Origin of the sequence: Ensifer sp. LBL (assembly GCF_050435225.1) — a bacterium.
Taxonomy (GTDB): Bacteria; Pseudomonadota; Alphaproteobacteria; order Rhizobiales; family Rhizobiaceae; genus Ensifer.
The window spans coordinates 170650-226928 of sequence record NZ_JBNDJY010000005.1 but is presented as its reverse complement, the minus strand read 5'-3'; the positions used below and the strand labels follow the sequence as shown (position 1 = coordinate 226928).

The following is a 56279-nucleotide window of genomic DNA, read 5'->3' as shown; positions in this document are numbered from 1 at the left end:
CCGGAAGACGCCGGCGCGATCGTCGAGGCGCTGATCGCCCATCCGGCCGTGCGGCGCGTCAACTTCACCGGATCGACGCGCGTCGGGCGCATCATCGCCGAAACGGCGGGGCGCCACCTGAAGCCGGCGCTGCTCGAGCTCGGTGGCAAGGCGCCCTTCGTCGTGCTCGATGATGCCGACCTCGACCAGGCGGTCGCTGCGGCCGCCTTCGGCGCCTACATGAACCAGGGCCAGATCTGCATGTCGACCGAACGCATCGTCGTCGACGATGCGATTGCCGACCGCTTCGTCGACGCGCTGGCCGCCAAGGTCAAGACGCTGAAGGCAGGCGACCCGCGCAAGGGTGAAACGCCGCTCGGCTCCGTCGTCGACGCCCACGCCGCGCAGCGCATCGATGCGCTTGTTCGCGACGCCGTCTCCAAGGGCGCCGTCCTTGCCGCAGGCGGCAGCATCAACGGCACGATCGTCGATGCCATCCTGCTCGACCGTGTCGTTCCGTCCATGCGCATCTATGGCGAGGAAAGCTTCGGGCCGGTGGTTTCTGTGGTGCGTGTCGGGTCGGTCGACGAAGCCGTCCGGGTCGCCAACGACACCGAATACGGCCTGTCCTCGGCCGTCTTCGGTCGCAACGTCAACCGGGCGATGGCCGTCGCCCGCCGCATCGAATCCGGCATCTGCCACATCAACGGACCGACGGTCCATGACGAGGCGCAGATGCCGTTCGGCGGCGTCAAGGAAAGCGGTTACGGCCGCTTCGGCGGCAAGGCCGGCATCGCCGAGTTCACCGAGCTGCGATGGGTCACGATCCAGGACGGTCCGATCCACTACCCGATCTGAGTGCACGTCGACCGCCGCCTCCGCGTCCCTTGAGGGTGGACGCGGCTTCCCGGGAAGGACGGCAACAGATGCGTTCGAAAGGAGATCCGCCACGTGCCAGCGCTTGAACGCAAGACCTGCATCCTGACCGGCGGGGCCGGCAGCCTTGGCCTTGCCTGTGCCAGGCTGTTTCTGGCCGAAGGCGCCAAGGTCACCCTTGTCGATCTCTCCATGGCATCACTGGAGACTGCGGCGGAAGGCTTGCCGGGCGATCGTATCCTGCTCATCGCTGCTGACGTTTCCGACAGGGCCGAGACGCAGCGTTATGTCGGCGAAACCGTCGCGCGCTTCGGGCCGATCGACGTACTGGTCTCCAATGCCGGAAATTTCGGCACTGTGGCGCCGATCGCCGATTATCCCGACGATGTGTTCGACGCGGTCCAGGCCGTACATGTGAAGGGCGCGTTCCTCGCCGCAAAACATGCTGTTCCGGCAATGCGCGACGGTGGCAGCATCGTCATCACCTCGTCGGTGGCAGCCACCCGGGGCGATGCCGGTGTCTACGCCTACATCACCGCCAAACATGCGCAGGTCGGCCTGATGCGCTGCCTGGCGAAGGAACTGGCGCCGCGGCGCATCCGGGTCAACACCATTCACCCCGGCCCGATCGACAACGGTTTCCAGCTTGCGGTCGAACAGGGCCTGGGAGCTGCGATCGGCGAAGACGGAACCGAATTCTTCAACCGGATGATCCCGCTCGGGCGGCATGGAACGCCAGACGAGATTGCCCGTTCGGTGCTTTACCTCGCCTCGGATCAGTCGAGCTTCGTCACCGGAACGACGCTGATGGTCGATGGCGGCATGAGCTGCTGACAACGCAAGGGAGCGCACTTTGGCCAGTGAGAACGGCGAACAGGATACAAGGACGATGACGGCAGGCGGCGCCTTGCTCGCACGTCTGAAAGCGGTTGGCGTCGACTACATCTTCGCCAATTCCGGAACGGACTTCCCGCCGATCATCGAGGGGTTGGCTGAGGCTGAAGCCAAGGGTGTGGCCTTGCCCGAGGCGATCGTCATGCCGCACGAAAGCGCGGCAATGGGTATGGCCCATGGCTACTATCTGGCGACCGGACGGGCGCAGGCGGTCATGGCCCACACCAATGTCGGGCTTGCCAATTGCGCGATCGGCGCGATCAATGCGGCCACCGAGCACATCCCGGTCCTGTTGTTTTCGGGCAAGACGCCGGTCACCGAGCGCGGTCAGCTTGGTTCGCGCACGGTGCCGATCGGCTGGGGCCAGGAGATGCGCGACCAGGCGGCGCTGGTGCGCGAGGCGGTCAAGTGGGACGACGAGCTGCGCTTTGCCGAACACGTGCCTCAAATGGTCGACCGGGCCTATGCCATTGCCACGTCGACGCCGCGCGGCCCCGTCTATATGAGCCTGCCGCGCGAGGTGCTCTGCCGCCCCTGTCCGAGCGACGGGCTTGCCGAGCCGCTGTCGATGAAGCCGGCGGTGCATGCGCCGTCGGCAGAGGCGATCGCCGCGGCGGCCCAACTGCTCGCCGGGGCTCAAAACCCGCTCATTGTGGCCCAACGCGGGGCGGGCTCCGAAGCCGGCTTTCAGGCCCTGTCGTCTCTTGCGTTCGATCGCGGCATTCCTGTCTGCCAGTACTGGGCCGTGCAGCTTGCGATTGCCACCGATCATCCGATGGCGGCCGCCGCCGATCCGAAAGCGCTGGTGGAAGATGCCGACGTCATCCTCGTCATCGATGCGCTGGCGCCGTGGTCGCCGGATATCCATCGGCTCAAACCCGGCTGCAAGGTGATCCAGCTCGGGCAGGATCCGCTGTTCCAGCGGTTCCCCGTTCGCTACTTCCGTTCCGACGTGACGGTCGCCTGCGACATCGATGCGGGGCTCTTGGCACTGCAGGATGCCTTGCGGCAATTTCCAGTGCCAGCCGAGGTCGAGGCGCGCCGCGGGCGCGTGGCCGCAACCAATCGCGCCGTCCGCGACGCGACGGAGGCGAGGGCGGTCGCCGGCATGGCCGATCCCATGACCAAGGAATGGGTGAGCCTGAAACTGTCGGAGGCGATTGCCGGCCGCGAGGCGACCGTGCTTTCCGAGCTTGGCTGCCCCCTTGCGCCGATCAGGCTCGATCACCCGCGCGCCTGGTATCAGGAGCCGCATTCCGGCGGTCTCGGCTGGGCGTTTCCGGCCGCGCTCGGCATGCAGCTGGCCGACCGCGACAGGCTGATCGTCGCGACGATGGGTGACGGCTCTTACATCTTTTCCAATCCGGCCGCCTGCCACCAGATCGCCGAGGCGCTGGCTCTGCCGATCCTCATCGTCATCCTCAACAATGCGGAGTGGGGTGCCGTGCGCCAGTCGGTGCTCGGCGTCTATCCAGAAGGCTATGCCGCCAAAGCAAACCGGATGCCGCTCACGTCGCTGTCGCCAGTTCCCGACTTCGCCAAGGTCGCCGAAGCCAGCAATGCCCATGCCGAAACCGTCAGCCGCGGGGAGGAACTGGCAGCAGCGCTGAAGCGCGCCATCAACCACATCGATACCAACCGGGGCGCTGCGTTGCTGAACGTGCACGTGAGCGCCTGAGCATCAGATAAAACCGGAGGACATCATGCCTGAGCTTGCGACAACGGAATTCTGGAAGGACCTGAAGCCGATCACCAAGGTCTTCCAGCCGGATGCCTTGCCTGAGGTCTACCTGGAAAATGCGGCGACGGAGGACGAGCGCTTCTATGTGCCCTTTACCGAAACCGTATCGTCACGGCCGCTCTGGATCTCGCCGACGCAGAACAAGTGGTGCGATATCCTGATGGCGAAGAAGGCGGGGCTGGTAAACCGCCACTACCATCCCCACGAAGTCTTCGCCTACACGATCTCGGGCAAGTGGGGTTACCTGGAACACGACTGGACGGCAACGGCCGGCGATTTCGTCTATGAGACGCCGGGAGAGGGCCATACCCTGGTTGCCTATGAACATGAACAGCCGATGAAGGTGTTCTTCCAGGTCAAGGGGCCGCTGATCTGGCTCGACGAGAAGGGCGAGCCGGACGGCTTCTTCGACGTGCATAATTACATCGCGCTTTGTCGCGACCACTACGAGAAAGTCGGCCTTGGTCGCGACTACGTCGACCGCCTGTTCCGATAGACGATCGCTTCACCCGCGGCGGCAGGCGCGCATCGTATTTGCGATCCGAAACCTGGCTGTGATCCGGCCTGCTTCCTGTGAGGCTTCTGCTGAATGCGATGTCCGATCGGTGCAACCGCCCATTGGGCGCGTTGCCGCCGATCGGAACAGGGTCGCTACATGGCGTGTCCGACCGCGAAGCCGAACGAGGCAGCGGCCATCCAGACGGCCATGGCAATCATCATCAGGTTTTCCGTGAGCGAGATGAAGCCGAGAGGAACGTTGCTGGATCCGCCGACGCAGGCGCACTTCAGTTCCCGCTTGTCGATGTAGACCGCCTTGAAGACCGATGCGGCTCCCACCGTGCCGATGAATAGCGCGACCGGAACCGACAGCCAGTTCAACGCTCCCGCTATCATCAGCACCCCGGCGAGGCCTTCGGCATAGGGGTAGATGTAGCTGTAGGGAACCCAGCGCTTCGCCAGCAAGTCGTAGTTCAGAAACATCGTCGCAAAACCTTCGACGTTCTGGAGCTTCAGGAGTGCAAGCACGACCATCGAGAAGGCGATGAACCATTCGCCCGCGCGCAGCGTGAACGGGCTGCCGTCGACCGCGTAGCTGGCGGCCATCGCCATCAAGGCCGTCAAGGCGAACAGAACGACGACAGGGCGGTAGCTCGTGGCCTTGGGGTCAGCGACCGGTTTTCCGAGAAACCTTCTCAGGTCGTCGTACCCTCCGACCCTCTTTTCATCGATGAACACCTGAGGTGTCGTCGCCACGCCGTGCTGTGCCTTGAAGGCGTCGGTCTCTTCGCGGCTTGTCAAATGGCGGTCGTCGACATCGTAGCCCGACCGCTTGAGCAGGTCTTTCGCCTTCAAGCCATAGGGGCAGGTATGCTCACCCATGACCATTCGATAGAGAACGGCCTTCTTGCGCGCCTGTCCTTGGTTCGTCCTGTCCAACATCTCACGTCTCCTTTTACTCTTGTGAAACTGTTGGCACGACCATACGTTCCGTACCATGGTACGGAGTCAAGAGCCCATGGAACTGACGATCGGAAAATTTGCAGCAGCCGGCGGCGTCGGCGTGGAGACGATCCGCTACTATCAGCGGCGAGGGTTGCTGGACACGCCACGAAGGCTTGAGGGCATCCGCCATTACGGTGACGGAGACGTCCGCCGCCTGCAGTTCATCCGGCAGGCCCAAACGGCCGGCTTCACGCTCGAGGAGATCAAGGAGCTTCTCGATCTCGATTCTGGAGAAGACAGGGAGAGAGCGCGAAACCTTGCGAAAAACCGCATTGGTGCGCTGGATGCCAAGATCGCCGAGCTTCAACAGGCGCGGAAAGCCTTGCAGCGACTGGTCGGGGAATGTGCCACCGACAAGTCGGGTCCTTGTCCGATCCTTGCATCTTTCGATCTGTAGCGTCAGCCGGGCGACGGTGCCGCCCTGCTTGCCGCCGTTGCGCTCATGCTGGCAGTCGGGACGGGTTCCACCTCAAGGTCCTGGCCCTCGCGGGCGCAGGCTGTTGTGGTCACCAGCCCGCAAACTGCGCGACGACGTCATCGGGAACGGCACCTGCTTCGGCAAAGGCCTGTTCCAGAACGCCCAGTGCCTGGCGGATATCGGTGTCCGGGATGGTTAGTGGCGGGGTCATCTCCAGAACGTTTGCGTTCATCCCGACACAGTAGACGACGAGGCCGAGTTCATAGGCCCGATAGATGAGTTTCGCCGCTTCCGTTCGCGCTGGCGCCCGTGTCTGCCGATCGAGGACGAGATCGACGCCGCAGGCAAGACCTCGACCGCGGATATCGCCGATCACATGATGTCGTTGGGCAAGCCTTGCCAGGCTGTCGCGCAGCAATTTGCCCTTGCGCTCGGCTTCCTGCGCAAGTTCTTCGCGCTCAATGGTTTCGAGAACGGCGAGTCCGGCGGCGCAGGAGATCGGGTTGCCGTGGAGTGTCTGCATGGCAAAGGCGCTGGCGCAATCAAGGATGCGCGCCGGACCGATCGCGGCGGAAAGCGGCAGCCCGCCGCCGAGGCCCTTGCCGATGGTCAGGATGTCGGGGACGAACTCCTCGTGCTCGAAGCAGTGCAGGCGACCGCTGCGGCCAAGCCCGACCTTCACTTCGTCGCAGACGACAAGAATGCCGTATTCACGGCAGATCGCGGCAAAGGCTTTGAAAAAGCCGGGCGGCGGGACGATCAGGCCGCCATCTGATTGGATCGGCTCGATGAAGGCGGCGGCGAAATGTTCGGGCGCCGCCTCAAGCCGCTGCCGCAATTCCGCGAGGATCGCGCCACCCGTGGGATCGTCGCGATAGGGGCGGTAGCGATCGGGGTAGGGCAGCAACAGCAGTCCCTCTGCCTTGGCCGCGCCCGACTGCACGCTATGCCCGGAAAAGGCCATCGAACCCACGGTACAACCATGATAGGCGCCGACGAAGGCGATGACGCCCGATCGTCCCGTCGCCTTGGTGACGGCACGGAAGACCGCCTCGTTGGCGTCGGATCCGGAATGGCCGAACCAGACCTTGTTGTCGCCCGCCCCGGGAAAGGCCGCGAGCAGTTTTTCGGCAAGCGCCGTCGCCGGTCCGTTGGCCGCAGACAGAACGCTGGCGCCGGCGGGATTTGCCGCAGCACCGCAGACTGCCTCGACCAGCGCCGGGTGGCCATAGCCAAGGCTTGCTGCGCCCCAGGCACCGGAGAGGTCGATCAGTTCACGGCCGCTTTCCTCGACCACCCGCGCGCCGCGGCCACCGGTCACGGCAAGCGGGAAGAAGCGCAGCTTCTGCAGGTTGGCGATTGCCGCTCGGTCTCTCTCGTAGAGTGCGGTCACCGGACTTCCCCGATGCTGGCTTTCAGACAGCGGGTCAGGCGTTCGCCCCAGGCGGTGACGCCCGCATGCGTGTCGATCAGATCGTGGCGCACCTCGACCAGAACGCCCGGAAGCCCGCGCGCATCGGCATGGACCGGCACGGTGTAATCCTCGTCCGGGTGGATGTTGTAGGGCTCGTTGTCTCCGATCGTCAGTTCGGGTTCGCTCGCCAATCCACGGATCAGCGCGCCGGCGAAATCGACCGCGTCGCGATAGAGAATGCCCGCCTGCCAGGGGCGTGGCTTGCCGAAATAGACGGGCGTGAAGCTGTGGATGCCGACGACGAAGGGCCGCTTGCCTTCCCCTTCAAGCCGGTCAAGACGGCGGCTGACGGCGTTGGCAAAAGGCGTGAACAGGGTGTCGATCCGCTGCTGCCGCTCTTCGTCGCTTAAGCTTTGGTTGGCGGGAATTTCCGTCGTCTCGCTGATCTCGGGGATCATCGAGGGGGCGGAAAGCGGCCGGTTGCAGTCGATCACCAGCCGCGAATAGTTGGTGAAGAACAAAGGCGCATCGAGGCTGAGGCTCAAATGCTGGGCCAGCGCCATGGCGCCGATATCCCAGGCGATGTGGCGCTGGCGCTCGTGCAACGGCAGCCCCATATCGCCGAGCGCGCGCGGCATCCGGTTGGAGGCGTGTTCGCACAAAAGCAGGATCGGCGAGGTGCCGTCCGGATTGAAGACCGCATAGGGCGGCAGTTCGTCGATCGAAAGCAGCGGCGCGCTCGGGTCGTGTCGCGCGCCCTGTTCGGGGCTCTTGATGGCCGTTGTCGAGGTCATGGGCTGCCCATCCGTCAATCAGTAGACCGCCGCATAGCGGGCGCAGAGTTCGTCCGGCGAGAGCCCGTCGACGATGTCGATCTCCTTGCGCTTCATCGCCATGTAGCAGGCAAGGAAGTCTTGCGAGAACCAGCCGGTGACGACCGGATCGGCAGCGATCGTGTCCAACGCTTCCGGGAGGCTTGCGGGCAGGCGACGGATGCCGAGCCTCTCCTGCTCTGCCGCCGAGAAATCGGACGGGTCCGAATTGATCAGGGGCGGCTGCTCGAGCCCGGCTCTTATGCCTTCGAGCCCGGCCTTCAAGAGGACAGCCAGCGACAGATGGGGGCTGGCGCAGGCGTCGGCCGCCCGATACTCCATGTTGAACTGCCTGGCCGGATTGCTGCCGGGCAGGTCCAGCGTCGGGCAGATCCGCAGCGTCGCTTCGCGGTTCTTTTCACCGAGGCAGGTATAGGCCGCACTCCAATGGTGCGGCACGAGCCGCATGTAGGAAAGCACCGATGGAGCGGTAAAGGCGGTCAGCGCCGGCAGATGCTTGATGACGCCGGCGGCAAAGGCACCGGCGATCTTGGAGAGCCTGCCAGGACGCGCCGCGTCGAAGGTCACCGGATTGCCGTCGAGATCGGTGAAGCTCACATGCAGGTGCACGCCGTTGCCGACGCCATTCGAGGCGGTCTTCGGCGCGAAGCTCGCATTCCAGCCGAAGAGGGCGGCGACTTCCTTGGTGATCGCGCGGATGGTGGCGCCGCGATCGGCGGCGGTCAGCGCGTCGGCGGGACGGCAGGTGATTTCGAACTGGTCCTTGCCGTATTCCGGCAGGAACATTTCCGGCTCGGCGCCGGCTTCTTCAAGTGCGGTCATCAAGAGCGAGCCGAAAGGCTCGGCGCGGCGTTGGGCGCGCAGGCCGAAGGAGGGGGCGTCCGGCCAGTCGACGCCGAGAAGCTGGAACTCCTGCTCGACGGCCGAGATGACCTTGAGGCCGATCTCTTCATATTCCTTCAGCGTCTGCTTCAAGAAGCTGCGCACGCAGCAGTCCCAGGCATTGCCTTGAAGGTCGGTGATGTCGGCGTGGTAGAAATGCAGCGGCGTTTCGTCGGGCAGGCAGGTGACGCGCGCCTTGCTGTTTGGATCCGCCATCAGCCGCAGGTCGCCGGCCGAACCCCATGGATTGTTTTCGGCGATCAGGTCGAAGGGTGTCAGTGCCAGGTTGGCCGGCACCCAGCCGACGCCCTTGCGCAGATAGCTGTCGATTTCGGTCGCAGCGAAGCTACGGCCGCGGGTGATGCCGGCGATGTCGGTGGTGACGAAGGTGGCGAGCTCCATCAGTTCGGCGGCCACCTTGCCATTGTTGGTTTCGGTCATGGGTTCCCCTCCAGTCTTGTTTTTCTGCGCGCGCTCAGGCTTGGCGCAGCCCGTTCAGGCGGCTGACGACGGTGTCGGTGTCGGTCGTCCAGCAGTAGCCCGAATAGGCGCGAAGGGCCGCGTCATGGCGCTGCTCGCTGTAGGTGGCGCAGGCGTCATTGACCACGGTGACGAGGTAGCCGCGGTCGGCGGCGTCACGCACCGCCATGTCGACGCACTGGTCGGTGATGACGCCAGCGATGATCAGGTAGCGGGTGTTGAGATTGCGCAGGATGTAGTCGATGTTGGTCGAGTTGAAGACGCCCGACGACGTCTTCGGCAGCACGATCTCGTTGTCGACCGGCGCCAGTTCCGGAATGACCTGTCCCTCGGGTGAGCCCTTCGGCACGTGCATGTCGGAGAGCTTGTGGTCGAGCGAGCGGTCGCGGCCGTCGAGCGTCAGGCTTTCGATGATCGTGTGCAGCACCTCGCAGCCGGCCTTTCGTGCTGCCTCCAGAATGCGTACCTGGTTGGGGATGACGGTCTGGCGCAGGCGCCTGTGGTAATAGCTGTTGGCATCCTGCGGGTGGGTCGGGTCGAGGTTCGGCTCGCACCAGATGCGCTGCATGTCGACGAACAGCAGCGAGGTGCGGCCAGCCTCATAGGCGCTGTCGCGCCGCAAGAGATCGTCGCCAACCTGGACAGTGACTGCACTCATTCGAATTCTCCTCGGTTTGTTCTGATTCGCCAAGACGGCGGAAGGGGTCAGCGGTCGTCTTCAACGGCTGGATTGAAGGCGTCCTCGGTGATGGCGTAGCCGCGGCGCAGTTCCTCCATGCGCTCGATGCGACCACGTGACTGCGTGGCAAGGCGTGCGGTCAGTGCCGCAATCACCGCCTCCGTCTGGGCAATCGCCGGCACCATCGTGTCATAGGGCGAGACCGTGTCGACGGGCGCTGTCAGCGTCACGGTCGCGAAATCGGCGATCGGCGAGAGCCAGCGGTCGGTGAACAGCACGATGCGCGATCCTTGCGTCGCCGCCTGGCGGGCAAAGCGGATCGTGTCGTTCTGGTAGCGGCGATAGTCATAGACGAAGAGCACGTCGCGCTTGCCGAGATCGACAAGCTGGTCGACCTGGTCGGCCTGGCTGCCGTTGATCCAGCGGGTGTCACCCCTCAGTTGCTTCATGTGCGACCAGAGCAGGCCGGCGAGAAAACCGCTGAACCGGCCGCCGAGGCAGTGGATACGGGCGCTCATGTCGGCCGCCGCATCCACGGCTGCCTCGAAGTCTTCCGAAGGCAGCATCTGCATCGAGGATTCCAGCGCATGGATGCTGGCGCGAAGGAAGTACTGGTAGAAGTTCTCCTGCTCCAGTGACGGGCGACGCGCGTCGAGCATGGAGAGCGGCGAGCTCATCCGCTCCTGGACTTCGCTGAGCAGCGCCTTCTGGAACTCGGGATAACCCTCGAAGCCCAGTGTGTTGGCAAAGCGCACGACGGTCGGATTGCTGACGCCGGCCGCCGCCGCAAGATGCGCAACCGTGTTCAGCCCCGCTGCCGGATAATTCGACAGAAGCTGCCTGACGATCTTCAGTTCAGAGCGCGTGAAGGTAATGGCGCCGTCTGTCAGTCGGTCCCGGATTGCCACGATTTCTGCCTCCCAAAAACGATGGCGTGAATCCCGTTTTCTACTTTTTGTTACATAATTGCTAGCAGAGAATGTTTTTTGAAACAAGATTGACATTTGGTCGATCTGCGATAACGTTCATGTCGGGAACGGGCCCGAGCCAAAAAATATGAGGCGGGCCGAAATCTGGGGGAATGCGGATGGTGCGCGTCAGGCGAGAAACCGTCGTTGGTATCCTTGTAACGTCGCTGCCGCTTCTGGCTGCTGCCGCCATCGCCTCGTTGTTCTTTCCAGGCAGCGGCGAGCGCCTGGTGACGCTCTACATGATCAACGTGATCGCCGTGCTTGGCATCGGCATCTATGCCGGCAATTCCGGTATCGTTTCCTTCGGCCATGTCGGCTTCATGGCGATCGGTGCCTATGCGTCGGGCCTGTTGACGCTCAATCCGATCATTCAGAAAACGGCGCTGCCACATCTGCCGGAATGGCTGGCCGGGATCGGCATGCCCTTCCTTCCGGCACTTGCGATTGCCCTTGTCGTGGTTGCGCTGGTCGCGGTGCTGATCGGCATTCCCGTTGCGCGCCTTGGCGGCTCATCGGCTTCGATCGCGACCCTTGGTTTCCTCGTCATCGTGCATGTCGTGCTCGTCGCCTCGACCGATTTCACCCGCGGCAGCCAGACCTTTTTTGGTATTCCACGCGCGGTCAACCTCTGGGTGGCGGTGCCCTTCGCTATCGCCGCCGTTGTGGTCGCGCGTCTCTATCGGGATTCGAGTGCGGGCCTGAAGCTTCGGGCGTCCCGCGAGGACGAGATCGCCTCGACCGCCGTCGGCGTCAATGTCAAGCTGCACCGCTTCTTCGCCTGGGTTCTCGGTGCGGTGCTTGCCGGTGCTGCCGGTGCCTTGCTGGCCCATTTCCTCGGCGCCTTTTCGCCCAAGGACTTCTACTTCAACCTGACCTTCATGCTTTTGGCCATGCTGATCCTCGGCGGCATCACCACGGTTTCCGGTGCCGTTGGCGGCGCTGCCGTGATCATGCTGATCGTCGAGCTCCTGCGAAAGCTCGAGGGTGGCGTCGATCTCGGTTTCCTCAAGCTGCCGACCGTCTTCGGCCTCACCGATATCGGCATCGGCGTGGCTATCCTCGTCGTGATGTACCGCCTGCAGGATGGGCTGTTCGGTGTGCGCGAGCTCGACGAGCGCTTCGGCTGGTTCAAGCGCTCCACGACGAAGGAGGCTCCACCGCTGAAGGGCACCGCCGCTAGCTCTTCGGCCGGCCAAGGCACGCTTCGGGTCGAAAATCTCGGGAAGAAATTTGCAGGGCTCGTTGCGCTCGAAAACGCCAACTTCGAGATCAAGCCCGGTCTCGTCACCGGCCTCATCGGCCCCAACGGCGCCGGCAAGTCGACGCTGATCAACAGCGTGTCCGGCGTCGTGCCGCCGTCGACGGGCCGCGTGCTCATCGACGGTCAGGACGTGGCGTCGCTTGCCGTTCACGCTGTTCCGACCGCAGGCCTTGCCCGCACCTTCCAGAACATCCGTCTCTTCAAGAACCTGACGGTCATCGAAAACGTCACGGTCGCGGCGAGCGCCCTGAAGGCGGGCGGCGAGGATCCGGCGGCCCGTGCCTTGACGGTGCTTTCGGAAGTGGGGCTTGCGGAATTTGCCGACCGGCTGGCCGGCACGCTTTCCTACGGCGCGCAGCGGCGGCTTGAAATCGCCCGCGCGCTGGCGCTCAAACCGCGTTACCTGCTGCTCGATGAGCCGGCCGCCGGCATGAACCCGGCCGAGACCGAGGAATTGATGCATGTGCTCGACCGCATCCGCACGAAATACCGCCTCGGCCTGCTCGTCGTCGAGCACGACCTGAAGCTGATCATGCGGCTCTGCGACGTCGTCGTCGTCCTCAACAAGGGCCAGCAGATCGCCATCGGCACGCCGGCGGAAATCCAGGCGAACCCCGATGTCATCGAGGCTTACATCGGCCGCCGCCGCTCAGCGGCGCAGGCGCGCAGCGAGCCCGTCGGTACCCCCGCTCTGCCGTCCGGCGCGCCGGGCCTGCATAAACCCGCATAAATCAAAAGAGGGAGCTTTTCGGATGAAGAAGAACGTCACGGCCCTGTGCCTCACCACCATGCTCGGCGGCTTTGCCCTGTCGGCATTGCCGGCATTTGCAGAAGATCTGGTCATCGGCCTTGCGACCGCCCAGACAGGCGGTCTTGCGCCCTATGACCAGCCGTCGCTGAAGGGCCTGGAAATGGCCGTCGAGGAAATCAACGCAGCCGGTGGTGCCGCCGGCAAATTCCCGATCAAGCTCGTCGCCAAGGATACGCGCTCGGATGCGGCGCAAACCGCGCTGGTGGCGCAGGAGCTGGTTGACGAAGGCGTCAAGATCGTGATCACGCCGTGCGACGCCGATCCGTCGATCGCCGCGGGCCAGGTGACGCAGGCAGCCCAGATCCCGGCCTTCTCCTTCTGCGCCACGACGCCGACGATGCCGCTTGCGGTTGGCGACTACATGTTCGGCAACTATCCCGCCGACAACGTCCAGGCCTCGGTGCTCGCGACCTATGCGGCCGAGAAGGGCTACAAGAAGGCCTATATCCTGAAGTCGCCCGACAGCGCCTATACGCTGAAGCTGCCGGAATATTTCGGGGTCGCCTTCAAGGCCAAGGGCGGCGAGCTCCTGGGCGAGGGCACCTACAGCATGGGCCAGCAGGACTTCGGCGCCGAGGTCACCAAGATCAAGGCGATGAACCCGGCGCCCGACGTGATCATGACGGCGGCCTACGAGCCGGATTTCCCGGCCTTTATCCGTCAGCTGCGCGGCGCCGGCGTGACCACACCGATCCTCGGCAGTGACGGCATCGATTCGCCGACCACCTTCGGCCTCGGCGCGACCGTCGACGGCGTCGTCTTCACCACCGCAGGCTTTGCCAGCGAAGGCAGCCCGCTCGCTGACTTCAACGTGAAGTACAAGGAAAAATATGGCCAGGTGCCGGACACGGTCTACATTGCCAACGGCTACGACCTCGGCAAGGTGATCGACGCGGCGGTGACGGAAGCAAACAGCATCGATCCGGTCGCCATCCGCAACGCGATTGCCTCGCTCGAAAACGTCCAGGGCGTCACCGGACCGATCAGCTATGCCGGCACGCAAGGCATGCCGATGCGCTCGGTCTCGCTGGTACAGATCGAAGGCGGCAATCGCCATCTGATCAGCCAGGGTGTTCCGGCGGCCGCCGACGTTCCGGCCCCCTGATCGATCACCTGTGGCGGTCCCCGGGTTTCCCGGGGATCACTCCTGGCTGCGCCGTCGGCGCTTTGCAATCCACGGCAAGGACTTTGCCCGATGATGATGAGTGAAATTCCCGTTCCGAAGCCGCTTTTGGAAGTGAGCGGCCTTAAGGTCGCCTATGGTGCAGTCGAGGCGCTGAAGGGCGTCGACCTCACCGTCGGTAAGGGGCAGATCGTGACGTTGCTCGGCGCCAACGGCGCCGGCAAGAGTTCGACGCTGAACGCGCTCGTCGGGCTCGCGCCGAAGAAGGCGGGACGCGTCGCGTTCAACGGTCAGGATATATCGGGGCTTCCGCCGGAACAGATCGTCCGGCTCGGCATGACGCTGACGCCGGAGGGGCGGCGGATCTTCCCAAGTCTGACGGTCGACGAACACCTGCTTCTCGGCGGCGCCATGCACAAGGCGCGCGGCGCGATATCGGAGGTGCGCGAAGACATGCTCTCGCGCTTCCCGATCCTGAAGGAGCGCCTCACCCAGAAGGCCGGTTCGCTCTCCGGCGGAGAACAGCAGATGCTGGCGATCGCTCGCTCGATGATGTCGTCGCCGGACTTGCTTTTGCTCGACGAACCGTCGCTCGGCCTTGCGCCGCAGGTCGTCGACCTTATCTTCGACCTGATCGCCGGGCTGAGACAAAAAGGGCTGACGATCCTCCTGGTCGAGCAGAACGTCTCGCTGTCGCTCGAGATCGCCGACGCGGGCTACGTCATGGCCAATGGCCGGATCGTGCTTTCGGGCACGGCCGCGGAACTGCGCAATTCAACCGAAATCCAGGGCGCCTATCTCGGCGCCTGAGCCGAGTGCGTGGAGGGTCAAATCATGGACATGTTCCTGCAGCAGCTCGTCAATGCGCTCAGCCTCGGCGGCACCTATGCGCTTCTGGCGCTTGGTCTTGCGGTCGTCTTCTCGATCATGGGGCTCATCAATTTCGCCCATGGCGAACTGATGACGGCGGCCGGCTACGGCCTCTGCTTTGCGCTGTTGCTGGGCCTGCCGTTCCCGCTCGCCGTCTGCGCGGCCCTTTTGATCGCGATCGTGCTCGCCATGCTGATGGAGCGGATCGCGTTTAGGCCCGTGCGCGGCGCCAGCGGCACGACGCTTCTGCTGACGAGTTTCGCCGTCAGCGCCATCCTGCGGGTGATCTTCCAGAACTTCATTTCCGCCCGGCCGAAGCCGGTACCGATGCCCGAGAGCTTTTCCGGCACGATCGAGATCGGCGGCCTGCATCTCGGCCTCATCCAGGGGACCTCGATCCTCGTCACGATCATCATGCTGGTCGGTCTCAACCTCTTCCTTCGCACGACCGTGCTCGGCCGTGCCATGCGCGCCGCTTCCGAAGATTTCGCCATCGTTCGGCTGATGGGCATTCGCGCCAATGCGGTGGTCGCCACCGCCTTTGCGATCTCCGGCCTCCTTGCCGGTGTCGCCGGCATCCTCTGGGTGGCCCAGCGCGGCAGTGTCGATCCTCTGATGGGTTTCCTGCCGGTGCTCAAGGCGTTCATCGCTGCGATTATCGGCGGGCTCGGCAGCCTTTCCGGCGCTGTCGCCGGCGGCTTTCTGCTCGGCTTCATCGAAGTCTTCCTGCAAGCCTATCTGCCGGAAAGCCTGCTCAGCTACCGTGATGCCTTCACTATCCTGCTCGTCATCGGGGTGCTGCTCTTTGCCCCGCAGGGACTGCTTGCGAAAAAGACCATCGTCAAGCTTTGAGAGTGGCGGCGGCACAGGAGACTGCGCACGATCCGGCCCAGTCCATGGTGCGGCCGGCGACGCCGGTGGCCTTGGCTTAGAACCGGAAGCCTCGATAACAGCGACCCGGCCGACGACGGGTCGCGCCCGCGGCTGGCATGGCTGCCAAATCGACGGTCGCTCAAGCCAGCGCGCCGCTATCCCGGCGTTTGCGCGACGACGGAATGGCGTGCGCCATGGGGCGACGCCACCGCTCCTGTTTCGTCGCGGTGGTCGAAGGGCTGCATTTCAATCCCTGGCGGTGCGGATTGGTCGACTGCGCTATCAGGCAGGCGTCGGCACAGCGGATCCTGCTGCAGCTTGGCGTGCGTTTGCTTCTCGAAATGACACCAGCCGGTGCGAGGCCTCGTCCCAAAGGACGAGCTTCACCAGGCCCAGGCTCTGCCGGATGGTGATGCGGCCCATATCTCCCAGCTCGGGATGATCGCGGATGACCTCAGGAAGTCTATAGAAGGGAACGCGGCTCGACAGGTGGTGGAGATGGTGCATGCCGATATTGCCGGTAATCCAGCGCAAGGGCTGCGGCAGATCATAGTGCGAGGCGCCGTGCATGGCCGCGTATTGGAACGTCCATTCGGGGGGCCTCGACCAGTGCGTGTCTTCGAACTGGTGCTGGACGTAAAACAGCCAAACGCCTGCTGCCCCAGCAAGAAGCACAATCGGCAGATGGATCAGCAGAAACGGTGCGGCACCCACTGCCCAGATAAGAATGCCTGAGAGTGCGGCGATGGCCACGTTCGTTGCCATGGTGGAAATCCACGGCCGGGGACCTGCACGCATCATTCCGAACGGTAAGCGCTGCTTGATCAGAAAGAGCCATGCGGGACCGATGCCGAACATAACGAGCGGATGTCGGTAGAGGCGGTAAACAAGCCGCCCTCTGCGCGGGAGCGCCTCGTATTCGGCAACGGTGAGTGTGGCAATGTCACCGACACCCCGTTCGTCGAGGTTGCCTGCCGAAGCGTGGTGGACGGCGTGGGCGCGGCGCCAGTAGTCATAGGGGGTGAGTGTCAGCACGCTGATCACTCGGCCCGTCCAGTCATCCAGGCGGCGGCGCCCGAAAAACGAACCATGGCCGCAGTCATGTTGCAGCATGAACAGGCGCAGGAGGAAACCCGCCGCAACAGGGACGATTAGCACGACGCCGAGCCAGTACCCGAAGTGCATGCAGGCCCAAGCCGCTACCCACAGCAAAACGAATGGCACAAAGGTCACCGCCAGCTCGAACGTGCTGCGGCCGATATGCGGCTGTCGATAGGTGGACAGGATCTTCAGCCAGGCTTTTTCACGATCGACGGTTGCTGCGGCGCCGTGGTCGGAAAGCGGGCTGACTCTGGTATTCTTCAAGGCGTCTTCCTAGTTGGTTGTATGACATGATCGCCTTGAGTCATTGCTGTGGACGCATCAGGCAAACCGGGACTGGGAGGCTCCGCGCGAAGCTTGGGGCCTGATAGCGATTTTGAAAGGAAGGTTCGTTCAGAGCGCGAAGCCAACTGCGCAATAACCAAAGCTCGCGAGCAAATTCGATAGGGCGTTCTATCGATATCTTCAGTTCGGCGTCAATCGGTTGTTCGCTCGTTGGGAAAAGACGGCCTTTCGCGCCGTTCGCGGCGCCTCAAGTCGCCGGACGCCGGCGCATGACCAGTTTGTACTCGTGCCAGATGAGCCAAATGACGATGACATCAAACACTGTCAGCGCGATCAGGCCCCAGCTGTGCGTGTAGCTAAAGCGGTAAAGCTGGTAGACAATGAACAGTGCCATTACCACCAGCGACGCTGGGTAGGCCCATAGTTTGTTTCGCAGGAGGGCTGCGACAAGGAACAGCTTCACGACGCCATGACTGACCAGGTAGAAGGCGTAGAAATGTCGCGTTTCGACCGAGAAGTTCTGCGCAAAGGTCAGGAGATGCGTGGCGAGAAAATCCCTAGGGTCCTCGATCAGTTCCAGATGCGTGATGGACCTTGCAAGCCTGGTGATGGCGTCGTTCGGGACCAGCCACAGCGCGCCGCCGCCGACACATTCCGCAAGCGCGTGGAGGCCCTTGGCGAGGATGCTGAGCTGAAAGATCTGGTGCACTCGCTGCTCGTTCACAACCACCTCCCGGCCGGAAATACCGCTGCGCGCTTGCGACGGCGGGCATGATCATTGTTGCGGGCAACTACCTCTTGATGGTGCCGGAAATGAGCTTCTCGGCCGGCGCGAGATTGTCTGTCAGAGGGTCTGGCAGGCCGTGCTTGCCCTTGAATGTCTCCGCTTCGTTGAACGTCACAAAGGCCGTGCCATCCTGCTCTCTGACCAGCACGCGCAGGGGAAGCTCAAGTGCGAAGTCGGGAGCAGCGATCATCAACGGGGTCCCGGCCTTCGGGCTGCCATAGACGATCACAGTCGTTGGCGGCATGTCGAGCCCCACCGAGGCGGCCGCCGCCCGGTGATCTATCTCTGCGAAAACGGTCATACCCTTGCCGGTGATCGCCGTCTTCAACCGGTCAACGGTTTCGGCAAAGGAGTAGTCGCTTTGAAGTTTCATGGTCTCTTCCGTTAGAGCGTGAGAGGCGCGATCGTCATCCCGCCGACCTGGAATGTATGCCCCTGCAGGTGCATCGGATAGCCCATCATTGACATGTCGAGGAAGGTCAGTTCCACGCGCTGCCCGTGCTTTGCCACGGTAGGGCGATGCTTGCCTCAGACGGCGCCGTCGATGGTCCAGACGTAGGGGCTCATCGAGCCGACAAGCATCGCCTGCGGAGCCGGCCTCGATGTCGCCGGCTCCTCAAGTTGAACACGCGACCCTGTTGGCCGGTCTTCGCGCGACGCTTAGAAGTTCCTCTGGAAGCGCACGACGCCGCCGAAAGCGTCTTCGTGTCCGCGAAACCCGCGGAAGGCCGTGTAGTCGAGTTCCGGCGTGATCTTGAAGCCCGGCACGACCTCGTAGGCGACGTTGAGGGCCGCGTTCCAGGTGCCGTCCTCCTCGAAGTCGATCTGGCTGTTGATGGTTGCCTTCTCGCTGACCTTTGCGGAAAAGCCGCCCCACATCGCCCAGTCGCCATACCAGCTTCCATAATAGTTCGGCCGGCTCGGGTCGGATTGGTAGGCGCCCATGACGAACAGGGAGAGCGCGTCGGTGACGTCGAGATTGACGCGCGCCTTGAAGGCCCAGGCGTCGTAGCGGGTGTCATAGGCCGCCATGCCGAACAGCGTCATCCGGTCCTGCTCATATTTCACGCCGCCAAGCAAATGCGGCACGCTGTCGGCCCGAAGATCGAACCACTCACGGCGTGCCACGCCCGATCCGTCGACCGTCTCCAGTTCCCACGAGCCGTTGCCTTCCTCGGCGCCGACCATGGCGGAAAAGCCGTTCCCGAAGTCGTGGGTGTAGCTTGCCTGCATCGTGCGGTCGCCCGAGTAGTAGATGACGTCGTCATAGATGACGTTGCCCGCACCCCAGGTCCAGTTGGCAAAGAGGGAATCGGCGATACCGACCGAAAAGCCGGCAAGCTCGATGACGGCTTCTGAAATGTAGATGCGCTCGCCCGATGCCTTGTGCTCGAAACGCGTCTCCAGATAGGAGCGCAGCGTTCCGAATTCCGTTTCGTTGCGGGCGTCGAAGCGCATCGTGGCGCGCGCCTTGCCCGGCAGGCCGTCGAGCGAGCCGCCCCAGTAGACATCGTCGCCCGCCGCCACCTCGTGGCGCAGATAGCCGCTGATCTTCAGGCAGGTCTCGGTACCCGGCACATAGAAGAAGCCGTTGCCATAGGCATCGCAGACCCGGACATATTCGACGGGTTCCGCATCGGCAGCCTTTGCCGGTTGCAGGCCGGCCATCGTGCAGAGCGCCACTACGGCACCTTTCAAGAAGAGTGGTGACGTCGCGATTGTTTGCCTGTTCATGTCGAGTTGGTCCCCTCGGTGTTCTTGTAAAAATCGAAAAAGCTTCGCCGGCTCCGTCCACGGCATGCGGGACAAGCGGGTGCTGACTGGGATTGTGTGAAAAGGAGAGAAAGGGCCGGTATCGGTTGCGATGCCGGCCCGGTGCGCGTTACCCGCGCGGCGGCCAGACCTCGCCGGAAAGGCCGGTCTTCGGTTCGCCGAGAAGCGGCGTCTTGAGGGCGCGGATGCCGTCGATGCTGATCAGCCAGATGATGTTGCGGTCATATTCGGTAAAGACCGCGAAGCTGGCGTTCTCATAGGTGTATTCGGGCATTTCCTCTGGCTTGGGGAAGCGCGGCACGTAGTAGCCGGCGATCTTCGGATCCTTCGGGTCGTTGACGTCGAAGATCTGCAGGCCGGCATTATAGAAGGCATAGGGCAGGATGCCCTGCCGGCTGTATCCCGGCTGGTGGGTCGTGCCGGAGCGCTTCGGGCCGAAGCTGCCGCGCCGCTGGCAATAGTCGGTGAACTCGGCCTCTGCCGGCGGGGTCGGGCGCGGGAAGGTGGCGACCACCTTCGGGTCCTTCGGATCCTTGGCGTCGATGACCAGCACGTCCTTGTAGGGCTCGTAGCAGTTGGAGTTCATCGGATAGCCGTTGGCAAAGACATAGCCGGTGCGCTCGTATTGGCTGGTATCGGCATTGTCGAACTCGGTGCCGGCAAAGCTCGGCGGGATGCTTAAGTGCCCCATCATTTCCGGGGTGCCGGGATTGCTGAGGTCGAAGGTGTAGAAGCCGAGGCCGCCCATGGCGCCGAAGCCGATCTTGCCGCCTTTTTCCACCGGCTTCGGCAGGAACAGCGGCATGCGCGAACCCATCCAGGAGGTGCGGTTGCCGGCCCGCGGGTTCATGAGGTACGCGTCCTCGCTTGCCTTGTCGCCGGCGATTTGGCCGGGAACCGTGACCTGGCTGACGAAGACCGGATTGGCCGGGTCCGTCATGTCCCAGGCCTGGTAGCCGGGCGAATGCAGGTAATCGGGGTATTCGGTCAATGCGTAGCTGTCGTCGGGCGCCGACGAGAGATACATGTACTTGCCGCCGAACCAGGCCGGCGCATCGAGCGAGCCGGAGCCCTGCTGCTTGCCGATGGGTGCGTCGGGGTTCTTGATGTCCGTCGTGCGGGTCGCAATCAGCTTCCAGTCGCCCGGCAGCGGGCCGTTCATCTCATAGACCTTGAAGCCCTTGAGCGAATTGTAGTGGCGCAGCGTTTCGACGATGTCGGGCTGGGTGCGCTTGTTGTCGAGGATGCCGAAGCGGCCGATCTCGTAGGAGGCGACGACGACGTTCTTCTGGAGCTTCTCGCTCCAGGCAATCGTCATGCCGCCGAAATAGTCCTGTACGGTCTTGGCGTCCCAGTCTTCGCTCGAACCTTCCGGTCCCCAGACGCCGCCCTTCGAATAGACGACCTTGGCCTTGGTCGGGTCGGTGATATCGAGCACGCGCATGTAGTCGCGGTCGTGCAGGTACATGTAGCGCTTGCCGTCGAAATCCGCGACATCGGGCCAGGCGTGCCATGGCGAGGTGATGTGGGGGTAGAAGGCGATTTCCTCGACATTGCTCTTGTAGGTCTTGTCGTCCCAATGGGTGAGCTGACCGGGAAAATTGGGCGATGCGCCAAGTGCGGTGGCACGCGGAGCCTTGAACGTGCCCGTGGCCGGATCCATGCCGTAGTCCTTGCCCGGAACCAGCGCCGGCGGCTGCTTGTCATAGGTCAGTTCCGACCAGCGCTTGAGGTGCGGATCCTGGATGTTGATCTCGGTCGGCACTTCCTTTTCCCAGCCGGCCGCAAAGGTCGCGCCCGCTGCCAGACATAAAATCGAGCATGTGATGATCAGCCGTTTCGGCATGTCGGTCTCCTCCTGGAATATCGGTGAATGGCCGCGTCCAAGCCAGGCAGCGGCGCAAGCAAACGACGGCGCGACGGCGACGCCCCCTTGTGTCGCTTTCCGAATTCTCTCGTCGTGTCAGTTGATCGCGCAGGCCTCCTCATGCCCGCGCAAATCACGCCGCTCCCGTTTGCTAGGCGCCATGAAACAGGGTCGCTTTCCCTATAACAATCGCCTTAATCAGCATTAATTCATGCGGATTTCTTATGAGTTCCCGGGCGTGTGGATGCTTTGCGGGATGCTGATGACACCGCTTCCCCTTCTTCGACGGCGTAGACCTCGAGCGGATAACCGAAATGCTCGTCCATCAGGAGGCGGGCGCGTTCGGCGTTGCGGTCGAGTACGGCCTCCATCAGCTCGGTGTGCGGACCGATCGACTGCGCCTTGTGCAGCGCGGCCATGGCCTCCGCGTAGCCGGCCGTCTCTCCGTGTTCCGCGCGCAGGACGGGGGCAAAGGCAAGGAACCGGTAGTGGCGCTGGAGCTGGTCGGAGATGGTCGAGCGAAAGTGCATCAGCCAACTCGATTGCGCCGCGCTGAGCAGCGCGGCGTGAAACGCCTCGTGCCGTTCCATCCAGGTGTCGACGGCAAGGTCGGAAGAATCCTCGACGACCGTCTTGCAGCGCGACAGTCGGTAGTGCGCCGTGACGATTGCCGATTCCCACTCCGCGCCGCCGCGCTCCATGGCTTCGAGCAACAGGGGGATTTCGACGACCGCGCGCGCCTTCGTCAGATCCTCCAGTCCTTTGCGCGACACGGGTGCGACGGTGAAGCCGCGATTGGAGATCGCCACCACCAGCCGCTCCGCCTCCAACCGCGACAGGGCCTCGCGCAGCGGCGTCCGCCCGATATCGTAGGCCTTGCTCAGAAGATCGGGCCGCAACGGCGCCTCCGGTTGCAGGCGGGCCATGAGGATCTCCGTCCGCAAGATCCTGTAGGCGATCTCCGTTTTCGTGCTGTTTTCCTGCTCGTCGACCAAAGGCACCTCCAAAAATCGCCGCACGAATGTACGGTCATTATATATGCGAGAATAATATATGATAATCGCCAATTGCTATAATTGTATACTATATCGTTGACTTTGCCGTGGGGCTGCGCTTCCTCATCGCTCATACTGTCAACTGCGACAGCCAGAGGAGGAACAAGATGGCCACGACAAAATCGAAACTCATGACAGGTCTGATGGCAGCCGGCATCGTCCTTGCCGGCATCGGCTCGGCCGCCGCCGATCCGATCCGCATCGGCATCGCCAATTTCGGCGAACACCCCCCGCTCAATGCCGCTATCGCCGGTTTCAAGGCGGCGCTTGCGGAAAACGGCTTCGTCGAGGGCAAGGACGTCGTCTACACCGAGAGCCACACCAATTTCGACGCGTCGCTCGTGCCGCAGATGATCGCGAAGCTGCAGGCCGAACAGCCGAAGCTCGTCTACACCGTCACCACGCCGGTCTCGCAGATTGCCAAGAAGGCGCTGGCAGGTTCGGGCATCCCGGTGATCTTTACCGCCGTGACCGATCCGGTCGCCGCCAAGCTCGTGCCCTCCCGCGAAAGCGGTGATGACGGCATCACTGGGGCGACCGACAGCCAGGATATGGCAGCGGTGCTCGCTTTCACCAAGAAGCTGCTGCCGAACGCCAAGCGCCTCGGCCTTCCCTATAACCCTGGCGAAGCCAATGATGTCGCGCTGCTCGAAAGCGTGCGCAAGATCGCTCCGGAACAGGGTTTCGAAGTCGTCGAAGTCGGCGTCGACAACCTCAACGACATCCAGCAGCGCATTACCTCGCTCTCCGGCAAGGTGGACGTCATCTACGGCCCGACGTCCAACATGATCCAGCCGGCGATCGCGGCGGTTGCATCGGCTGCGCGCCAGTCCGGCATTCCCGTTGTCAATGCCGTCGATACGGCCGTTCGGGAAGGCTTCGTGCCGGCAAGCTTCGCCGTCAACTACGAACAGGTCGGAAAGAACGCCGGCAAGATCGCCGCCGAAGTCCTGAAGGGCAAGGACCCGAAGTCCATCGCCCCGGTGTTTCCCGCCTACGAGGATCACCAGGCGCTGATCTCGAAGAAGGCCATGGCCGCCTTCGGCGTCGAGATCCCGGCTTCGCTCGCCGATTGCAACTGCATCGTCGAGTAATCCGACGCCTGCAACGGGCGGCGGCCACGACGCCGCCGTCCACGAGCGCGCCGAGCGCGCCCTGTCCATTCGTATTTACATGAATTCCGGAAGAAGGCTGCGGAGGCGGCCTCTACGGAATTGCTCAGAGGAGGAACGGATGCTCGAAATCCGATCTGCACGAAAGGTCTTCTACAAGGGACAGCCCGATGAGAAGATCGCCCTCAACGATCTCAGCCTGACGCTTCCGACCGGCAACTTCGCCATCGTCATCGGATCGAACGGCGCCGGCAAGAGCAGCATGCTGAACGCCATATCCGGCGCACTCATGCTCGACAGCGGCAAGATCCTCATCAACGGCGACGATGTCACGGCGCTGCCGGTGCACAAGCGCGCAACACGGGTCGCCCGGGTCTTCCAGGATCCGATGAAGGGCACCGCCGCTTCGATGACGGTCGCGGAGAACATGCTGCTCGCCGAATTGCGTGGCAAGAAGCTCGGCCTCAGCCGCGGGCTCAACGCCAGGCGGCTTGCGAGCTACCGCGAACGCCTGGCAGCGCTGAACCTCGGGCTCGAAAACCGGTTGGATACGCGCGTCGAACTGCTTTCGGGCGGCCAGCGGCAGTCGCTTTCGCTGATCATGGCGACGTGCGACCAGCCGGACCTGTTGCTGCTCGACGAGCATACGGCCGCCCTTGATCCCCGCACTGCAGACATCGTCATGCAGGCGACGGTGCGCGCGGTCGAAGCCTTCAATCTCACCACGCTGATGGTGACGCACAACATGCAGCACGCCGTCGATTTCGGCCACAGCGTGGTGATGCTCGATGCCGGCCAGATCCGGCTCGAAATCACCGGCGCGGAAAAGGCCGACGTCACGATCCCGAAACTCATCGGTCACTTCGGCATGAAGACCGATCGCATGCTGCTGGCAAGCTGAGACGGACATGGAAACAGTTTCAACCATATTCTCGAACTTCATCACGCTCGTTCCGGTCACGCTGGCGCAGAGCCTCATCCTTTCCTTCATCGTTCTCGGCATCATGTTGCCGTTCCGAACGCTGAACTTCCCGGACCTGACGAGCGAAGGCGCGTTCCCCCTCGGGGGCTGTGTCTGCGCGTTGTCGCTGGCGGGCGGCGCGCCGGGCTGGCTGGCCATCCTGGTGGCGATGGCCGCCGGTTTCCTGGCGGGTAGCTGCACGGCCTTCGTGCATCTGCGTTTCCGCATTCATACGCTGCTTGCCGGCATCCTGATGATGACGATGCTTTACTCGATCAATCTGCGGCTGATGGGCAAGTCCAACCTCTCGGTCTACGGCACGCCGACCATTTTCGATGGCGTACCCTTTGTCGAACCGGGTTTCCCGGTCAGCAAGATCGTCGTCGCGGGTCTGCTCGGTATCGCCGTCTATTGCCTGCTGAACCTCTATTTCCGCACCGAACGCGGCACGGCCATGCGCGCCGTCGGCTCCAATCCGGATATGGCGGAAGCGCAAGGCATCAGCATCTGGGCCGCCACCATCGGTGGGGTCGGCCTTGCCGGCGCCTTCTCGGCCACCAGCGGCGCCCTGATGGTGCAGTCGCAGGGATTTGCCGACGTCAACATGGGCATCGGCACCCTGATCAACGGCCTTGCGGCGCTGATGATCGGCGAAGCCATCGTCGGCAAGCAGACGATCCGGCGCCAGCTTGCGGCACCCTTCGTCGGCGCCATCGTCTACTACCAGCTTGTTTCGCTCTGCCTTGCCGCCGGCATGCCGCCGACCGACCTGAAACTTGCCACCGGTCTCTTCGTGCTCGCCATGCTGGCGCTGCCGACCCTCAAGCGCGCCCGCGGCCCCATGCCGGCCCGCGAAACCGTCCGTGAATAGAAGGATTGCTCCATGAACATCGATATCCATGCCGTCGAGGCGCTGGACCGCGACGATCCGCTCGCGGGCTTCAAGAAGCGCTTCGACCTGCCTGAAGGCGTCACCTATCTCGACGGCAATTCGCTCGGCGCGGCGCTCTTTGCCTCCTATGCCGAGATCGAGAAAGCCGCGAAACTCGAATGGGGCCGCGACCTCATCCGAAGCTGGAACACGGCTGGCTGGTTCGCCCTGCCGCTGACGCTCGGCGACCGTGTCGGCCGCCTCATCGGCGCGGCCCCCGGCCAGACGGCTGTGACCGACCATACGTCTGCCAATGTCTATAAGGCGCTGCACGCAGCGCTCGGCCTTAACGCAGACCGCAAGGTCATCGTCGCAGAAAGCGAAAGCTTCCCGACCGATCTCTACATGGCCGAAGGCGTGATTGCGACGCGGCCCGGCACCGTCCTCAGGCTCGAGGGCGTCGATGGCCCGCGGATCGAAGACCTGATCGACGAGAGCGTCGCCGTGGTGCTCGTCAATCACGTCAACTACAAGACCGGCGCGCTGCGCGACATGGCGGCCCTTACGAAGCGCGCGCACGAGGCGGGCGCGCTGGTGGTCTGGGATCTCTGCCATTCGGCCGGTGCGCTGCCGGTGGAGCTCGACCGTTGTAACGTCGATTTCGCGGTCGGCTGCACCTACAAGTACCTCAATGGCGGCCCCGGCGCGCCGGCCTTCATCTACGTGGCCAGGCGCCATCAGGAAAAGGCCAGCCAGCCGCTTAGCGGCTGGTGGGGGCATGCCCGTCCGTTCGCCTTTGAGCGTAACTATGATGGCGGCGCGGGTATCCTGCGCTTCCTCTCCGGTACCCAGCCGATCCTGTCGCTGCGCACGCTGTCGGCAGCACTCGATCTCTGGGACGAGGTGGATATGACGGCTATCCGCCGGAAGAGCGTCGCGCTCACCGGCCTCTTCATCAAGCTCGTCGAAGCGCGTTGCGGCGCGTTTGGCTTGAAACTGGTGGGCCCAACGGACGTCACGGTGCGCGGCAGCCAGGTCTCCTTCGAGCACGAGGGGGCCTATGAAATCATGCAGGCTCTGATCGAGCGCAGCGTCATCGGCGATTTCCGCGCCCCGGCCACCATCCGTTTCGGTTTCACGCCGCTCTATACGAGTTTTAAGGATGTGTGGAACGCCGTGGACGTGCTGCATGACGTGATGGCGACGGGTGCCTGGCGCGATGCCCGCTTCGCTGTCCGTAGTGCCGTGACCTGATCGCTATCGCTTAGAAAAATGGAAAAGCGCTTTCCCTGCCGGGAAGGCGCTTTTTGCGTTTGGAGCTGTCTCGAGACTTATCACATCTCGATATCAATTCATTCAACCTATGTGGATTGTTATATTAGACCGCTGATTGCATCCATTACCGGACAGGAAGGCGCAGCCTCTGAAGGAATGGCGAAAAGGCAATCTCATGGCTCAGGATACGCATGCTCAGCTCTATATCGGCGGCAAGTGGAGGGCGACCTCCGAGACGCTCGCCGTCATCAACCCCGCCAATGAGGATGTCATCGGCAAGGTAGCGGTCGCCCGCGAGACGGATCTCGCCGATGCGACGGACGCCGCCTGGCAAGGCTTTCAGCTCTGGAGCCGGACATCGCCGGCTGCCCGGGCGGCAATCATTCTGAAGGCCGCCCAGCTGCTTCGCGACCGTTCCGAAGAGATCGCCCGCTCGATCACGCTCGAAAACGGCAAGCCGCTTTCCGAGGCACGGTCCGAGGTCATTCGCGGTTGCGAGTTCTTCGAATGGGACGCCGGCGAATGCGTGCGCCTCTACGGCCGGGTCATCCCGAGCGCGCCGGGCATTCGCTACATCGTGCTCAATGAACCGATCGGCCCGGTCGCGGCCTTTTCGCCCTGGAACTTCCCGATGAGCCAGCCCGCCCGCAAGATCGGCGGGGCGCTTGCCGCTGGCTGTTCGATCATCATGAAGGCGTCCGAAGAGACACCGACGGGCGTCGTGCACATCGCCCGGGCGTTCCACGATGCCGGTTTGCCGGCGGGCGTGCTCAACCTCGTCTTCGGACATCCCGCCGAGATCTCGGAATATCTTATCCCGCAGGACAGGATCCGCATGGTCGCTTTCACGGGATCGACCGCCGTCGGCAAGCACCTGACGACGCTCGCGTCACAGGTCATGAAGCCGGCGTTGATGGAGCTTGGCGGTCATGCGCCGGTCATCGTCTGCGAGGATGCCGATCCCGTTGCGGCCGGTGTCGCCTGCGCCACGCGAAAGTACCGCAACTCCGGCCAGGTCTGCACCTCGCCGACACGCTTCTTCGTGCATGAGGCGCTCTACGAGCGCTTCACGGCAGCCTTCGTGGAGAAGGCGCGGTCGATCAAGGTCGGCGACGGCCTCGATGCATCGACCCAGATGGGGCCGGTTGCCAATGACCGGCGCATCGCCGCCCTGCAGGAACTCGTGGACGATGCGCGCGCAAAGGGTGCGCGCATCCTGTGCGGTGGCGGGCGCCTGGAAGGCAAGGGCTACTTCTTCGCACCGACCGCGATCGCCGAGTTGCCCGACGATGCCCGCGCGCTTTCCGAAGAGCCTTTCGGCCCGCTGGCGTTGATCAATCCGGTGTCCTCGTTGGACGAGGCGCTGGCCAAGGCGAACGCGCTTCCCTTTGGTCTTGCGGCCTACGGTTTTACGAACTCGACGGCCAATGTGGATCGCCTCATGCAGGGCATCGAGGCCGGCAACCTGTCGATCAACACCTTGGAGGCCTCGGTCGCCGAAACGCCCTTCGGCGGCGTCAAGGAAAGCGGCCTTGGCCGCGAGGGCGGTGCGGAAGGCCTGCATCACTACACCGTGGTGAAGAACGTTTCCCTGCGCGTCGCCTAACGACCTTCGCACAGTTGCACCTGTGACAAGCTGAGGCTGAAACCGTCGTTGCACGGTTTCAGCCTCAGGCGTTTCGTCAGCCGACGATCGGGATCATGTCACGCAGCACTTTGCGCAGCATGGTGCGGACCGCTAGCGTCGCGGGGGACGGTGTGCGCTCACGCGCGGTGATGATGGCAACGTCACGGGCGATCGACGGCTCGACCAATGGCCGCGCGGAAATCTTCCGGCCATTGAGACCGGTAAAGGCATAGGTGGGGAGGATAGCAAGGCCAGCCTCGCGCTCGACCAGCGACAGGGCCGTGTTGATCTGGTGGACTTCCAGGGAAGGGCGCAGCGGCACGCCGGCGCTCTCGAAGCCGACCTCGGTCAAAAGGCGGATGTTGCTTTCGCGCGTCAGCGTGATGATCGGCTGGTCGGCGAGCGCGGACCATGCCACTTCGGCCTTGGCGCAGACAGCGTGGCCTTCGGGCGCGAAAACCATCAACTGATCGCGCAGCACGCGTTGGATCTCGAGCCCGTCTTCGTCGCTGGCAAAGGTGCCGACACCGAGATCGCAAAGGCCGCTGCGCACTCTGGGGGCGATCAGATCGGTCACCACATCCTCGATCCTGAGCTTCAGGTTCGGGTGGGTCGACGCGACCTCCTGCAGCAGCCGCGGCAGGACGGTTGCGCCAAGAAAGGGCGGTGCGGCGATGCGCACAAGACCGGTCCTGAGCTGCCCGAGATCGCGCACCGCATCGACGGCACGCTCGATTTCCGAAAGCCCGGGCAAGGCGCCGGCGGCAAAGACACGTCCGGCTTCGGTCAGTTCGACGCGCCGGGTCGTGCGGTCGAACAGTCGGGCGCCGAGCAGCGCTTCGAGGTCGCGGATGGCATGCGAGATGCCGGCCTGGCTGGTGTGCAGCCGCTCGGCGGCACGGGAGAAATTGCCGAGTTCGACCACGGCCTGAAAACACTTGATCTGGCGCAGATTGAGCATCGAGTCATCCATACTGATTTCAGCATGAATATATACGGACTATGCGTCTTAATGAATAAAAATTTCCTGCGCTAAATGGCGACAACCAAGACCGGAGCGGCCTTCACGCGCCGCCGGACCGACATGCGACAGGGAGCGTCATGAAATACCAGCGTAAAGATGCAAAGGCCCATTCCCGCGCCACGATGCGCGGCATCTGGGCGGCGGCGAACACGCCGTTCACGGCCGATGGCGCCATCGACGAAGAGGGCTACCGCCGCAATGTCGAGCATTGGATTTCCGATCTCGGTATCGACGGCCTCTTCATTGCCGGCAAGCAGGGCGAGTTCTTCTCCATGTCGGTCGACGAGCGTAAGCGCATGTTCGATCTCTCCGTGGAGGCGACGGGCGGTAGAGCGCAGACGATCATGTCCTGCTCCGACCAGAACATGGATGTGGTGATTGATCTTGCCCGTCATGCGCAGGCCTGCGGCGCCGATTACATCGTCGTGCATGCGCCGATCCTGCATTTCTTCAAGCAACAGGATGAAACGCTGCTGCGCTACTATGAGACCATCGCCTCCAAGGTGGATATCGGCATGGCGCTCTGGTCGCATCCCGACAGCGGCTATCTGATGAGCCCGGAGCTGTGCAACCGGCTTGCCGACATCGAGACGGTGGTGGCGATCAAGTATTCCGTGCCGCGCGCGATGTACAAGGCGCTGACGGCGCTTGCCGGGGACCGCATTCTCGTCTCGACCGCTTCGGAAGAGGAATGGCTGGATAACGTGCTGGAGCTCGGCTGGCAGCTTTATCTCTGCTCGTCGCCGCCCTACACGCTCCAGACCAAGGCCGACCGGCGCATGGCCGAGTACACGGCACTCGCCTTCGCCGGAAAGGCCGAGGAGGCCCGCGCCGTCAGCGCGAGCCTGCAAGGGGTGCGTGACGCCTTCCGCAAGTCCAAGCCCGCGGAAAAGCCGCATGCGCACCAGAAGTACTGGCAGGAACTGCTTGGCCAGGTGGGTGGCGCCGTCCGCCGGCCGCTGCTGGAACTGACGGATGAGGAAAAGAGACTGACCAGAGCCGCCTTCGAGGAATGCGGCCTGAAACTGCGCTGAACGGGACAGGGAGGAATATCGATGACGAAGCTCAAGGCGTTCAATCTGCAAAAGTGGATCGACGAGCACAAGCACCTTTTGAAGCCGCCGGTCGGCAACCAGCAGATCTGGAAAGATGCCGACCTCATGGTGACGATTGTCGGCGGCCCCAACAAACGCACCGACTATCACGACGATCCCGTCGAGGAGTTCTTCTATCAGCTCAAGGGCGACATGGTGCTGAAGCTCTATGACGGCAAGGAATTCTACGATGTGCCGATCCGGGAGGGCGACATCTTCCTGCTGCCGCCGCATGTGCGCCATTCGCCGCAGCGGCCGATGGAGGGATCGATCGGTCTGGTGATCGAGCCGACGCGGCCTGAAGGCCTGCTCGATGCCGTCGAATGGTACTGCTTCGAATGCACGGAGCTGGTGCACCGCGCGGAGGTAGACCTCGAATCTATCGTCGATGATCTGCCGCCGATCTACCAGGCCTTCTATGCTGACGAAAAGCTGCGCACATGCCCGAAATGCGGGACCGTGCACCCCGGCAAGACCCCGCCCGAGGGCTGGGTGACGCTCTGAACCGGCAGCAAACCAGCAAAGGACCGTCATGTCGAAAGTCGAAGCCATCTGCCTCATAGGCTGGGGCGCCATCGGTCAACGGGTGGCAGAACTTCTCAAGGCGCGCGGCGCGAATGCCCGGATCGTCGGGATCGCCGTGCGCGATCCCGGTGAAGTCGCAGCGACCATGCCGGAAGGGGCGGTCCATGTTGCCGGTTCCGAAGCGTTGGCGGCGACCGGCGCGACGTTGGTCGTCGAGGCGGCGAGCCGCGAAAGCGTCAAGCCCTTCGCCCGGGCGGCGTTGGCAGCGGGCATCGATTTCGCTGTGTCCTCGACCTCGGCCCTGGTGGATTCTGCCGTGCTCGACGAACTCGTGGAACTCGCCCGACAGAACGGTTGCCAGCTCATCGTTCCGCCGGGCGCGCTCGGCGGCATCGATGCTCTCTCGGCGGCCTCGCGTCTGGGTCTGGACAGCGTGGAGCACACCATCACCAAGCCCGCGCGGGCTTGGTTCGGGACGCCGGCCGAGGCGCTCTGTCGCCTTGGCGACCTTCAGGAGGCGGAAGCCTTCTTCGTAGGATCGGCCGCGGAAGCCGCCACCGCCTTTCCGCAAAATGCCAATGTGGCGGCGACCACCTCCCTTGCCGGCATCGGCATGGAACAGACGCGCGTGCAGCTCGTCGCCGATCCCAAGGCCGTGGAAAATACGCACAGCATTGTCGCCCGCGGCGCCTTCGGCACGCTCGAAATCCGCCTCCAGAACCGTCCGCTTGCAACCAATCCGAAATCCTCGGAGATGACGGCACTGAACCTCGTTCGCCTAATCGAGAACAGGACAAGTCCACTTGTCCTCTAATTGGTAGCTGCCGCTCGACTGCTCTGCCCTTGCCGTTCCGGATGGATCTTTCGCGCCGCCGGCAAAGGGATGCGCCGCTCGATCCGTTGGCTCTAAACCAAACCATCTTCGAAACCGTCGTTGAAAGGCATCGCGCGTGCGCGGTGCTTGAGCGCCCAGACGTTGCGGGCCGTCAGTCGCTCCGACGCCGGGCTTTTACGTTCTTGTTGGCAAGCCGTCGGCCGATCCAGGAGAGGTAGGAGCAGGAGACGAGGAACCAGACGCCAACGAAGACATAGGCCTCGAGTGCCTGGTTGCCCCAGGCAACGTCGCTGAAAGCCATGCGCGCGGTGGCGCTGAGATCGTGCAGGCCGAGGATCACGACAAGCGACGTGTCCTTGTAGGCGCCGATGGTGCTGTTGACGAGCGCGGGCATGGCCCGCTCGGTGGCCTGCGGCAGAAGCACGAGACGGGCGGTTGGCCAAAAACCGAGACCAAGCGAAGAGGCGGCCTCATGCTGGCCGGCCGGCAGAGCCATGAGGCCGCTTCGCACATCCTCGGCGAAATAGGCGGCATGGAAGAAGACGAGGGCGATCAGCACCGCTACGATCGGGTCGATGCTCGTGCCCTTGGGGAGCGTCAGCGGCAGCACGAAAACCCCGACGAACAGCAGCGTCACCATCGGCACGCCGCGCATGATCTCGACATAGGCGCCCGCGGCGCGGTGCAGCAGCCGATGGCGCGTCTGGTATCGGGCAAGCGCGAGCAGAACGCCGACCGGCAAGGCAAGGGCGAGCGCGATGGTGGAAAGGATGAGGAGGATCGGCAGGCCGTTCCAACGGGAGGCATCGACCGGAGCGAGACCGAGGGTGCCACCGCCCATCAGCGTGAAGGACGCGGCCATGCCCGCCAGCCAGAGCCCCGCGAAGAGCCTCATGTCCGGCCAGCGCCCGCTGACAGCCATCTGGCCGGTGGCGATGGAAAGGCCAAGAAGCAGCAGCGATGCGAGCATCGGCCGCCATTGTTCGTCGAACGGATAGGTGCCGAACAGGATGAAGCGGGATTTCTCCACCCAGAAGGGCCAGCAGGCGCCGGAAGCCTCGGCACAGGTGGCCGGATCGGCAAAGGGCGGTACGGCCGCCAGCACGAGCCAGTCGGCTACAACCCAAAGAATGGCGAGCACGAGGCCGCCGCTTGCAAGGGAGAGGAGGCTTGCGCCCGGTCGGGAAACCTGCCTCAGCAGCCAGGCGGAAAACCGGCTCGGGCCGATCGGTTGTGTCGCTCCGCTCATCGCGCCCCCCTTCCTTCCCGGGCGCGAATACGGGCGCTCCAATGGTTCAGCACGCCGGTGAGCGCAAGGCAAAGCAGCAGGTATATCGACATGGTGATCAGCATCGTTTCGAGCGGCCGGAAGGTCTGGTTGATTGCGGTGCCAGCGACCGACATGAGATCTGAATAGCCGACGGCAATCGAGATCGAGGTGTTCTTCAGGAGATTGGCGAACTGGTTGTTGAGCGGTGGAACGACGGTGCGCAGCACCTGGGGCACGACGACGAGACGGGTGGTCTGGCCGCTCTTGAGGCCGAGCGCCGCTGCGGCTTCGATCTGGCCTTTAGAAATGGCCTCGATGCCGCCGCGCAGCACCTCGGCGATCTGCGCGCCATGATAAAGACCGAGTGCGACGGCCACCGTGCAGAACTGGATGGAGAGGGCGACGCCGCCTTCCACCGAAAACCCTTGAAGTATCGGCCAGGTAAGCCCGAGCGGCGCGCCGAGCACGATGGCAAGCACCGCCGGGACGGCGAGGCATAGGGCCAGTGCGACCGTCAGAACGGGCAGGCGCCGGCCGGTGAGGGCCTGGCGGCGGGCGGCATGGCGTGCCCACAGCCAGGTGAGCACTGAGGCGAGAAAGATGCTTGCGAAAAGCCAGAGCGAATTGCGCGGATCTTGCGAAAGCCAGGGCAGGTAGATCGCCCGGTTCGAGATCGTGAAGGGTCCAAGGACCAGCGCCTGCCGGATGGCGGGCAGACCGTTCACAGCGGCAACGAAAATGACCAGCAGGACCAGGATCTTCGGCAGGTTGCGGAAGAGTTCGACATAAGCGAGCGCGAAGAGGCGCGCGACCGGCGACGCGCTGACGCTGAGAAGGCCGAGCAGCAGGCCGGCAAGCGATGCGATGACGAGGCTTGCGACGCCGACGACGATGGTGTTGGCAAGTCCGGCCAAGATGGCGCGCAGGTAGCTGTCATTCGCCCCATAGGGGATGAGTGTTTCGCTGAGGTCGAAACCGGCCTGCTGGGTGAGGAAGGCGAAGCCGGGCTGGATGCCGGCCGCGAGCATGTTGGAGTGCACGTTGAAGGCGACGACGGCGAAGGCCGCGAGGATCGCAACGCCGACACCGATATCGGCGAGGGAAACGGCCGGCCTTGCCTTGGGCGGACCGTCCTGCGGGGCGTGGGGAATTTGCAGTTTCCGGTCCATGGGCGTGCTCAGGGATTGGTTTCGGCAGGCAGGGTAAAGCGCGCGACCAGCACCTTCTGCGCCTCGGTCTCCGGCCCCGAGCCAGCGCTGGCGACAAGGGCGGTGGCCTGCGCCAGATCAAGGCCGAAAGCGCGCAGAATGCAGATGGCGAAGGTACCGGTGCGGCCTATGCCGGCCGCGCAATGAACGAAGACCCGCTCGCCGGAGGCAAGCGCCTGCGCCGTCTCGCCGGCGAGGGCGAAGAGCCCGGCCTCGTCCGCGGGCACGCCGAAATCCGCGATAGGGAACCGCACGACGGCAATGTCCGTCCCTGCGGCAAGGCTTGCAGCATAGTCCGGTGCCTTTTCCTCGATCTCCGCAAGCGGGGTAAGGCTGACGATGCGGCTGATCTTCTGCGCGCGCAGATCGTCCATGTCGTCGGAAAACGGGCGCAGGCGGCCGGGCATAGGCCCGAGCCAGAGCGTTCCGGCAATGCCAGACGGCAGCCGGAGGGCGCGCGGGAAATGTGTATTGGTCATGCGGTTTCCGCTGCGAGCTCCGAGAGAAGGTGGGTCGGCGTCTGCGCCGTTAAGACCGCAGTGACTGTCGTGCGCAGCGCTCTGAACGCCGTCTCGAGATCCTCATGTGCGGCTTGCATGCGCCAGCGGATCACGCGCCAGTGCAGGGCCGCATGGGCTTCGGCGGCAATTGGATCGAGCACCAGGCCGGAGACGAGTTCGAGGATGCAGGCGCGGATGGTGAAGTAGCTTTCGACGGGCGCCTCGCCGGGGTTGGCGGCGAGCTCGCCGATGGTGGCGAGCTGGACCCGGGCGGGCATGGCGAAATTCGCCGCACAGCATCGCGTGCACAGGTTCAGCATGTCCGACAGCATGGTGAAATGCAGGTTGCGCTGGGCGGGATCGAGTGTGCTGACCACCGTGCCGACGCCCGAGCGCGTTTCGAGGAGATGCTCGAAGGAAAGCCGCTGCAGGACCTGGCGGATCGGGGTGCGGCTGACGCCGAACTCCTGCGCCAGCTTGCCTTCGTGCAGCATCATCGGCGTATCGGGGTGGGTCGTGCAGATGCGGAAGCGCAACTCCTGCAGCATGTCCTCCGAGCGGGGCGGACCGGATCTCGATGTTTGCGGCAAGCTCACGCTTTTCCCCTTCCTATGCTTTGGCGCGCGTCGGCGCGGCCGTTGTTCTGGTTGTATAGCCAGTCTTCCTGAAGCGGGCTTTCGACCGATTCGGGAAAAGCGAGGCGCACTGTCGACAGGGCCTCGTCGACCGAAAGACCCCGCGCATTGAGAATATGCGCGGCGATCATGCCGCTGCGTCCAGCACCATAGCTGCAGCACAGCGCAATGGCCCGGTTCGCGGCAAGCAGAGCGCAAACACGCCCCTCCAACCGCCGCCACGCCTTTATCCACGTTTGGCCGGGCGCGGAAAAATCGTCGATCGGCAAGGCCGCAAACGCCATGCCTGTCTGCTTGACATGCTTGCGCAGCAGGATGCGGTAGCCGGGCGGGCAGTCGCTGTCGCGCGCCAGAAACAAAAAGAGATCGGCTCCGCGGGCAGCAAGGGCGGCGAGCGTCTCGTCGATGCCCTCGGGATCCACCCAGACCTCGCCGCGCGGACTGATCGTCAGGCCGGGTGCGCCGAGGGTTACGAGGCGTCCTCCGGCTGGGCAATCGACGGTGGCGCGGATGGATATGGGTCCGTCGATATCCGTCACGCCGCCGCTCCTCCTTCTGGCCGCTCTCCTCACCGTATCGGATAGGCGTACATCAGGCCACCATTGGTGGTCGAGGCGTTCTGGGTGCCATCGCGCTTGAGCTTGAAAGGCGTCGCGGGACCGAGATGGCGGTCGTACACTTCGCCATAGGAGCCGACCTGCTTGATGACCTGGTAGGCCCAGTCGGCGGGAAGCTTCATCTTGGCGGCCATGTCGGCGGTTGCGCCGTCCTTGGCGAAAAGACGCTGCACGGCCTTCGGCTGCTTGTCGAGATCGGCGATGGCCGCATCGACGTTGCTGGAATTGATGCCGAGTTCGTCGGCGTTCAGCATGACCTGGAAAGCCCAGCGCACTGCCTTTTCCAGCGTTTCATCCGGCTGGGTCACCAGCGTCAGCGGTTCGGCCGAGATGATCTCCGGCAGGAGTTCGTAGTCGTCGGGATCCTTGGCCAGGCGACGGTCGGCGGCAAGCGCCGTCATGTCGGAGGCGTAGGCGTCGCACTTGCCGGCGAAGAAGGCCTGCAAGCGTGCGGTCTTGTCGGCAATGTTCTCGACCTTGTAGGTGAGCCCTTGGGCGGCGAACCAGTCGGCGATGTTGAGCAGTGTCGTCGAGCCGTCCTCGGCGCAGATCGTTGCGCCCTTCAACTCCATTGCTGATTTCACGCCCAGCGCCTTCGGCACCATGAAGCCCTGGCCGTCATAAAATGTGGTCGCGACGAAGGCGAGGCCCGGGTCGGCAGAACGCGTGCCGGTTTCCGTGACCGAGCGGGAGGCCATGTGCGCCTGCCGCGAGACCAGGCTCTTCAACGAGTCGGAAAAGCCAATGCCGCGAATATCCGCCTTGCTCGCATCGCCGAGGATGGCGGCCGCCGCCATGCGGCAGAAGTCAGCGTTGAAACCCTGGAAGACGCCGGCGCTGTCGGGCACGGAGAAACCCGGCGCACTGGGGCTGACCAGGCAGACGAGCTTGCCGCCAGAGACCACTTCATCAAAAACCGGACCAGCCTGAGCATGGGACGTGATTGCAAGACCGGCGGCGCAGGCAAGCGCTGCCGCGAGATAAGACCGAAGCATATTTTTTCCCCTCCTTGAACAGGTAAAGACAGCTATACCTGTATACAGGTGTAACGTAAGAGTGGTTTTTCCTGCTGTCAACGGGGGCAGAGGGCGAGACGGTCGCATCGCGCAACAAGAAGGTCGACAAGCTCTATCGCTCGTCGAGGGCCAAGGCTCTACAGCCGCCTTTGGAACATGCTTTTCGGTTCTCGTGCTGGGCGCTTCCGCGTAGGTAATGTCGCGAAGGTTAGCGCGCTGGTGAGGTTGCGGGCGGCAATTGGGGCAGAGGCGCGCCGAACCAATCCCGACTGGCTGCAACTTGGCGCATGCGGCATTGGTCGGAAGAATTGGATCGCTCCGGAACGAAGTTGCGTTTCGACAAAGAACGATTGGAAAAACTGCGCCAGCTTCTCCCTTCAGCAACGCATCGATTGCGGATCACGACCTTTAGGCGCCAGGGAGAGCACATTGACCGAGTATACTTTGGACACCGCCGTTGGAACGATTGCGTGCGAGCTTCCCGGCGCCGCGGAACTCTTCAGGCGGGCCGGTATCGGATTTTGCTGTGGCGGCGACGTACCGCTTGCGCAAGCGGCTGCGGATGCCGGCATAGGGGCCGCTGATCTGCTCGCCCGGCTTCAGGCGCTGGAGCTTGCTGCGAGACGCGAAGCTCCGGCTGCTACCGGCGAGCTTATCGCGCATATTCTGGAGCGTTATCACCAGACGCACCGCACCGATCTGGAATGGCTGATCCCGCTTGCGCAAAAGGTGGAGCACGTCCACGGCGCGCGTCGCTCCGCGCCACTCGGCCTGGCTGACGCGCTGGTCGAGCTCAAGGAGCACCTTCTTCCCCATATGGCGCGCGAAGAGCTCGCGCTCTTTCCGATGATGCGCCATGAGCCCGATCCGGACATCGAGCATTTGATTGCCGGCATGCGGGACGATCATGCACGCGAAAGCCGGAGCCTCGCGGTGATCGAGCATTTGACGCATGGATTTGCGCTTCCCGACGGGGCCTGCAGGTCCTGGACGGCGCTCTATGTCGGGGTTCAAAAATTCTGCGACGATCTCGTCACGCATATGCATCTGGAAAACAGCGTTCTGTTTCCACGGTTTGCCGGCATCGATGCAGTCGATGGCGCCGCTCTCTCATCAGCAGCGCATTCCGCGGGGTGAGGCCCTGAAGGCATCGCTTTGCCCAACGGGAGGAGACGAAGTTAAAACCGAAGATCGCGCAATAGTTGTGATTGACGGCCATCTGTCACCCTCCGGCAAAGTATCGCGGGAAGGGCAGGCCACGGGCCGCCCTATCCGACTTCAAAGCTATCGTTGTCGCGCCGGTGGCTTGACGCGCGGTCGTTCCTGCAGATCCACCTGAGTATCACCATGTACGCGACAGGCAACAATCAAGGATTGCAATTAACGAAGCTGTCTTTGTTTGAGCTAGATCAAAGAACGTCCCGCGCCAAAGTTCCAATGCTCTGGCAACGATTTGCGGGAAAACACCCTGGAATGAAACTCTTCCGTCTTGTCCTTCTGCTCTGCCTCAGCCTTTGCGGCGCCGTATCCGCCAGTGCGGCATCGGTGCTGCGGGAGTTTTTGCCGACCACCACCGCTTCGGATCTCGTGCCGGGCGCAGACGGTTTCGGCGCTGTGCGGGATGATGTGGCAGTGGCCCCGGTGCTCAAGGGCGGCCAGACAGTGGCGTGGGTCTTTGTGACCTCGGATTTTGTCGGAACGACGGGCTATTCCGGCAAGCCCATCCATACGCTTGTCGCGGTGGACAAGGATGCGAAGATCGTCGGCGTCCGGCTGGTGAAACATTCGGAGCCCATCGTCCTCATCGGCATTCCGGACGCAAAGGTAAAGGCGCTGGTTGCCGGCTATGCTGGCCTCGATCTCGTCGCCGAGGCCAAATCCGGCGGTACGACCCATGAGGTGGATATCATCTCGGGCGCGACGGTGACGGTCATGGTGATCGACGATTCGATCGTCCGGTCCGGGCTTAAGGTTGCGCGCGCGCTCGGCCTTGGCGGACTGACGCCGGAAGCGGGCAACGCCGGCCCGCGCTTCGAGATCGATCCCGCGGCCGTCGCGCCGGCCGATTGGGTCGAGGCAGAAGGTGACGGCACACTGCGCCGCCTGTCTCTCGACGTTGCCCAGGTCAATGCTGCTTTCGCCGGCCATCCCGATGAACGCGCCCGCGAGCGCGCGATTGCGCAAGCGCCCGAAACGACGTTCATCGAGATGCAGGCGGCACTGGTCTCGGTCCCCGCGATCGGCAAGGCCCTTCTCGGGCCGGCCGAAGAGAAAAACCTTCAGTCCTGGCTCGGCGAAGGCGAGCACGCGATCGCCGTGGTCGGACGCGGGCTCTATTCCTTCAAGGGATCAGGCTATGTGCGTGGCGGCATCTTTGATCGCATCGTGCTGATCCAGGACGATGTTTCCGTTCGCTTTCGTGATCGCGATCACCGTCGCCTGGGGGCAACCGCGCTTGCCGGTGCGCCGGAATACAACGAGATGGACCTGTTCCGCATCAAGGCAGGCCTCGGCTTCGACCCGACAAAACCTTTCCGCATACAGCTCCTGGCCCAACGTGAGGTTGGACCGGTCGAAAAAGTCTTTCATACGTTCGATCTGGGGTATCAGCTGCCGCAGAAGTATCTGCATGCTGTCGCGCCGCCGGTGAAGGAGGTTGCCGCCGTTGTCGATCGTGACGAGGGCACGGCACAGGCCGACCTGTGGAAACGCATCTGGGACGACTCGAAGCTGAAGATCGTCGTGCTCGGCGCCATGCTGGTCGTGCTGACGGGCGTGTTCTTCTTCCAGACCTATGCGGTCAGAAACGCACGGGCGTTCTACATCTTCCGCATCATCTTCCTGACGGTGACGCTGGTCTTCCTCGGCTGGTACGCCAACGCGCAGCTTTCCGTCGTCAATCTGATGGCGCTCTTCGGGAGCCTCGTCAACGGCTTCAGCTGGCAGGCTTTCCTGCTCGACCCGCTGACCTTCATCCTGTGGTTTGCCGTTGCCGCAGCGCTCCTGTTCTGGGGACGGGGAGCCTATTGCGGCTGGCTCTGCCCCTTCGGCGCCCTGCAGGAGCTGACCAACCAGATCGCGCGCAAGCTGCGCATCCCGCAATGGACTTTGCCATGGGGCCTGCACGAGCGACTTTGGCCGATCAAATACATGATCTTCCTTGGCCTTTTCGGGGTCTCTCTGATGAGCGTCGAGCAGGCAGAGCATCTGGCCGAGATCGAGCCGTTCAAGACGGCGATCATCCTGAAGTTCATCCGCGCCTGGCCGTTCGTGGCCTATGCCGCAGCCCTTCTCGTCGCCGGGCTCTTCGTCGAGCGGTTCTATTGCCGCTATCTCTGCCCGCTCGGTGCGGCGCTCGCGATCCCTGCGCGCATACGCATGTTCGACTGGCTCAAGCGCTACCATGAATGCGGAAACCCCTGCCAGACCTGCGCCCACCAATGTCCGGTGCAGGCGATCCACCGAACCGGCGAGATCAATCCGAACGAGTGCATCAACTGCCTGCACTGCCAGGTGCTCTACCAGTCGGAAACCGTCTGCCCCGTCGTGATCAAGAAGATGAAGTCGCGGGCGAAGCTTGCGGCAAGCCCGGGCGGCGTGCCGACCCATCAACCCGCAGCCAAAGTTTAATCGAAGCCAAGGTTCAAGCAAAAAGGAACCAGATCATGGAAACAAAGGAACACAAGGGACTAAGCCGCCGAGCGCTATTCAGCGCGACCGCAGGCAGCGCCATCCTGGCGGGCACGGTCGGGCCGGCCGCACTCAGCCTCGGCGCTGCAGGACTGGCGACGCCGGCCCGTGCCGCGACAGGCGCCGACGGCTCGGTCGCCCCGGGCAAGCTCGACGACTATTACGGCTTCTGGTCCTCCGGCCAGACAGGCGAAATGCGCATTCTCGGCATCCCCTCGATGCGCGAGCTGATGCGGGTGCCGGTATTCAACCGTTGCTCGGCCACCGGCTGGGGCCAGACCAATGAATCGATCCACATCCACCAGCGCACGATGTCGGAGAAGACGAAAAAGCAGCTCGCCGCCAACGGCAAGAAAATCCACGACAACGGCGACCTGCACCACGTCCACATGTCCTTCACCGACGGCAAATATGACGGCCGCTTCCTGTTCATGAACGACAAGGCCAATACGCGCGTGGCGCGCGTGCGCTGCGACGTGATGAAGACCGACGCCATCCTGGAGATCCCCAACGCCAAGGGCATCCACGGCATGCGTCCGCAGAAATGGCCGCGTTCGAACTATGTGTTCTGCAACGGCGAGGACGAGGCCCCGCTCGTCAACGACGGCTCGACGATGAATGACGTGGCGACCTACGTGAACATCTTCACCGCTGTCGATGCCGACAAGTGGGAAGTGGCCTGGCAGGTGAAGGTCTCGGGCAACCTCGACAATTGCGATGCCGACTACGAGGGCAAGTGGGCGTTCTCCACCAGCTACAACTCCGAAATGGGCATGACGCTGGAAGAGATGACCAAGTCCGAGATGGACCACATCGTCGTCTTCAACATCGCCGAAATCGAGAAGGCGATTGCGGCCGGCAAATACGAGGAGATCAACGGCGTCAAGGTGGTGGACGGGCGCAAGGAAGCCAAGTCGCTTTTCACCCGCTACATCCCGATCGCCAACAACCCGCACGGCTGCAACATGGCGCCGGACAGGAAGCATCTGTGCGTCGCCGGCAAGCTCTCGCCCACCGTCACCGTGCTGGACGTGACGAAGTTCGATGCCCTGTTCTACGACAATGCCGAGCCGCGCAGCGCGGTGGTTGCGGAACCGGAACTGGGCCTTGGCCCATTGCACACCGCCTTCGACGGGCGCGGCAACGCCTATACCTCGCTGTTCCTCGACAGCCAGGTGGTAAAGTGGAACATCGATGAGGCCATCCGCGCCTACGCCGGTGAGAAGATCAATCCGATCAAGGACAAGCTCGACGTTCAGTATCAACCGGGCCACCTGAAGACGGTGATGGGCGAAACGCTGGATGCCGCCAACGACTGGCTCGTTTGCCTGTGCAAGTTCTCCAAGGACCGGTTCCTGAATGTCGGCCCGCTGAAGCCGGAAAACGATCAGCTGATCGACATTTCCGGTGACAAGATGGTGCTGGTCCATGACGGCCCGACCTTCGCCGAGCCGCATGACGCCATCGCAGTCTCCCCCTCGATCCTGCCGAACATCCGCTCCGTCTGGGATCGCAAGGATCCGCTCTGGGCCGAAACGCGCAAGCAGGCCGAGGTAGATGAGGTCGACATCGACGAATGGACCGAGGCCGTGATCCGCGACGGCAACAAGGTTCGCGTCTACATGACCTCGGTCGCGCCCAGCTTCAGCCAGCCGAGCTTTACGGTGAAGGAGGGCGACGAGGTCACGGTCATCGTCACCAATCTCGACGAGATCGACGATCTCACCCATGGCTTCACCATGGGCAATCACGGCGTGGCGATGGAGGTCGGACCGCAGCAGACGAGCTCCGTCACCTTCGTTGCGGCCAATGCTGGCGTCTACTGGTACTATTGCCAATGGTTCTGCCATGCCCTGCACATGGAAATGCGCGGCCGCATGTTCGTGGAACCGAAGGACGCCTGATCGATGCGGCTGTCCGTTCTCCTGATCGGTCTTCTTCTCGCCTCTCCGCTCTTCGCGGCGGAACGCGCAGTCGTGCCGGGTGCGGGCAGCCTTGCCGCAGCCATCGCCGGGGCGGAGCCCGGCGATGTGCTGACACTGACCGACGGGGCCTATCGCGGCCCCGTTACCATCGACCGCCCACTGACGATCACTGGTCGGCGCGGGGCGGTCGTTGATGGGCTCAAGCAGGGTAGCGTGGTGACGATTGCCGCGCCGGACGTCACCTTGAGAGGTTTCACCGTCACCGGTTCGGGTCGCATCAACCAGGATCTCGACGCCGGGCTCAAAATCGTTCAGGGCGCCGATCGCGCCCGTGTCGAGAAACTGCTCGTTACCGACAACATGCACGGCATCGACGTCCATGGCGGCCGCGACGCGATTGTCTCCGAAAACGAGATCATCGGCACGCGCAGCCCGCGCATGAACGAGCGCGGTAACGGCATCTATGTCTGGAACAGCCCGGGCACGCTGCTTCAGGGCAATGTCATTCGTTACGGTCGCGACGGCATCTTTTCGAACGCCAGCGCCGACAGCATCTATCGCCGCAACGTCATGCGCGACCTGCGTTTTGCCGTACACTTCATGTACACCCGCAACACCGAGGTTTCCGACAACATCTCGATCGGCAACCATCTCGGCTTTGCGATCATGTTCTCCAACCGCGCGAAGATCCTGAACAATCTCAGTCTCGGCGACCGCGAACACGGGCTGATGCTGAACTATGCCAACAATGCCGACGTGTCGGGCAATCTGGTGCGCGGCGGCGCGAAGAAATGCCTGTTCATCTACAACGCCCACAAGAACCTGATCTGGGGCAACCGCTTCGAGACCTGCGGCATCGGCATTCATTTCACTGCCGGTTCGGAAAAGAATGTGCTGACAGGCAACGCCTTCATCGCCAACCGCGAGCAGGTCAAATATGTCGGCACCCGCAACATGGAATGGAGCCATGAAGGCCGCGGCAATTTCTGGTCCGATCATCCGGCCTTCGACCTCAACGGCGACGGCATTGCCGACAGTTTTTACCGACCCAACGACCTGATGGACCAGATCCTCTGGTCGCAGCCCGCGGCAGGCCTGCTCACCGGCTCGCCCGCCGTGCAGATCGTTCGCTGGAGCCAACGGGATTTTCCCGCCACCCTGCCTGGAGGCGTGCGCGACAGCGCGCCGCTGATGCGCCCCCTGAGCATCCCTGTCCCGCCCGACATCCTTGCCTACGAGGCGGAGGCCGCAGGGCGCTGGACTGAAGGAAATTACGATGACACCGACGCTGACAATCTCCAGGCTCACTAAGCGTTTCCAATCGGTGGAAGCGCTGAAGTCCGTTTCCCTTGCGCTGGAGCCGGGACGGCGCGCCGCACTGCTCGGCCATAACGGTGCCGGCAAGTCGACGATGATGAAGATCGTGCTCGGTCTCATCCCCTTCGACGCCGGCGAGGTTTTGGTTTGCGGCTCGGCGCCCGGTTCGCCCGCCGCGCGGGCCCAGGTGGCATATCTGCCGGAAAATGTCGCCTTTCACCCGGCTTTGACGGGAGAGGAACAGCTTCGCCACTATCTCGCGCTGCGCGGTGAAAGCCCGGCGCTGGCCATAGAGCTTCTTGCGCGCGTCGGGCTTGGTCATGCCGCGCGGCGTCGGATCGGCACCTATTCCAAAGGCATGCGCCAGCGCGTGGGTCTGGCCCAGACGCTGATCGGCCGCCCCCGCCTGCTGGTGCTGGACGAACCGACCTCGGGCCTCGATCCGGTGTCGCGACGGGACTTCTACGACCTGCTCGACGGGTTGGCCGCAGAAGGGACCGCCATCCTGCTCTCCTCCCACGTGTTGACCGAGGTGGAAGCTCGCACCGACAGCATCCTCATCCTGTCCGGTGGGGAGCTGGTGGCGGAAGGTACGCTTGCCGATCTTCGGACCCGTGCGGCACTTCCGGTCGCCTTTTCCGTTCGCCCCGCACCGGGCCATGCGCCGGCACTGGCCGCGACCTTTCCCGAAGGTGTGCAAGGGGAGGACGGCCTCCTGCGCCTTCGTGGTTCGCAGTCGGAAAAACTGCCGCTTCTTGCCCGTATTGCGGCGCTTGGGAGCGCCGTTGCCGATCTCGATGTCATCCCGCCCAGCCTCGAGGACATCTACAGCCACTTTAGCCGGAGGGACGGGCAATGACGCGCATCCTTGCCACCGCCGTCAGCGAATTCCGCATCGCTTTCCGCAATCGCTGGGTCTCCATCGCCACCGGCATGATGGTGCTGTTCGCCCTGGTGCTGGCCGCCGCCGGCTCTGCCCCGACGGGCGATGTCGGCGTCGACCGGCTCTCCGTAACGGTCGCCTCGCTCACCTCGCTTGCGGTCTATCTGGTCCCGCTTTTGGCATTGCTGATGAGTTTCGATGCGTTGGCTGGCGAGGTGGAACGCGGCACACTGCCACTGCTTCTCACCTATCCCGTCTCGCGCCTGCAGATCCTGCTCGGCAAACTTCTGGCGCATCTCGCAATCCTCGCTCTTGCCGTGACGCTTGGCTATGGCGCCGCGGCGCTCGCAGCCGTCTGGTTCGATCCTGGAGCGACCGCAGGGCTTGGCGCGCTCTGGCGGCTGATCTGGTCCTCGGTGCTGCTGGGCGCGACCTTTCTTGGCACCGGCTACGCGCTTTCGGCTTTGGCTCGACGGCCGTCGGGGGCGGCGGGCCTGGCCATCGCGCTCTGGCTGGTGGCGGTGGTGCTCTACGATCTTGCCCTATTGGCGCTCATCGTGACGGATGGCGGCGGTGCCTTCACCACACACGCATTGCCCGTCGCTCTGCTTGCCAACCCTGCCGACGCCTTCCGTGTCTTTAACCTCTCGGCCGCACAAGCGGTTTCTGCCGCCGGCGGACTGGGTGGCGCCGCCGGCGCGATCCCGCTTTGGCAATCGGCGGCCTCTCTTCTCACCTGGCCACTTGCCGCCATCGCACTGGCCGCCGCAGCCTTCCGAAAGGTGACCCCATGAGGAACCGACTTCGCTTCGTCCTCGTCGCTGCCGCCCTGGTGCTGCTTTCCTCCTGCAAGGAGGACGTGGCCCAAAGCATCGTGCCGCAGGACATGACGCCCGAGACCCTCGGCCATTACTGCCAGATGAACCTTCTGGAGCACCCCGGCCCGAAGGCGCAGATCTTTCTGGAAGGAAGCCCAGCACCGCTCTTCTTCAGTCAGGTGCGCGACGCGATCGCCTATGCGCGCGGCCCGGAGCAGATTGCGCCGATCCTCGTCATCTACGTCAACGACATGGGGGCTGCAGGGGCAAGCTGGGACCAGCCCGGTGACGGCAACTGGATCGCCGCCGACAAGGCGTTCTACGTGGTCGGCTCTGCCCGGCGAGGCGGCATGGGTGCGCCCGAAGCTGTGCCGTTCTCAAGCCGCGACGAGGCTGCGGCCTTCGTCCTTGCCGAGGGCGGCCAGGTGCTCGCGCTCGCCGATATCACCGATGCCATGGTTTTGACGCCGGTGGAGACCGGCCCGGAACCGGGCGCAGACGACGAAGACTATCTCGGCCGTCTGCGCGCATTGCCCCATCCTGCCGGAGGTTGACCCCATGCTTGTGACCCGACGCCGCCTGATTGCAATTTCTGCAGTTCTCGCTGCAGCGCCCGCCATCGCCCGTGCCAACGCGGCACCCCGCTTCTGGGCAGGTCAGGCGCTTGGCGCGCGTGCCTCGATCCGCATCGAGCATCCAGAGGCAGAGGCCATTGTCGCCAGGGTCATGGCGGAGATCGATCGCCTGGAAAACGTCCTCAGCCTCTACCGTGCGAACAGCGCGCTTTGCCGACTGAACCGCGACGGCCATCTTCAAGATCCGCCATTCGAGCTTTTGGAATGTCTGTCATTGGCCGACGCAGTCCACCTGGCAAGCGGCGGGCGTTTCGATCCGACGGTGCAGCCGCTCTGGACGCTCTGGGCTCAATCGGCTGCAAGCGGCACGCGACCCGGTCCAGCGGACGTTGATCGCGTGCGTGGCAACGTTGGCTGGGGCAAGGTCAAGCTTGATGCAGCAGCAATCACGCTGCATCCGGGCATGGCGCTGACGTTGAACGGCATCGGCCAGGGGTATGTCGCCGACCGTGTGGCAGCAATGCTTGAAGCTGAAGGACTGACGGATATTCTGATCGATACCGGCGAGTTCCGCGCACTCGGGGGACAACCCGGGGGCGGCGGATGGCCGGTCCGACTGGAATCAGGCGAGCGCCTGCCTTTGCGCCAGCGGGCGGTCGCGACCTCCGCCCCTCTGGGCACGACCTTCGATCAGGCAGCCAGAGACGGACATATCCTCGACCCCACGACCGGAATGCCCGCACCGGCAAACTGGCGCTCCGTCTCGGTCTCGGCACCGTCCGCCGCCATCGCCGACGCACTGGCGACAGCAGCATGCCTGATGCCGGATGCCGGATCGATCCTTGCGATGAACGCGCATTTTGAAGGCGCCCGCCTGGAAGCGGCATCCGTTTAAGGGGCAATCAAGCAACGTCGTCGGGGGCCTCTGCCCCGATCGACGAAAGCAAGGCGGCGGCTGCCTTAGCAACGATGGCCTTGGTGTTCTTCCGGCGTTCGGCCGGACGGGTAGTCCTAGCGGACTACCTCGACTCGACTGGTCCTGTTCCCCGCCCATCGAGGAGCCAGGCGATGTTGACCTGCAGGATGCCGGCCATCATATCGAGGCGGTTGGCCCTCGGCTCGGCGCGGTCGTTTTCCCAGCTGATCCAGGTCTCCTCGGTAACACCCGCGATCGCGGATATCTGTTCGACCGAAAGGTTGATGGCATCGCGGGCAAGCGAAATGCGGCCGCCGATCGTGTCGTCTGTGGCGTCCGCCGTGGCGCGGGGTGCAAGCATGTCGTTCATGATGTCGAGGATCCTTCTGTCGGGAGGAACGCGCGCAACGAGATCGCGGGCGTCGGTCGGACGCTAAGGCCCGTCGCGTGAAAAATGGTTCACACTCCAGGCTTTAAGCTCTTGTTTTTATGAATGTCGTCGCCGCAAAACCGCTGCGCACTTTTACGCGACATGCATTAGCGGCCAAGCTCAGCCATCGTCTTTGGCGAGCCAGGCTTTGATCTGGTCCGGATGATCCGCGATGTACTTGTCGACTGCCTCTTCGTAGGACGTCTGCTGGCCGTTGAACATCGCGGCTTCGAGATCGCCTATCGGCAGCTTCATGCGCGACAGCAGGCCTGAAACGTCAGGGTTGTCCTTCTCGATGTCCTTGCGTGCCAGCACGTCCACCCGTTCGGCCTTGCCGAGCGCGTTCTTCGGATCCGCAATATAGCGAAGCTCGTACTTGCCGAACATCCAATGCGGGCTCCAGGCCGTGGCGACAAACCAATCCTTCTTGCGCATCGCCCGGTCAACCGTCGTCAGCATGCCGGCCTCACTGGAGATCTGCAGCTTGTATCCGTCGAGCGCGTAGTCCTTGACTGCCTGCTCGGACAGGCGTGTAAGGCCCGCGCCGGGATCGATGCCCTCGATCCGGCCCTTGAGCTTCTCCTTCACGTCGTCTTTCTTCAGGTCGTCGATCGAGGCGATGGCGTCTTCGGGAATGTATTTCGGCACCACCCAGCCGAGCCTGGCACCGTCGTAAACGGTCCCAAGCGTCGTTACCTTGTCCTTCACCTTGGCGAAGTAGTCGGCGTGCGTTTCCGGCAGCCAAGCCATCATCATGGCATCGAGGTCGCCACGGCCCACCCCCTGGTAAAGCGGCGCGATGTCCGTCTGGACCAGTTCGACCTCCTGGCCGAGTTCGTCCTTGATCAGTTTTGCGGCGAGCTTGGTGACGAACTCGGCGTCCGACCAGGCGGCCCAGCCGATCCTCACAGGTGGCTTTTCTTCTGCGGCAGCCGCGCCGAACGTACCGGCGGCGATGCCGGCCGCAAGGCTGATGGTCGCGAGGGTCTTGAACATGGGTGCTCCTTTCAGGAAGGTTTGCAGTCGGCAACGCGAACGTCGCCAGATGGATAGGAACGTCCGCAGCGTCAGGCCGTGACGGGGGAGGTCTGAGGTTGTTCCTGTCGCCGGCGGAACAGGACGCGCCACGGGCTGGCGCGCTCCTTGCCGAAGCTCTGGGTGATCCGGTCGAGAATGACGGCGAGAATGACGACGGCGAGACCGCCTTCGAAACCGGTTCCGACGTCGAGACGCTGGATCCCGGTCAGGACCGTGTTGCCGATGCCGCCCGCACCGATCATCGAGGCGATCACCACCATGGAGAGCGAAAGCATGATCGTCTGGTTGATGCCCGCCATGATCGAAGGCATGGCGTTGGGCAGTTGTACCTTTACCAGCAGCTGCCAGGCGGTGCAGCCGAAGGCGTTGCCGGCCTCGATGAACTCCACATGCACCTGACGGATGCCGAGATTGGTGAGCCGCACGACCGGCGGCATCGAGAAGATGACCGTTGCGATCGTCCCGGGCACGGCGCCAAGGCCGAAGAACATCGCCGCAGGGATGAGATAGACGAAGGCCGGCATCGTTTGCATGAGGTCGAGCATGGGGCGTACGGCTGCCGCGACGCGATCGCTGCGCGCCATGGCAATGCCGAGCGGCAGGCCGATGAGCATGGCGACGAGCGTTGATGCGATAACCAGCGACAGCGTTTCCATCATTGCGGACCAAAGGCCCATGTGTTCGACCAGCAGCAGGGAAAGGGCGGTAAAGACCGCAAAGCCGAAGCCGACCCGCCACAGCGACAAGAGCACGAAGATCGCAAGCCCGAGGGCCAAGGGGGCGGCGAGAAGTGCAGCCTGGATGCTGTTGGTCACGGTGCCGATGGCAGCGGCGATCAGATCGAGCAGCGGTGCAAAATTGTCGAGGATGTAGTTGACGGCGCTGTCGACGCCGTCACCGATATCGAAAGTCATGGATTGTCTCCGAAAGGGCTGGATCAGGCGGTGCGATCGAGCGTTTCGAGCAGCGCGGATTTGCTGATCGAGCCGAGGTAGCGGTTGGCTTCGTCGATGACGGGCATGGGGAAGGGGCTTGCAGCCACCTTGCCAAGCACGTTGGACAAGCTTTCCGACGCGAGGATCGGCTCGATATCTGGCAGGAAGGCGCGCCGATAGGGATCGGCGGCGCCGTCTCGGGCGGTCGCGATCAACGAGGATCGGCTGATCATGCCGTGATAGGTCTTGTCGCGGCCGAGAATGATGGCGACCTCGCGATCGTAGTGCTCCATGCGCTCAAGGGCAGCTGCGGCCGAAACGCCCTGTCGTTCGATGATCGTCACCTGCGTCTTGCGGGCGACGTCGCCGGCGCGGAACACCTGAGAGACATCGACATTGCGGAAGAACGACCGCACATAGTCGTTGGCGGGCTTCAATACGATCTCGTCCGGGGTGCCTACCTGCACGACCTCACCATTTTGCATGATGCAGATGCGGTCGCCGATCCGCATGGCTTCGTCGAGATCGTGGCTGACGAAGACGATGGTCCGACTGTGTTCAGCCTGAAGGCGAACGAGTTCGTCCTGCATCTCGGTGCGGATCAGCGGGTCAAGCGCGGAAAAAGCCTCGTCCATGAGCAGTACCGAAGGCTCGGCGGCGAGCGCTCGCGCCAGGCCGACGCGCTGCTTCATGCCGCCGGAGAGCTGGTCGGGGCGGCTGTCGTCGTAACCTTCCAGCCCGACAGCGTGCAGAGCCGTTCGGGCGCGCGCCTTGCGCTCGGCCTCGCCGACGCCGGCGACCTCGAGGCCGAAGGCCGCGTTGTCGACAACGCTGCGGTTCGGCAGCAGCGCGAAGGACTGGAAGACCATGCTGATGTCGCGGCGGCGCAAGGCGATCAGTTCGCTGCGCGGCAAGCGCGCCACGTCTTTGCCGTCGATCTCGATGGAGCCGGAGGTCGGTTCGATCAGGCGGTTGAGGAGGCGCAGCATCGTCGATTTGCCGGAACCCGAAAGTCCCATGATGACGAAGATCTCGCCGGCGCGAATGTCGAAGGTCGCGTTGTTGACGCCGATGGTGCAGCCCGTCTCGGCGTGGATCTCCGCCTTGGTGCTACCCGCCTTAAGCAGGTTCAGCGCCTCGTCCGGCCGCTCGCCAAAAACCTTGAAAACGTTCTTGATACTGATCTTGACCGGTTGCTCGTCGGCCGAGCGGTCGCTCTCAGTTTGAAGTGCCATATGTTCTGGGCCCCGGCTCCGGAAGCGGGGCACTCTCCTTCGTGTTTGAAAGGCTGATGAAACGATCAGCGAAACGGAAAAGCGCACGACCAGAAAGGACTGCGCAAACACGACATCATGTCGCAATCAGATTGCCTTTTGGCATGCCTATACAGAAATGTCCACATTGGGAGAATAGAAAACTAAGTTTTGGCGATTATTATCGCTGAAAATGGAATGCTTTCGCGCTCCTGAAGGCGATCGTCAGCGGCGGTGTGCAGGGCGCCTCGGCGACGAAAAACGCGTTCGCCGGAGAGGCGAACGCGCGCGGCAGCCGGTCTTTATTTCTTCAGCTTGCCGTAGTCGAACTTGGGTGCCTTGGAGAGGTCATCCTTGTTGGTGTCGACGTAGGCCTTCCAAGTGCCGTTGTCGTTGGCAAGGGCAAGTGACGCCGGGTCGATGACGACATAGCTCTCGCCCAGGCCGAGGAAACCGCCGACGCTTGCGACGATGCCGATGACGGACTTGCCGTCGCCGATGACGACGTCGGAGATCTCGCCGATCGTCTCGTTCTGCTTGTTGTAGATATCGACGCCGATGAGCTGCGAATTGACGATATCGGTATCTTTGATTTCCACATATTTCAGCGGCATCGTTGCGGCGGTGCCCATCGTGATGCCGGGGCCGACCAGCATCGCATCTGCGCCGTTTGCTGCGGGTTCTTGCGCGAAGGCGGCGCTGGAAACGAGGGCAAGGGAAAGCGCGGCGGCGGTCACATAATTCATGCATATCTCCTGTTCAGTCTCGCCACCGACCGGCGCGGTCGTGGCGGCATTTAAACGGAGCTTGCTCAAAAAAGTTCCACGGAATCATTGGTATAAGCAATATTCCCCACGACCGGACAATCGATCGAAGCTATTGCCTGGGGTGCCTTTAAACGATTGCGGCGTTCCGGATGCGAAACCGCTCCTTGCGAACCGCTACCCGCTCGCCAGGTCCTCGACGCTGAGCGCGATCGTTCCCGTCACGGTTTGGAGAGGCTGAAGCCGGACGAGGCCGCCGTCTCGTTGATCGCGGTGCGCGTTCGGCCGATGGCTCATCGGCTCGAAGCAAAAGAAGCTGCTTGTCGCCGACGGCGAATAGAGGACGAAGAACCGAAAATGCCCATCGGCTTCCAGCGAAACGGCAAGCCTCGTTTCCGGCCATTCGATGCGGGCTCGTCCATCCCAACCGGCGAAGGCATTGTTTGCCCAGTTCGGGGGCAAGGGGGATCCGGATGCAAAGTTCATGCTCTGAGGGATGGGGCCGGGGCGGCCTGGCAGATGACCTTCCCGTTCGCTCCAATATCGGTCGGCACGGGCAAAGAGTCGCGTTTCAGGCGTACGCGGAAAGTATGGATGGAAGCCCAGTCCATAGGGCAGGGTCTGGTCGGCGCGGTTGGTGATGGCGAGCGAGAGGATCAGGCGGGTTCCGTCGATGGCGATCGTCTGTACCGCTTCATAGGCAAAGGGCGTGGCAACGCTTGCCTCCTGGTCAAAGCGAAGAGTGACCGATTGCCGGTTGCGCTGCAGGATCCACCAACGCCCAAGCCAGCCGTCTCCGTGCAAGACCAGCGGATCGGTCGTGTTTGCTTCCAGCCTGTAGTCACGCCCTTCGAATTGGAAGCCATTGGCCCCAATGCGATTACCGAAGGGCACCAACGGAAAGCAGGCCTCGACGCCGAACATTTGCGAGGCAAGCCCCGGTGCTGGCGTCGGCGCGAACACAGGTATGCCGCGCCAGCGAGCCGACAGGATCGCGCCGCCAAACGGGCTCACCTCGACGGCGAGCCCTTCTTCGTTTTCGAGGAGAACAATGTCTTCCGTCATGCCTTAACTGCGACGACCGGCGGCGGCCGAGCGCAGATTGTCGAGCAGCACGGCGAGCAGAAGGATCAGGCCGCGCACGACGTATTGGTAGAAGGCCTGGATGTTGAGGAGGTTCATGACGTTTTCGGCAATGCCCATGATGAGAACGCCGACGATTACGCCGGTCATGGCCGCTCGGCCGCCGGCCAGCGACACGCCGCCGAGCACACAGGCCGAGATGACCGAGAGCTCGAGACCTGTTGCGGCATTCGGCTGGCCCGAAGTGATGCGCGAGGCGAGCAGCACTCCGGCAACGGCGCAGACGAGGCCCTGCAGCGCGAAGATCCAGATGCGCATGTTGGAAACGTTGACGCCGGCTAGCCGCGAGGCTTCCGGGTTGCCGCCGATTGCCAGCGTGTTTTTGCCGAAGACGGTGCGGTTCAAGACGAAGCCGAACACGAGGAAAAAGACGCCCATCACCCAGATCGGCGTCGGGATGCCCAGGAACTTCGACAGTGCCAGCTGGTAGAAGCTCGGATCGTTGATGCCGACGGCCCGGCCGTCCGACGCGATCAGCGCGAAACCGCGCACGATCTGCATGGTGGCAAGTGTCGTGATCAGCGCGTTGATGCGGAAATGCGCAATCACCACGCCGTTGACGAGCCCGACAAAGCCGCCGCACAGGAGTGCCGCTATCAGGCCGACGAGGATCGAGCCGGAGGCGTTCGATGCCATGACGGCGGCCATGCCCGAGAAGGCAACGGTCGAGCCGACCGAGAGGTCGAAGTCGCGCGAGGCGAGACAGAACATCATCGTGCAGGCGACGATGCCGATGGTGACGACCGATTGCAGCAGGCCGAGCATGTTGCGCTCGGTCAGGAAGTTCGGAACCGTCAGTGCGACGATGGCGAAGGCGACGGCGAAGATGACGACCAGACCCTGTTCGCCGAGTAGAAGTTTTTTCAAGGAAGTCATGACGGCTGAACCTGCTCGGTTGGAACATCGGGAAGGGCGGCGGCGAGGATGCGGCGTTCGTCGAAATCTGCGCGCGCGAAATCGGCGGCGATCCGGCCCTGGCACATGACGAGGATGCGGTCGGTAATGCCCATCACCTCGGGCAACTCGCTGGAGATGACGACGATCGCCATGCCCTGACCGGCGAGTTCGTAGAGGATTTCGTAGATCTCCGATTTGGCGCCGACATCGATGCCGCGCGTCGGCTCATCGATGATCAGCACCTTCACGCCCTGTTCGGAGAGCCAGCGGCCAAGGATGACCTTCTGCTGGTTGCCGCCGGAGAGATTGATGATGTCCTGCTTGCGGGACGGCGTGCGCACCCGAAGCTTGGCGATGAAGCGGTCGGCCAGTTCCGCTTCCTTCTTGAGGTTGAGGATGCCGAAGGGCGAAAAGTGCCGGCGCGACGAGATCGCCATGTTTTCTTCGATGCTGCGCCCCTGGACGATGCCGTCGAACTTGCGGTCCTCCGGGCAGAGCACCATGCCGGCGCGGATCGATTGTGGCGGGTTGTCGGCCGGAACGATCGCGCCGTCGATCGTCACGGTTCCCTGGTGGCGCCTGTCTGCGCCATAGGCCAGCCGGGTCATCTCGCTGCGGCCAGCGCCGATCAGGCCGAAAAAGCCGAGGATCTCGCCGCGCCGGACCGAGAAGCTCAAGGGCGTCTTCAGCTTCGGGCCGCAGATCGCGTCGACGCGCAGACGTTCCGCGCCGAGATCGCGGCCGCGCCAGCCCCAGATGTTGGAGATCTCGCGTCCGACCATCTCGGCGATGATCTGGTCGCGCGTGACCTTGGAAATGTCGGGATGATGGGCGGCAAGCTTGCCGTCGCGCAGCACCGTCAGACTGTTGCAAAGCCGGAAGATCTCGTCGAGCCGGTGGGACACGTAAAGGATCACGGTGCCGTTCGAACGCAGGCGATCGATCAGGGCAAACAGGATTTCGCTCTCGCGGGACGACAGCGACGAGGTCGGCTCGTCGAGCGCAATGACGCGCGCATCGAGCATCACCGCCTTGGCGATCTCGACCATCTGGCGCTCGCCGATCGAGAGCGAGGCGATCTTGGCGGACGGATCGACGTCGATGCCGATTTCCGCGAGCTTCTCGCCGACGACGCGAAGCAACTGGCGGCGATCGATAACGCCCGCCTTGCCGGGGAAGTGGCCGAGCCAGAGGTTTTCGGCCACGGTCAGCTCCGGAACGAGCTGCAGCTCCTGATGGATGACGATGACGCCGGCGCGGAAGGCATCGCGCACGGAGCGATAGCTCTGCGTCTCGCCGTCGATGCGGATATCTCCCTCATCGGCGGACTGGTCTCCGGAGAGCAGGCGGATGAGTGTCGACTTGCCGGCGCCGTTCTCGCCCATGAGGCCATGGACGGCGCCCTTGCGCACGGAGAACGAGACATCCGATAGCGCCTGGACACCGGGATAGCCCTTGGAGATCGATTGGAATTCGAGAAAATCTTGCATGCGCGGCTCCGAAGCGGAATGCCAGGCAGTCGAGCCGCCGGGCCGATAGAGCGGGATGAGGTGTGCGCGGTTTTCCGCTCGCATCCCGCTCTAAACTACCAGAATCGATCACGTTTATTGTTTGGGTCGGTCAGACCCAAACACTCGTGATCTCGTGTCGCGAGCAGCGATTACTCGATGCCGAGATCCTTGCGCACGGCCTCGTAGTTGTCGCGCAGCGCAAGCTGGCCGGCGGTCAGCGTCAGCTTTTCCGGTTCCTTGCCGTTGGCGATCCACTCATACATGTTGAGTGCGGTCTCGTAGCCGTGGCGCTTCGGCGAGATGATGACGGTGCCGAAGAAGCCGGTGGCTGCAGGCTTCTTGAACTCGTTGATCGCGGAATCCGCGCCGCCGATGCCGACGCCGATCATGCTGTCGGGCGCAATGCCGACCGTCTCGGTCGCGCGCACGGCGCCGAGTACCGCTTCGTCATTGAGGCCGATCGCGACCCACTTCTTGATGCCGGCGTTCTTGTTGAGCACGATCGTCGAGGCGTTGAGTGCGGCCTCTGTGTCGGTCTTGGCCTGCGGCGCGTCAAAGATGTTGGCTTCCGGGAAGCCGTTGGCCTTGAGAACCGAAAGTGCGCCCTCAACGCGGTCGACCGCCGTCGGGAGCTGGTCGTAGGAAACGCGGATAGCGCCGACGTCCTTCATGTCCCAGCCACGCTTCTTGATTTCGTCGACCAGGGCCTGACCAACGGCTTCGCCGATTTTCGTCGCCGAAATGCCCATGTGAGGCACGTCTTCGATCGGGCTGCCGTCGGCGTTGACCAGCCGGTCGTCGACCGTCATCAGCTTGAGGTCGTTGGCGGCCGCCTTGGCGACGATGCCGGGGCCGAGCTTGACGTCAGGGGTGCAGACGATGAAGCCCTGCGCGCCCTGGGCGCCGAGATTGTCGATTGCCGACTGAACCTTCTCGCCGTCTTCCGCGCCGATCTTGACGAGCGTGAAGCCCTTTTCCTTGGCGGCGACGTCGGCGAACTTCCATTCGTCCTGGAACCACGGCTCTTCCGGCTGCTTGACGATGAAGCCGATCTTGACGTCGGCAGCGAACGCCGAGGTTGCCGCAAACACGGCGACGGTACCAGCCAGAATGGCTGCCTTGATAAAGCGCATGATGT

At 63.3% G+C, this 56279-nt stretch carries 54 protein-coding genes (1 of these 54 running past the window's edge); 25 read left to right on the top strand and 29 right to left on the bottom strand.

Annotated features, from left to right (window positions below):
- From OKW20_RS21060 to OKW20_RS21045, 4 genes are all read left to right on the top strand, one after another.
- Positions 1 to 837: the 3' portion of an aldehyde dehydrogenase gene (locus OKW20_RS21060; RefSeq protein WP_429174875.1), read on the top strand. 615 nt of this gene lie to the left of the window's left edge; 837 of the gene's 1452 nt are visible here — the last part of the coding sequence; its start codon lies beyond the left edge, outside the window; it ends in the stop codon at positions 835 to 837.
- A gap of 93 nt (positions 838 to 930) precedes the next feature.
- Entirely contained in the window at positions 931 to 1689 is a 759-nt protein-coding gene (locus OKW20_RS21055) for an SDR family NAD(P)-dependent oxidoreductase (RefSeq protein WP_429174874.1), read from the top strand.
- Positions 1690 to 1744: 55 nt separating this feature from the next.
- Positions 1745 to 3427 (top strand): thiamine pyrophosphate-requiring protein, encoded by a 1683-nt coding sequence (locus OKW20_RS21050; RefSeq protein WP_429174872.1) that lies wholly within the window; start codon positions 1745 to 1747, stop codon positions 3425 to 3427.
- 25 nt (positions 3428 to 3452) lie between these two features.
- Positions 3453 to 3986: a 2,4'-dihydroxyacetophenone dioxygenase family protein gene (locus OKW20_RS21045; RefSeq protein WP_205239922.1), complete on the top strand. Its 534-nt coding sequence runs from the start codon at positions 3453 to 3455 to the stop codon at positions 3984 to 3986.
- A gap of 155 nt (positions 3987 to 4141) precedes the next feature.
- On the opposite strand, the gene OKW20_RS21040 is transcribed toward OKW20_RS21045, so the two are convergent.
- Positions 4142 to 4930: a MauE/DoxX family redox-associated membrane protein gene (locus tag OKW20_RS21040; RefSeq protein ID WP_429174870.1), complete on the bottom strand. Its 789-nt coding sequence runs from the start codon at positions 4928 to 4930 to the stop codon at positions 4142 to 4144.
- 55 nt (positions 4931 to 4985) lie between these two features.
- Between OKW20_RS21040 and OKW20_RS21035 the strand changes: the two genes are divergently transcribed.
- Positions 4986 to 5390: a MerR family transcriptional regulator gene (locus tag OKW20_RS21035; protein ID WP_197067187.1), complete on the top strand. Its 405-nt coding sequence runs from the start codon at positions 4986 to 4988 to the stop codon at positions 5388 to 5390.
- A gap of 109 nt (positions 5391 to 5499) precedes the next feature.
- On the opposite strand, the gene OKW20_RS21030 is transcribed toward OKW20_RS21035, so the two are convergent.
- The 5 genes from OKW20_RS21030 to OKW20_RS21010 are packed head-to-tail and all read right to left on the bottom strand — an operon-like array spanning position 5500 to position 10607.
- A complete protein-coding gene (locus OKW20_RS21030) occupies positions 5500 to 6804 on the bottom strand; it encodes an aspartate aminotransferase family protein (RefSeq protein ID WP_429174868.1) in 1305 nt (434 codons plus the stop codon).
- A complete protein-coding gene (locus tag OKW20_RS21025; RefSeq protein WP_429174867.1) occupies positions 6801 to 7619 on the bottom strand; it encodes an N-formylglutamate amidohydrolase in 819 nt (272 codons plus the stop codon). The genes OKW20_RS21030 and OKW20_RS21025 overlap by 4 nt, the downstream gene beginning before the upstream one ends.
- 18 nt (positions 7620 to 7637) lie before the next feature.
- Positions 7638 to 8981 carry a glutamine synthetase family protein gene (locus OKW20_RS21020; protein ID WP_429174865.1) on the bottom strand — a complete coding sequence of 448 codons (1344 nt, stop codon included), beginning with the start codon at positions 8979 to 8981 and terminating at the stop codon, positions 7638 to 7640.
- A 34-nt stretch (positions 8982 to 9015) separates the two neighbouring features.
- Positions 9016 to 9678 (bottom strand): isochorismatase family cysteine hydrolase, encoded by a 663-nt coding sequence (locus OKW20_RS21015; protein ID WP_429174863.1) that lies wholly within the window; start codon positions 9676 to 9678, stop codon positions 9016 to 9018.
- Positions 9679 to 9725: 47 nt separating this feature from the next.
- Complete coding sequence (locus OKW20_RS21010; protein WP_043621812.1) at positions 9726 to 10607, bottom strand: MurR/RpiR family transcriptional regulator; 882 nt, start codon at positions 10605 to 10607, stop codon at positions 9726 to 9728.
- A 179-nt stretch (positions 10608 to 10786) separates the two neighbouring features.
- On the opposite strand from OKW20_RS21010, the gene OKW20_RS21005 reads away from it, so the two are divergent.
- From OKW20_RS21005 to OKW20_RS20990, 4 genes are all read left to right on the top strand, one after another.
- On the top strand, positions 10787 to 12661 hold the full coding sequence (locus OKW20_RS21005) for an ABC transporter permease subunit (protein WP_429174861.1): 1875 nt from the start codon (positions 10787 to 10789) through the stop codon (positions 12659 to 12661).
- 22 nt (positions 12662 to 12683) lie between these two features.
- Positions 12684 to 13847, top strand: a complete 1164-nt coding sequence (locus OKW20_RS21000) for an ABC transporter substrate-binding protein (RefSeq protein ID WP_205239928.1) — start codon at positions 12684 to 12686, stop codon at positions 13845 to 13847.
- Between the two features lie 90 nt (positions 13848 to 13937).
- Positions 13938 to 14675, top strand: coding sequence for an ABC transporter ATP-binding protein (locus OKW20_RS20995; protein WP_429174859.1), 738 nt, complete (start codon positions 13938 to 13940; stop codon positions 14673 to 14675).
- A 24-nt stretch (positions 14676 to 14699) separates the two neighbouring features.
- Positions 14700 to 15587, top strand: coding sequence for a branched-chain amino acid ABC transporter permease (locus OKW20_RS20990; protein WP_192449092.1), 888 nt, complete (start codon positions 14700 to 14702; stop codon positions 15585 to 15587).
- A gap of 303 nt (positions 15588 to 15890) precedes the next feature.
- On the opposite strand, the gene OKW20_RS20985 is transcribed toward OKW20_RS20990, so the two are convergent.
- From OKW20_RS20985 to OKW20_RS20955, 7 genes are all read right to left on the bottom strand, one after another.
- Positions 15891 to 16973, bottom strand: a complete 1083-nt coding sequence (locus tag OKW20_RS20985) for a fatty acid desaturase (RefSeq protein WP_429174856.1) — start codon at positions 16971 to 16973, stop codon at positions 15891 to 15893.
- A 268-nt stretch (positions 16974 to 17241) separates the two neighbouring features.
- Positions 17242 to 17718, bottom strand: coding sequence for a DUF2127 domain-containing protein (locus tag OKW20_RS20980; protein ID WP_429174854.1), 477 nt, complete (start codon positions 17716 to 17718; stop codon positions 17242 to 17244).
- Between the two features lie 67 nt (positions 17719 to 17785).
- Complete coding sequence (locus OKW20_RS20975; protein WP_429174852.1) at positions 17786 to 18154, bottom strand: DUF302 domain-containing protein; 369 nt, start codon at positions 18152 to 18154, stop codon at positions 17786 to 17788.
- Positions 18155 to 18165: 11 nt separating this feature from the next.
- The gene (locus OKW20_RS20970) at positions 18166 to 18291 is read right to left on the bottom strand and encodes a multicopper oxidase domain-containing protein (protein WP_429174851.1); all 126 of its coding nucleotides are present in this window, start codon (positions 18289 to 18291) and stop codon (positions 18166 to 18168) included.
- A 150-nt stretch (positions 18292 to 18441) separates the two neighbouring features.
- Entirely contained in the window at positions 18442 to 19515 is a 1074-nt protein-coding gene (locus tag OKW20_RS20965; protein ID WP_429174850.1) for a porin, read from the bottom strand.
- A gap of 148 nt (positions 19516 to 19663) precedes the next feature.
- Positions 19664 to 21400 carry a hypothetical protein gene (locus tag OKW20_RS20960; RefSeq protein ID WP_429174849.1) on the bottom strand — a complete coding sequence of 579 codons (1737 nt, stop codon included), beginning with the start codon at positions 21398 to 21400 and terminating at the stop codon, positions 19664 to 19666.
- 230 nt (positions 21401 to 21630) lie between these two features.
- A complete protein-coding gene (locus tag OKW20_RS20955) occupies positions 21631 to 22416 on the bottom strand; it encodes a GntR family transcriptional regulator (RefSeq protein WP_429174848.1) in 786 nt (261 codons plus the stop codon).
- Positions 22417 to 22583: 167 nt separating this feature from the next.
- Here OKW20_RS20955 and OKW20_RS20950 point away from each other — a divergent pair, with 167 nt between their 5' ends.
- From OKW20_RS20950 to OKW20_RS20930, 5 genes are all read left to right on the top strand, one after another.
- Positions 22584 to 23570 (top strand): ABC transporter substrate-binding protein, encoded by a 987-nt coding sequence (locus tag OKW20_RS20950; RefSeq protein WP_402324387.1) that lies wholly within the window; start codon positions 22584 to 22586, stop codon positions 23568 to 23570.
- A 139-nt stretch (positions 23571 to 23709) separates the two neighbouring features.
- Positions 23710 to 24489, top strand: a complete 780-nt coding sequence (locus tag OKW20_RS20945) for an ABC transporter ATP-binding protein (RefSeq protein ID WP_402324389.1) — start codon at positions 23710 to 23712, stop codon at positions 24487 to 24489.
- 7 nt (positions 24490 to 24496) lie between these two features.
- Entirely contained in the window at positions 24497 to 25420 is a 924-nt protein-coding gene (locus OKW20_RS20940; RefSeq protein ID WP_429174846.1) for an ABC transporter permease, read from the top strand.
- A 12-nt stretch (positions 25421 to 25432) separates the two neighbouring features.
- Positions 25433 to 26674: a kynureninase gene (gene kynU, locus OKW20_RS20935; RefSeq protein ID WP_429174845.1), complete on the top strand. Its 1242-nt coding sequence runs from the start codon at positions 25433 to 25435 to the stop codon at positions 26672 to 26674.
- A gap of 196 nt (positions 26675 to 26870) precedes the next feature.
- On the top strand, positions 26871 to 28301 hold the full coding sequence (locus OKW20_RS20930) for an NAD-dependent succinate-semialdehyde dehydrogenase (RefSeq protein ID WP_429174843.1): 1431 nt from the start codon (positions 26871 to 26873) through the stop codon (positions 28299 to 28301).
- Between the two features lie 76 nt (positions 28302 to 28377).
- On the opposite strand, the gene OKW20_RS20925 is transcribed toward OKW20_RS20930, so the two are convergent.
- The gene (locus OKW20_RS20925) at positions 28378 to 29283 is read right to left on the bottom strand and encodes a LysR family transcriptional regulator (protein WP_043621962.1); all 906 of its coding nucleotides are present in this window, start codon (positions 29281 to 29283) and stop codon (positions 28378 to 28380) included.
- 140 nt (positions 29284 to 29423) lie between these two features.
- Here OKW20_RS20925 and OKW20_RS20920 point away from each other — a divergent pair, with 140 nt between their 5' ends.
- From OKW20_RS20920 to OKW20_RS20910, 3 genes are read left to right on the top strand one after another with little or no spacing between them, the layout of a single operon-like run.
- Positions 29424 to 30380 (top strand): dihydrodipicolinate synthase family protein, encoded by a 957-nt coding sequence (locus OKW20_RS20920; RefSeq protein WP_043621840.1) that lies wholly within the window; start codon positions 29424 to 29426, stop codon positions 30378 to 30380.
- A 21-nt stretch (positions 30381 to 30401) separates the two neighbouring features.
- On the top strand, positions 30402 to 30944 hold the full coding sequence (locus OKW20_RS20915) for a 3-hydroxyanthranilate 3,4-dioxygenase (protein WP_060530138.1): 543 nt from the start codon (positions 30402 to 30404) through the stop codon (positions 30942 to 30944).
- 28 nt (positions 30945 to 30972) lie between these two features.
- Positions 30973 to 31779: an aspartate dehydrogenase gene (locus OKW20_RS20910; RefSeq protein ID WP_429174842.1), complete on the top strand. Its 807-nt coding sequence runs from the start codon at positions 30973 to 30975 to the stop codon at positions 31777 to 31779.
- A 172-nt stretch (positions 31780 to 31951) separates the two neighbouring features.
- Here the strand turns inward: OKW20_RS20910 and OKW20_RS20905 are convergent, their stop codons facing one another.
- From OKW20_RS20905 to OKW20_RS20880, 6 genes are read right to left on the bottom strand one after another with little or no spacing between them, the layout of a single operon-like run.
- Positions 31952 to 33049, bottom strand: a complete 1098-nt coding sequence (locus OKW20_RS20905) for an amino acid ABC transporter permease (RefSeq protein ID WP_429174840.1) — start codon at positions 33047 to 33049, stop codon at positions 31952 to 31954.
- Positions 33046 to 34239, bottom strand: a complete 1194-nt coding sequence (locus tag OKW20_RS20900; protein ID WP_429174838.1) for an ABC transporter permease subunit — start codon at positions 34237 to 34239, stop codon at positions 33046 to 33048. The genes OKW20_RS20905 and OKW20_RS20900 overlap by 4 nt, the downstream gene beginning before the upstream one ends.
- Before the next feature lie 8 nt (positions 34240 to 34247).
- A complete protein-coding gene (locus OKW20_RS20895; protein ID WP_429174837.1) occupies positions 34248 to 34757 on the bottom strand; it encodes a protein-tyrosine phosphatase family protein in 510 nt (169 codons plus the stop codon).
- Positions 34754 to 35326: a GntR family transcriptional regulator gene (locus OKW20_RS20890; RefSeq protein WP_052201985.1), complete on the bottom strand. Its 573-nt coding sequence runs from the start codon at positions 35324 to 35326 to the stop codon at positions 34754 to 34756. Before OKW20_RS20890 ends, OKW20_RS20895 begins: the two co-directional genes overlap by 4 nt.
- Positions 35327 to 35370: 44 nt before the next feature.
- Complete coding sequence (locus OKW20_RS20885) at positions 35371 to 35952, bottom strand: protein-tyrosine phosphatase family protein (RefSeq protein ID WP_429174834.1); 582 nt, start codon at positions 35950 to 35952, stop codon at positions 35371 to 35373.
- Between the two features lie 29 nt (positions 35953 to 35981).
- Positions 35982 to 37025 (bottom strand): transporter substrate-binding domain-containing protein, encoded by a 1044-nt coding sequence (locus tag OKW20_RS20880; protein ID WP_043621853.1) that lies wholly within the window; start codon positions 37023 to 37025, stop codon positions 35982 to 35984.
- A 177-nt stretch (positions 37026 to 37202) separates the two neighbouring features.
- On the opposite strand from OKW20_RS20880, the gene OKW20_RS20875 reads away from it, so the two are divergent.
- The 8 genes from OKW20_RS20875 to OKW20_RS20840 all read left to right on the top strand — a co-directional run bounded on the left by OKW20_RS20875 (position 37203) and on the right by OKW20_RS20840 (position 47149).
- The gene (locus OKW20_RS20875) at positions 37203 to 38183 is read left to right on the top strand and encodes a DUF542 domain-containing protein (protein ID WP_429174832.1); all 981 of its coding nucleotides are present in this window, start codon (positions 37203 to 37205) and stop codon (positions 38181 to 38183) included.
- A gap of 336 nt (positions 38184 to 38519) precedes the next feature.
- Entirely contained in the window at positions 38520 to 40676 is a 2157-nt protein-coding gene (locus OKW20_RS20870; protein WP_429174830.1) for a 4Fe-4S binding protein, read from the top strand.
- 35 nt (positions 40677 to 40711) lie between these two features.
- Positions 40712 to 42640, top strand: a complete 1929-nt coding sequence (nosZ, locus tag OKW20_RS20865; RefSeq protein WP_429174829.1) for a TAT-dependent nitrous-oxide reductase — start codon at positions 40712 to 40714, stop codon at positions 42638 to 42640.
- A 3-nt stretch (positions 42641 to 42643) separates the two neighbouring features.
- Positions 42644 to 43972, top strand: a complete 1329-nt coding sequence (locus OKW20_RS20860) for a nitrous oxide reductase family maturation protein NosD (protein WP_429174827.1) — start codon at positions 42644 to 42646, stop codon at positions 43970 to 43972.
- Positions 43938 to 44837: an ABC transporter ATP-binding protein gene (locus tag OKW20_RS20855; protein WP_429174825.1), complete on the top strand. Its 900-nt coding sequence runs from the start codon at positions 43938 to 43940 to the stop codon at positions 44835 to 44837. The genes OKW20_RS20860 and OKW20_RS20855 overlap by 35 nt, the downstream gene beginning before the upstream one ends.
- On the top strand, positions 44834 to 45655 hold the full coding sequence (locus OKW20_RS20850; protein WP_429174823.1) for an ABC transporter permease: 822 nt from the start codon (positions 44834 to 44836) through the stop codon (positions 45653 to 45655). Before OKW20_RS20855 ends, OKW20_RS20850 begins: the two co-directional genes overlap by 4 nt.
- Positions 45652 to 46233, top strand: coding sequence for a nitrous oxide reductase accessory protein NosL (locus tag OKW20_RS20845; RefSeq protein ID WP_429174821.1), 582 nt, complete (start codon positions 45652 to 45654; stop codon positions 46231 to 46233). The genes OKW20_RS20850 and OKW20_RS20845 overlap by 4 nt, the downstream gene beginning before the upstream one ends.
- Positions 46234 to 46237: 4 nt before the next feature.
- Positions 46238 to 47149, top strand: a complete 912-nt coding sequence (locus OKW20_RS20840) for an FAD:protein FMN transferase (protein WP_429174819.1) — start codon at positions 46238 to 46240, stop codon at positions 47147 to 47149.
- 124 nt (positions 47150 to 47273) lie between these two features.
- On the opposite strand, the gene OKW20_RS20835 is transcribed toward OKW20_RS20840, so the two are convergent.
- The 9 genes from OKW20_RS20835 to OKW20_RS20795 all read right to left on the bottom strand — a co-directional run bounded on the left by OKW20_RS20835 (position 47274) and on the right by OKW20_RS20795 (position 56274).
- On the bottom strand, positions 47274 to 47540 hold the full coding sequence (locus OKW20_RS20835) for a helix-turn-helix domain-containing protein (RefSeq protein WP_245281586.1): 267 nt from the start codon (positions 47538 to 47540) through the stop codon (positions 47274 to 47276).
- A 180-nt stretch (positions 47541 to 47720) separates the two neighbouring features.
- Positions 47721 to 48596: a glycine betaine ABC transporter substrate-binding protein gene (locus OKW20_RS20830; protein ID WP_429174817.1), complete on the bottom strand. Its 876-nt coding sequence runs from the start codon at positions 48594 to 48596 to the stop codon at positions 47721 to 47723.
- Between the two features lie 71 nt (positions 48597 to 48667).
- Positions 48668 to 49552: an ABC transporter permease gene (locus OKW20_RS20825; protein WP_043612617.1), complete on the bottom strand. Its 885-nt coding sequence runs from the start codon at positions 49550 to 49552 to the stop codon at positions 48668 to 48670.
- 23 nt (positions 49553 to 49575) lie between these two features.
- Entirely contained in the window at positions 49576 to 50808 is a 1233-nt protein-coding gene (proV, locus tag OKW20_RS20820) for a glycine betaine/L-proline ABC transporter ATP-binding protein ProV (protein WP_052201613.1), read from the bottom strand.
- 320 nt (positions 50809 to 51128) lie between these two features.
- A complete protein-coding gene (locus tag OKW20_RS20815; protein ID WP_245281585.1) occupies positions 51129 to 51572 on the bottom strand; it encodes a PRC-barrel domain-containing protein in 444 nt (147 codons plus the stop codon).
- A gap of 195 nt (positions 51573 to 51767) precedes the next feature.
- The gene (locus OKW20_RS20810; RefSeq protein WP_429174814.1) at positions 51768 to 52655 is read right to left on the bottom strand and encodes an aldose 1-epimerase; all 888 of its coding nucleotides are present in this window, start codon (positions 52653 to 52655) and stop codon (positions 51768 to 51770) included.
- A 3-nt stretch (positions 52656 to 52658) separates the two neighbouring features.
- Positions 52659 to 53609 (bottom strand): L-arabinose ABC transporter permease AraH, encoded by a 951-nt coding sequence (gene araH / locus OKW20_RS20805; protein WP_043612614.1) that lies wholly within the window; start codon positions 53607 to 53609, stop codon positions 52659 to 52661.
- Positions 53606 to 55120 (bottom strand): L-arabinose ABC transporter ATP-binding protein AraG, encoded by a 1515-nt coding sequence (araG, locus tag OKW20_RS20800; protein WP_429174811.1) that lies wholly within the window; start codon positions 55118 to 55120, stop codon positions 53606 to 53608. Before araG ends, araH begins: the two co-directional genes overlap by 4 nt.
- 170 nt (positions 55121 to 55290) lie before the next feature.
- Complete coding sequence (locus tag OKW20_RS20795; RefSeq protein ID WP_029742701.1) at positions 55291 to 56274, bottom strand: arabinose ABC transporter substrate-binding protein; 984 nt, start codon at positions 56272 to 56274, stop codon at positions 55291 to 55293.
- Positions 56275 to 56279: the final 5 nt, after the last annotated feature.

What these genes read in the sequence shown, in the direction of transcription:
- OKW20_RS21045 (WP_205239922.1), top strand. Translation starts at nt 3,453, where the DNA reads ATGCCTGAGCTTGCGACAACGGAATTCTGGAAGGACCTGAAGCCGATC.
- araG (WP_429174811.1), bottom strand. Translation starts at nt 55,120, where the DNA reads ATGCAAGATTTTCTCGAATTCCAATCGATCTCCAAGGGCTATCCCGGT.
- OKW20_RS20870 (WP_429174830.1), top strand. Translation starts at nt 38,520, where the DNA reads ATGAAACTCTTCCGTCTTGTCCTTCTGCTCTGCCTCAGCCTTTGCGGC.
- OKW20_RS21025 (WP_429174867.1), bottom strand. Translation starts at nt 7,619, where the DNA reads ATGACCTCGACAACGGCCATCAAGAGCCCCGAACAGGGCGCGCGACAC.
- OKW20_RS20990 (WP_192449092.1), top strand. Translation starts at nt 14,700, where the DNA reads ATGGACATGTTCCTGCAGCAGCTCGTCAATGCGCTCAGCCTCGGCGGC.
- OKW20_RS20835 (WP_245281586.1), bottom strand. Translation starts at nt 47,540, where the DNA reads ATGAACGACATGCTTGCACCCCGCGCCACGGCGGACGCCACAGACGAC.
- OKW20_RS20915 (WP_060530138.1), top strand. Translation starts at nt 30,402, where the DNA reads ATGACGAAGCTCAAGGCGTTCAATCTGCAAAAGTGGATCGACGAGCAC.
- OKW20_RS20925 (WP_043621962.1), bottom strand. Translation starts at nt 29,283, where the DNA reads ATGCTCAATCTGCGCCAGATCAAGTGTTTTCAGGCCGTGGTCGAACTC.
- OKW20_RS20845 (WP_429174821.1), top strand. Translation starts at nt 45,652, where the DNA reads ATGAGGAACCGACTTCGCTTCGTCCTCGTCGCTGCCGCCCTGGTGCTG.
- OKW20_RS20930 (WP_429174843.1), top strand. Translation starts at nt 26,871, where the DNA reads ATGGCTCAGGATACGCATGCTCAGCTCTATATCGGCGGCAAGTGGAGG.
- OKW20_RS20950 (WP_402324387.1), top strand. Translation starts at nt 22,584, where the DNA reads ATGGCCACGACAAAATCGAAACTCATGACAGGTCTGATGGCAGCCGGC.
- OKW20_RS20860 (WP_429174827.1), top strand. Translation starts at nt 42,644, where the DNA reads ATGCGGCTGTCCGTTCTCCTGATCGGTCTTCTTCTCGCCTCTCCGCTC.
- OKW20_RS21005 (WP_429174861.1), top strand. Translation starts at nt 10,787, where the DNA reads ATGGTGCGCGTCAGGCGAGAAACCGTCGTTGGTATCCTTGTAACGTCG.
- OKW20_RS20960 (WP_429174849.1), bottom strand. Translation starts at nt 21,400, where the DNA reads ATGCCGAAACGGCTGATCATCACATGCTCGATTTTATGTCTGGCAGCG.
- OKW20_RS21000 (WP_205239928.1), top strand. Translation starts at nt 12,684, where the DNA reads ATGAAGAAGAACGTCACGGCCCTGTGCCTCACCACCATGCTCGGCGGC.
- OKW20_RS20890 (WP_052201985.1), bottom strand. Translation starts at nt 35,326, where the DNA reads ATGCTGCAGGAGTTGCGCTTCCGCATCTGCACGACCCACCCCGATACG.
- kynU (WP_429174845.1), top strand. Translation starts at nt 25,433, where the DNA reads ATGAACATCGATATCCATGCCGTCGAGGCGCTGGACCGCGACGATCCG.
- OKW20_RS20910 (WP_429174842.1), top strand. Translation starts at nt 30,973, where the DNA reads ATGTCGAAAGTCGAAGCCATCTGCCTCATAGGCTGGGGCGCCATCGGT.
- OKW20_RS21040 (WP_429174870.1), bottom strand. Translation starts at nt 4,930, where the DNA reads ATGTTGGACAGGACGAACCAAGGACAGGCGCGCAAGAAGGCCGTTCTC.
- OKW20_RS20855 (WP_429174825.1), top strand. Translation starts at nt 43,938, where the DNA reads ATGACACCGACGCTGACAATCTCCAGGCTCACTAAGCGTTTCCAATCG.
- OKW20_RS20880 (WP_043621853.1), bottom strand. Translation starts at nt 37,025, where the DNA reads ATGCTTCGGTCTTATCTCGCGGCAGCGCTTGCCTGCGCCGCCGGTCTT.
- OKW20_RS20905 (WP_429174840.1), bottom strand. Translation starts at nt 33,049, where the DNA reads ATGAGCGGAGCGACACAACCGATCGGCCCGAGCCGGTTTTCCGCCTGG.
- OKW20_RS20940 (WP_429174846.1), top strand. Translation starts at nt 24,497, where the DNA reads ATGGAAACAGTTTCAACCATATTCTCGAACTTCATCACGCTCGTTCCG.
- OKW20_RS20920 (WP_043621840.1), top strand. Translation starts at nt 29,424, where the DNA reads ATGAAATACCAGCGTAAAGATGCAAAGGCCCATTCCCGCGCCACGATG.
- OKW20_RS20795 (WP_029742701.1), bottom strand. Translation starts at nt 56,274, where the DNA reads ATGCGCTTTATCAAGGCAGCCATTCTGGCTGGTACCGTCGCCGTGTTT.
- OKW20_RS20995 (WP_429174859.1), top strand. Translation starts at nt 13,938, where the DNA reads ATGATGATGAGTGAAATTCCCGTTCCGAAGCCGCTTTTGGAAGTGAGC.
- OKW20_RS20975 (WP_429174852.1), bottom strand. Translation starts at nt 18,154, where the DNA reads ATGAAACTTCAAAGCGACTACTCCTTTGCCGAAACCGTTGACCGGTTG.
- OKW20_RS20825 (WP_043612617.1), bottom strand. Translation starts at nt 49,552, where the DNA reads ATGACTTTCGATATCGGTGACGGCGTCGACAGCGCCGTCAACTACATC.
- OKW20_RS21050 (WP_429174872.1), top strand. Translation starts at nt 1,745, where the DNA reads ATGACGGCAGGCGGCGCCTTGCTCGCACGTCTGAAAGCGGTTGGCGTC.
- proV (WP_052201613.1), bottom strand. Translation starts at nt 50,808, where the DNA reads ATGGCACTTCAAACTGAGAGCGACCGCTCGGCCGACGAGCAACCGGTC.
- OKW20_RS21020 (WP_429174865.1), bottom strand. Translation starts at nt 8,981, where the DNA reads ATGACCGAAACCAACAATGGCAAGGTGGCCGCCGAACTGATGGAGCTC.
- OKW20_RS20965 (WP_429174850.1), bottom strand. Translation starts at nt 19,515, where the DNA reads ATGAACAGGCAAACAATCGCGACGTCACCACTCTTCTTGAAAGGTGCC.
- OKW20_RS20900 (WP_429174838.1), bottom strand. Translation starts at nt 34,239, where the DNA reads ATGGACCGGAAACTGCAAATTCCCCACGCCCCGCAGGACGGTCCGCCC.
- OKW20_RS21035 (WP_197067187.1), top strand. Translation starts at nt 4,986, where the DNA reads ATGGTACGGAGTCAAGAGCCCATGGAACTGACGATCGGAAAATTTGCA.
- OKW20_RS20875 (WP_429174832.1), top strand. Translation starts at nt 37,203, where the DNA reads ATGCTTTTCGGTTCTCGTGCTGGGCGCTTCCGCGTAGGTAATGTCGCG.
- OKW20_RS20840 (WP_429174819.1), top strand. Translation starts at nt 46,238, where the DNA reads ATGCTTGTGACCCGACGCCGCCTGATTGCAATTTCTGCAGTTCTCGCT.
- OKW20_RS21015 (WP_429174863.1), bottom strand. Translation starts at nt 9,678, where the DNA reads ATGAGTGCAGTCACTGTCCAGGTTGGCGACGATCTCTTGCGGCGCGAC.
- OKW20_RS20810 (WP_429174814.1), bottom strand. Translation starts at nt 52,655, where the DNA reads ATGACGGAAGACATTGTTCTCCTCGAAAACGAAGAAGGGCTCGCCGTC.
- OKW20_RS20815 (WP_245281585.1), bottom strand. Translation starts at nt 51,572, where the DNA reads ATGAATTATGTGACCGCCGCCGCGCTTTCCCTTGCCCTCGTTTCCAGC.
- OKW20_RS20850 (WP_429174823.1), top strand. Translation starts at nt 44,834, where the DNA reads ATGACGCGCATCCTTGCCACCGCCGTCAGCGAATTCCGCATCGCTTTC.
- araH (WP_043612614.1), bottom strand. Translation starts at nt 53,609, where the DNA reads ATGACTTCCTTGAAAAAACTTCTACTCGGCGAACAGGGTCTGGTCGTC.
- nosZ (WP_429174829.1), top strand. Translation starts at nt 40,712, where the DNA reads ATGGAAACAAAGGAACACAAGGGACTAAGCCGCCGAGCGCTATTCAGC.
- OKW20_RS20945 (WP_402324389.1), top strand. Translation starts at nt 23,710, where the DNA reads ATGCTCGAAATCCGATCTGCACGAAAGGTCTTCTACAAGGGACAGCCC.
- OKW20_RS20830 (WP_429174817.1), bottom strand. Translation starts at nt 48,596, where the DNA reads ATGTTCAAGACCCTCGCGACCATCAGCCTTGCGGCCGGCATCGCCGCC.
- OKW20_RS20895 (WP_429174837.1), bottom strand. Translation starts at nt 34,757, where the DNA reads ATGACCAATACACATTTCCCGCGCGCCCTCCGGCTGCCGTCTGGCATT.